The sequence below is a fragment of the Bergeyella zoohelcum ATCC 43767 genome, from assembly GCF_000301075.1.
Lineage (GTDB): Bacteria > Bacteroidota > Bacteroidia > Flavobacteriales > Weeksellaceae > Bergeyella > Bergeyella zoohelcum.
Genome location: NZ_JH932293.1, coordinates 1,860,524 through 1,918,194, shown reverse-complemented (window position 1 = coordinate 1,918,194; position 57,671 = coordinate 1,860,524). Strand labels below are relative to the sequence as shown.

At 35.0% G+C, this 57,671-nt stretch carries 53 protein-coding genes (1 of these 53 cut by a window edge); 39 read left to right on the top strand and 14 right to left on the bottom strand.

What is annotated here, in order from left to right; translation table 11 throughout:
• Together rpoC and HMPREF9699_RS08790 are read left to right on the top strand one after the other, a co-directional pair.
• Positions 1 to 2,467: the 3' portion of a DNA-directed RNA polymerase subunit beta' gene (gene rpoC / locus HMPREF9699_RS08795; protein ID WP_002664202.1), read on the top strand. Its footprint begins 1,799 nt before the window's first position; the window shows 2,467 of its 4,266 coding nt (coding positions 1,800-4,266); its start codon lies beyond the left edge, outside the window; the stop codon is at positions 2,465 to 2,467.
• A gap of 78 nt (positions 2,468 to 2,545) precedes the next feature.
• Complete coding sequence (locus tag HMPREF9699_RS08790) at positions 2,546 to 2,851, top strand: DUF3467 domain-containing protein (RefSeq protein WP_002664201.1); 306 nt, start codon at positions 2,546 to 2,548, stop codon at positions 2,849 to 2,851.
• A gap of 140 nt (positions 2,852 to 2,991) precedes the next feature.
• Here HMPREF9699_RS08790 and HMPREF9699_RS08785 read toward each other — a convergent pair whose 3' ends face one another.
• Genes HMPREF9699_RS08785 through udk form a run of 6 tightly spaced genes read right to left on the bottom strand, consistent with a single transcriptional unit; the run spans position 2,992 to position 7,945 of the window.
• Positions 2,992 to 3,657 (bottom strand): OmpA family protein, encoded by a 666-nt coding sequence (locus HMPREF9699_RS08785; protein WP_002664200.1) that lies wholly within the window; start codon positions 3,655 to 3,657, stop codon positions 2,992 to 2,994.
• A 50-nt stretch (positions 3,658 to 3,707) separates the two neighbouring features.
• A complete protein-coding gene (locus HMPREF9699_RS08780; RefSeq protein ID WP_034985873.1) occupies positions 3,708 to 4,871 on the bottom strand; it encodes a THUMP-like domain-containing protein in 1,164 nt (387 codons plus the stop codon).
• A gap of 17 nt (positions 4,872 to 4,888) precedes the next feature.
• Positions 4,889 to 5,740, bottom strand: coding sequence for a GLPGLI family protein (locus HMPREF9699_RS08775; RefSeq protein ID WP_002664196.1), 852 nt, complete (start codon positions 5,738 to 5,740; stop codon positions 4,889 to 4,891).
• An 18-nt stretch (positions 5,741 to 5,758) separates the two neighbouring features.
• A complete protein-coding gene (locus HMPREF9699_RS08770; protein WP_002664194.1) occupies positions 5,759 to 6,931 on the bottom strand; it encodes a methylmalonyl-CoA mutase family protein in 1,173 nt (390 codons plus the stop codon).
• Between the two features lie 29 nt (positions 6,932 to 6,960).
• Positions 6,961 to 7,341 (bottom strand): FtsB family cell division protein, encoded by a 381-nt coding sequence (locus tag HMPREF9699_RS08765; RefSeq protein WP_002664193.1) that lies wholly within the window; start codon positions 7,339 to 7,341, stop codon positions 6,961 to 6,963.
• A complete protein-coding gene (gene udk, locus HMPREF9699_RS08760) occupies positions 7,325 to 7,945 on the bottom strand; it encodes a uridine kinase (protein ID WP_002664190.1) in 621 nt (206 codons plus the stop codon). Before udk ends, HMPREF9699_RS08765 begins: the two co-directional genes overlap by 17 nt.
• A gap of 251 nt (positions 7,946 to 8,196) precedes the next feature.
• Here udk and HMPREF9699_RS08755 point away from each other — a divergent pair, with 251 nt between their 5' ends.
• The 35 genes from HMPREF9699_RS08755 (at position 8,197) to HMPREF9699_RS08585 (ending at position 47,108) form a co-directional block, all read left to right on the top strand.
• Positions 8,197 to 9,444, top strand: a complete 1,248-nt coding sequence (locus tag HMPREF9699_RS08755) for an oligosaccharide flippase family protein (protein WP_245946137.1) — start codon at positions 8,197 to 8,199, stop codon at positions 9,442 to 9,444.
• 9 nt (positions 9,445 to 9,453) lie between these two features.
• A complete protein-coding gene (locus HMPREF9699_RS08750) occupies positions 9,454 to 10,620 on the top strand; it encodes an EpsG family protein (RefSeq protein ID WP_002664187.1) in 1,167 nt (388 codons plus the stop codon).
• A 10-nt stretch (positions 10,621 to 10,630) separates the two neighbouring features.
• Positions 10,631 to 11,512 carry a glycosyltransferase gene (locus tag HMPREF9699_RS08745; RefSeq protein WP_002664184.1) on the top strand — a complete coding sequence of 294 codons (882 nt, stop codon included), beginning with the start codon at positions 10,631 to 10,633 and terminating at the stop codon, positions 11,510 to 11,512.
• Complete coding sequence (locus HMPREF9699_RS08740; RefSeq protein ID WP_002664183.1) at positions 11,475 to 12,665, top strand: glycosyl hydrolase family 28-related protein; 1,191 nt, start codon at positions 11,475 to 11,477, stop codon at positions 12,663 to 12,665. Before HMPREF9699_RS08745 ends, HMPREF9699_RS08740 begins: the two co-directional genes overlap by 38 nt.
• A gap of 14 nt (positions 12,666 to 12,679) precedes the next feature.
• A complete protein-coding gene (locus HMPREF9699_RS08735) occupies positions 12,680 to 13,852 on the top strand; it encodes a glycosyltransferase family 4 protein (RefSeq protein ID WP_002664181.1) in 1,173 nt (390 codons plus the stop codon).
• Positions 13,836 to 14,870 (top strand): polysaccharide biosynthesis protein, encoded by a 1,035-nt coding sequence (locus tag HMPREF9699_RS08730; protein ID WP_002664179.1) that lies wholly within the window; start codon positions 13,836 to 13,838, stop codon positions 14,868 to 14,870. Before HMPREF9699_RS08735 ends, HMPREF9699_RS08730 begins: the two co-directional genes overlap by 17 nt.
• A gap of 78 nt (positions 14,871 to 14,948) precedes the next feature.
• Entirely contained in the window at positions 14,949 to 15,182 is a 234-nt protein-coding gene (locus HMPREF9699_RS08725; RefSeq protein ID WP_002664178.1) for a four helix bundle protein, read from the top strand.
• Positions 15,183 to 15,271: 89 nt separating this feature from the next.
• Positions 15,272 to 15,784, top strand: coding sequence for a WxcM-like domain-containing protein (locus HMPREF9699_RS08720; protein ID WP_002664174.1), 513 nt, complete (start codon positions 15,272 to 15,274; stop codon positions 15,782 to 15,784).
• A 68-nt stretch (positions 15,785 to 15,852) separates the two neighbouring features.
• Positions 15,853 to 16,983 (top strand): polysaccharide biosynthesis C-terminal domain-containing protein, encoded by a 1,131-nt coding sequence (locus tag HMPREF9699_RS08715; RefSeq protein ID WP_002664172.1) that lies wholly within the window; start codon positions 15,853 to 15,855, stop codon positions 16,981 to 16,983.
• A gap of 101 nt (positions 16,984 to 17,084) precedes the next feature.
• A complete protein-coding gene (locus HMPREF9699_RS08710) occupies positions 17,085 to 17,429 on the top strand; it encodes a four helix bundle protein (protein ID WP_002664170.1) in 345 nt (114 codons plus the stop codon).
• 197 nt (positions 17,430 to 17,626) lie between these two features.
• Positions 17,627 to 18,766 (top strand): non-hydrolyzing UDP-N-acetylglucosamine 2-epimerase, encoded by a 1,140-nt coding sequence (wecB, locus tag HMPREF9699_RS08705; protein ID WP_002664169.1) that lies wholly within the window; start codon positions 17,627 to 17,629, stop codon positions 18,764 to 18,766.
• Between the two features lie 5 nt (positions 18,767 to 18,771).
• Complete coding sequence (locus HMPREF9699_RS08700) at positions 18,772 to 19,980, top strand: glycosyltransferase family 4 protein (protein ID WP_002664167.1); 1,209 nt, start codon at positions 18,772 to 18,774, stop codon at positions 19,978 to 19,980.
• Between the two features lie 299 nt (positions 19,981 to 20,279).
• On the top strand, positions 20,280 to 21,032 hold the full coding sequence (locus HMPREF9699_RS08695; protein WP_002664165.1) for a polysaccharide biosynthesis/export family protein: 753 nt from the start codon (positions 20,280 to 20,282) through the stop codon (positions 21,030 to 21,032).
• A 13-nt stretch (positions 21,033 to 21,045) separates the two neighbouring features.
• Complete coding sequence (locus tag HMPREF9699_RS08690; protein ID WP_002664163.1) at positions 21,046 to 23,424, top strand: GumC family protein; 2,379 nt, start codon at positions 21,046 to 21,048, stop codon at positions 23,422 to 23,424.
• Between the two features lie 51 nt (positions 23,425 to 23,475).
• Positions 23,476 to 24,759: a nucleotide sugar dehydrogenase gene (locus HMPREF9699_RS08685; protein WP_002664162.1), complete on the top strand. Its 1,284-nt coding sequence runs from the start codon at positions 23,476 to 23,478 to the stop codon at positions 24,757 to 24,759.
• Between the two features lie 84 nt (positions 24,760 to 24,843).
• Complete coding sequence (locus tag HMPREF9699_RS08680; protein ID WP_002664161.1) at positions 24,844 to 26,331, top strand: lipopolysaccharide biosynthesis protein; 1,488 nt, start codon at positions 24,844 to 24,846, stop codon at positions 26,329 to 26,331.
• Positions 26,328 to 27,317, top strand: a complete 990-nt coding sequence (locus tag HMPREF9699_RS10840) for a glycosyltransferase family 2 protein (RefSeq protein WP_002664160.1) — start codon at positions 26,328 to 26,330, stop codon at positions 27,315 to 27,317. Before HMPREF9699_RS08680 ends, HMPREF9699_RS10840 begins: the two co-directional genes overlap by 4 nt.
• Positions 27,318 to 27,323: 6 nt before the next feature.
• Positions 27,324 to 28,217 carry a glycosyltransferase family 2 protein gene (locus tag HMPREF9699_RS08670; protein ID WP_002664159.1) on the top strand — a complete coding sequence of 298 codons (894 nt, stop codon included), beginning with the start codon at positions 27,324 to 27,326 and terminating at the stop codon, positions 28,215 to 28,217.
• Positions 28,210 to 29,322, top strand: coding sequence for a glycosyltransferase family 4 protein (locus HMPREF9699_RS08665; protein WP_002664158.1), 1,113 nt, complete (start codon positions 28,210 to 28,212; stop codon positions 29,320 to 29,322). The genes HMPREF9699_RS08670 and HMPREF9699_RS08665 overlap by 8 nt, the downstream gene beginning before the upstream one ends.
• Complete coding sequence (locus HMPREF9699_RS08660; RefSeq protein ID WP_002664157.1) at positions 29,319 to 30,416, top strand: EpsG family protein; 1,098 nt, start codon at positions 29,319 to 29,321, stop codon at positions 30,414 to 30,416. The genes HMPREF9699_RS08665 and HMPREF9699_RS08660 overlap by 4 nt, the downstream gene beginning before the upstream one ends.
• A gap of 24 nt (positions 30,417 to 30,440) precedes the next feature.
• Positions 30,441 to 31,235, top strand: a complete 795-nt coding sequence (locus tag HMPREF9699_RS10835) for a glycosyltransferase family 2 protein (protein WP_002664156.1) — start codon at positions 30,441 to 30,443, stop codon at positions 31,233 to 31,235.
• A 175-nt stretch (positions 31,236 to 31,410) separates the two neighbouring features.
• On the top strand, positions 31,411 to 32,571 hold the full coding sequence (locus tag HMPREF9699_RS08650; protein ID WP_002664153.1) for a glycosyltransferase family 4 protein: 1,161 nt from the start codon (positions 31,411 to 31,413) through the stop codon (positions 32,569 to 32,571).
• Complete coding sequence (locus tag HMPREF9699_RS08645; RefSeq protein ID WP_002664151.1) at positions 32,564 to 33,169, top strand: sugar transferase; 606 nt, start codon at positions 32,564 to 32,566, stop codon at positions 33,167 to 33,169. Before HMPREF9699_RS08650 ends, HMPREF9699_RS08645 begins: the two co-directional genes overlap by 8 nt.
• A gap of 4 nt (positions 33,170 to 33,173) precedes the next feature.
• Positions 33,174 to 34,148: an ATP-grasp domain-containing protein gene (locus HMPREF9699_RS08640; RefSeq protein ID WP_034986212.1), complete on the top strand. Its 975-nt coding sequence runs from the start codon at positions 33,174 to 33,176 to the stop codon at positions 34,146 to 34,148.
• Positions 34,138 to 34,770 (top strand): HAD family hydrolase, encoded by a 633-nt coding sequence (locus HMPREF9699_RS08635; RefSeq protein ID WP_002664147.1) that lies wholly within the window; start codon positions 34,138 to 34,140, stop codon positions 34,768 to 34,770. Before HMPREF9699_RS08640 ends, HMPREF9699_RS08635 begins: the two co-directional genes overlap by 11 nt.
• A 103-nt stretch (positions 34,771 to 34,873) precedes the next feature.
• A complete protein-coding gene (locus HMPREF9699_RS08630; protein WP_002664145.1) occupies positions 34,874 to 36,007 on the top strand; it encodes a DegT/DnrJ/EryC1/StrS family aminotransferase in 1,134 nt (377 codons plus the stop codon).
• A gap of 57 nt (positions 36,008 to 36,064) precedes the next feature.
• A complete protein-coding gene (locus HMPREF9699_RS08625; RefSeq protein ID WP_002664143.1) occupies positions 36,065 to 36,550 on the top strand; it encodes an SWIM zinc finger family protein in 486 nt (161 codons plus the stop codon).
• 90 nt (positions 36,551 to 36,640) lie between these two features.
• On the top strand, positions 36,641 to 38,194 hold the full coding sequence (locus HMPREF9699_RS08620) for a type I restriction-modification system subunit M (protein ID WP_002664141.1): 1,554 nt from the start codon (positions 36,641 to 36,643) through the stop codon (positions 38,192 to 38,194).
• Positions 38,191 to 39,183: a virulence RhuM family protein gene (locus HMPREF9699_RS08615; RefSeq protein WP_002664139.1), complete on the top strand. Its 993-nt coding sequence runs from the start codon at positions 38,191 to 38,193 to the stop codon at positions 39,181 to 39,183. The genes HMPREF9699_RS08620 and HMPREF9699_RS08615 overlap by 4 nt, the downstream gene beginning before the upstream one ends.
• A gap of 79 nt (positions 39,184 to 39,262) precedes the next feature.
• On the top strand, positions 39,263 to 39,976 hold the full coding sequence (locus HMPREF9699_RS08610) for a Fic family protein (RefSeq protein WP_002664137.1): 714 nt from the start codon (positions 39,263 to 39,265) through the stop codon (positions 39,974 to 39,976).
• A 6-nt stretch (positions 39,977 to 39,982) separates the two neighbouring features.
• Positions 39,983 to 40,234 (top strand): hypothetical protein, encoded by a 252-nt coding sequence (locus tag HMPREF9699_RS08605; RefSeq protein WP_002664136.1) that lies wholly within the window; start codon positions 39,983 to 39,985, stop codon positions 40,232 to 40,234.
• A gap of 10 nt (positions 40,235 to 40,244) precedes the next feature.
• Positions 40,245 to 41,402, top strand: coding sequence for a restriction endonuclease subunit S (locus HMPREF9699_RS08600; RefSeq protein WP_002664134.1), 1,158 nt, complete (start codon positions 40,245 to 40,247; stop codon positions 41,400 to 41,402).
• Between the two features lie 6 nt (positions 41,403 to 41,408).
• Positions 41,409 to 42,449, top strand: a complete 1,041-nt coding sequence (locus tag HMPREF9699_RS08595; RefSeq protein WP_002664132.1) for a PDDEXK nuclease domain-containing protein — start codon at positions 41,409 to 41,411, stop codon at positions 42,447 to 42,449.
• A 9-nt stretch (positions 42,450 to 42,458) separates the two neighbouring features.
• Positions 42,459 to 45,560, top strand: coding sequence for a type I restriction endonuclease subunit R (locus tag HMPREF9699_RS08590; protein ID WP_002664130.1), 3,102 nt, complete (start codon positions 42,459 to 42,461; stop codon positions 45,558 to 45,560).
• Positions 45,561 to 45,611: 51 nt separating this feature from the next.
• Positions 45,612 to 47,108, top strand: coding sequence for a polysaccharide deacetylase family protein (locus tag HMPREF9699_RS08585; RefSeq protein WP_002664129.1), 1,497 nt, complete (start codon positions 45,612 to 45,614; stop codon positions 47,106 to 47,108).
• 336 nt (positions 47,109 to 47,444) lie between these two features.
• Here HMPREF9699_RS08585 and HMPREF9699_RS08580 read toward each other — a convergent pair whose 3' ends face one another.
• The 8 genes from HMPREF9699_RS08580 to HMPREF9699_RS08545 form a co-directional block, all read right to left on the bottom strand.
• Complete coding sequence (locus HMPREF9699_RS08580) at positions 47,445 to 48,671, bottom strand: T9SS type A sorting domain-containing protein (RefSeq protein WP_002664128.1); 1,227 nt, start codon at positions 48,669 to 48,671, stop codon at positions 47,445 to 47,447.
• A 23-nt stretch (positions 48,672 to 48,694) separates the two neighbouring features.
• Positions 48,695 to 49,312 carry a SanA/YdcF family protein gene (locus tag HMPREF9699_RS08575; RefSeq protein ID WP_002664127.1) on the bottom strand — a complete coding sequence of 206 codons (618 nt, stop codon included), beginning with the start codon at positions 49,310 to 49,312 and terminating at the stop codon, positions 48,695 to 48,697.
• Positions 49,313 to 49,438: 126 nt separating this feature from the next.
• Positions 49,439 to 49,687, bottom strand: coding sequence for a DUF6952 family protein (locus tag HMPREF9699_RS08570; protein ID WP_002664126.1), 249 nt, complete (start codon positions 49,685 to 49,687; stop codon positions 49,439 to 49,441).
• A 12-nt stretch (positions 49,688 to 49,699) separates the two neighbouring features.
• A complete protein-coding gene (locus HMPREF9699_RS08565) occupies positions 49,700 to 50,014 on the bottom strand; it encodes a thioredoxin family protein (RefSeq protein WP_002664124.1) in 315 nt (104 codons plus the stop codon).
• Positions 50,015 to 50,094: 80 nt separating this feature from the next.
• Positions 50,095 to 50,727, bottom strand: coding sequence for a peroxiredoxin (locus tag HMPREF9699_RS08560; RefSeq protein WP_002664120.1), 633 nt, complete (start codon positions 50,725 to 50,727; stop codon positions 50,095 to 50,097).
• A 220-nt stretch (positions 50,728 to 50,947) separates the two neighbouring features.
• A complete protein-coding gene (locus HMPREF9699_RS08555) occupies positions 50,948 to 51,862 on the bottom strand; it encodes a ribonuclease Z (protein WP_002664119.1) in 915 nt (304 codons plus the stop codon).
• 39 nt (positions 51,863 to 51,901) lie between these two features.
• The gene (gene rdgB / locus HMPREF9699_RS08550; RefSeq protein WP_002664118.1) at positions 51,902 to 52,477 is read right to left on the bottom strand and encodes an RdgB/HAM1 family non-canonical purine NTP pyrophosphatase; all 576 of its coding nucleotides are present in this window, start codon (positions 52,475 to 52,477) and stop codon (positions 51,902 to 51,904) included.
• A 27-nt stretch (positions 52,478 to 52,504) separates the two neighbouring features.
• Positions 52,505 to 53,338: a CPBP family intramembrane glutamic endopeptidase gene (locus HMPREF9699_RS08545; RefSeq protein WP_002664117.1), complete on the bottom strand. Its 834-nt coding sequence runs from the start codon at positions 53,336 to 53,338 to the stop codon at positions 52,505 to 52,507.
• A 159-nt stretch (positions 53,339 to 53,497) separates the two neighbouring features.
• On the opposite strand from HMPREF9699_RS08545, the gene HMPREF9699_RS08540 reads away from it, so the two are divergent.
• Positions 53,498 to 55,096: a peptide chain release factor 3 gene (locus HMPREF9699_RS08540; RefSeq protein WP_034985857.1), complete on the top strand. Its 1,599-nt coding sequence runs from the start codon at positions 53,498 to 53,500 to the stop codon at positions 55,094 to 55,096.
• A 170-nt stretch (positions 55,097 to 55,266) separates the two neighbouring features.
• The gene (gene katG, locus HMPREF9699_RS08535) at positions 55,267 to 57,528 is read left to right on the top strand and encodes a catalase/peroxidase HPI (RefSeq protein WP_002664115.1); all 2,262 of its coding nucleotides are present in this window, start codon (positions 55,267 to 55,269) and stop codon (positions 57,526 to 57,528) included.
• The last annotated feature ends 143 nt before the right edge of the window (positions 57,529 to 57,671 follow it).

Below are 57,671 nucleotides of genomic sequence, written 5' to 3'. Positions count from 1 at the left end.
ACAAGTAGGTTTTGTGAATGAACTCTTGACCAAAAAATCACTTCGTAATGTCATCGGTAGAATTCTTGCCGATACTGATTTCCCTACTACGGTGAAATTCTTGGACGATATGAAGGATTTAGGATATGCTAACGCTTTTAAAGGAGGACTTTCTTTCTCATTAGGAGATATTGTGGTTCCTGAAGAGAAGAAAGCCATGATCGCTCAAGCGGTAGAAAATGTAAACGAAATTACTGGAAACTATAACATGGGTCTTATCACAGATACCGAGCGTTATAACCAAGTAATTGATGTTTGGACGAATACTAACGCCAGTCTTACAGACATGATTATGAGCAGAATGAAAACCGACCAAGGTGGGTTCAACTCAGTGTATATGATGCTGGATTCTGGAGCAAGGGGATCTAAAGAGCAGATTCGTCAGCTCTCTGGTATGCGTGGTTTGATGGCAAAACCTCAAAAAGCAGGTTCTGTGGGAGCAGAAATTATTGAAAACCCAATTGTAGCCAACTTTAAAGAGGGGCTTTCTATTTTGGAATACTTTATCTCTACCCACGGGGCAAGAAAAGGGCTTGCAGATACGGCACTTAAAACGGCCGATGCGGGTTACCTCACGCGTCGTCTTGTAGATGTAGCTCAAGATGTAATCATTACAGAAGATGATTGTGGTACACTTAGAGGAGTAGAAGTTTCGGCATTGAAGAAAAATGATGAAATCGTAGAGCCACTTTCAGAAAGAATACTCGGTAGAGTTTCTTTACATGATGTATATGACCCAGATACAGACGAACTCATCATCGGTGCTGATGAAATCATCAGTGAAGCCATTGCTAAGAGAATAGAAGCTACGGGAATGGATTCGGTAGAAGTTCGTTCGCCACTTACTTGTGAGGCAAAGAGAGGTATCTGTGCAAAATGTTATGGTAGAAACCTCGCTACAGGAAAACCTATTCACATGGGAGAAGCTGTAGGGGTCATCGCTGCTCAATCCATCGGGGAGCCAGGTACTCAGCTTACATTGAGAACCTTCCACCAAGGGGGTACCGCAGGGAATGTTTCGGAAAATCCTACCATTGTAGCAAGAAGAGATGGTATCGTGGAGATGGATGAAATCAGAACGGTAACTTCTGAAGATGAAAATGGAGAGAAAGTAGAGAAAGTAGTATCTCGTTCTACTGAATTCCGTTTGGTAGCAGATAATGAAAACAGAACGCCACTGATGGTAGCCAATATTCCTTATGGTTCAGACCTTTTAGTGAAACCTGGAGATAAGGTGAAAAAAGGTGATGTCATCTGTAAATGGGATCCTTATAACGCGGTAATTATTGCTGAGACGGCAGGTAAAATAGAGTACGAAGACATTAAACAAGGACACACTTTCCAATTGGAAATTGACGAGCAAACTGGTTTCGAGGAAAAAGTAATTTCTGAATCTCGTCAGAAGCTCGTTCCTACGCTGAAAGTAGTAGATACTAAAGGCGAAGAGTTAAAAGCGTATTCATTACCAGTAGGAGCTCACTTGATGGTAAACGATGGTGAAAAAATTAAGACGGGTAAAGTCTTAGTAAAAATACCAAGAAAATCTGCGAAAGCAGGGGATATCACCGGAGGTCTTCCGAGAGTTACCGAACTTTTTGAAGCAAGAAATCCTTCTAACCCAGCTGTAGTAACAGAAATAGACGGAGTAGTGTCTTACGGAAAAATCAAGAGAGGAAATAGAGAACTCATCGTGGAAGCGAAAACAGGGGAGAGAAAAATCTATCTTGTGAAACTTTCTAACCAAATTTTGGTTCAGGAAAATGACTTCGTGAGAGCAGGTACGCCACTTTCTGATGGCTCTGTAACTCCAGAGGATATTCTTAGAATTAAAGGACCAACTGCCGTTCAGGAGTATCTGGTGAATGAAATTCAGGAGGTATATCGTCTGCAAGGGGTGAAAATTGATGATAAACACTTTGAAATCATCGTAAGACAGATGATGACCAAGGTATCCATCGTAGATGGTGGTGATACGCAGTTCTTAGAAGGTGCTATGGAGCATAAGTATGATTTCCTTGAGGAGAACAATCGTATCTTCGGAATGAAAGTGGTTACAGATGCAGGAGACTCTCAAGTTTTCCAGCCTGGGCAAATGATTACTGCTCGTGAGCTGAGAGATGAAAACTCTAAATTGAAAAGAGAGGACTTGCAGTTGGTAGAAGTGCGTGAAGCATTGCCTGCAACGGCTACACCAGTGCTTCAGGGAATTACTAGAGCAGCACTTCAGACCAGATCTTTCATGTCTGCGGCATCTTTCCAAGAGACTACTAAAGTACTCAATGAAGCAGCTGTAGCAGGTAAAATAGATGATCTTAATGGTCTGAAAGAAAATGTAATTGTAGGGCATAAGATTCCTGCAGGTACAGGTCTTAAAGATTACCAAAACTTTATTGTAGGCTCTAAAAAAGAGTTTGAAGACCTAAATTAATTGAATAATCCCTATTCAAAGTCCAGAGATTTTATTATCTTTGGGCTTTGATACTTTAATATTTAAAAAACAAAAATAATGGACAACAATCAAAATCCACAAGACGGAAACATCAACATCCAGTTGAACGAAATGGTAGCTGCTGGTGCATACTGTAACTTAGCATTGGTAAACCACTCTCCATCAGAGTTCGTGTTAGACTTCATCCAATTGATGCCAGGTGTAAACCAAGCACAAGTAAGAAGTAGAGTAATCCTTGCTCCACTTCACGCTAAAAGAGTATTGAATGCACTTCAGCAAAACATTGCTAACTACGAACAACAATTCGGAGAAATCAAAGAAGTAGAGCCTTTCGTATTAGGTGGAAATAATGTTCAAGCATAATAACGATATGCTATAATAATAGAAACCGTTTCAGTAAATGAGGCGGTTTTTTTTGTCTTGAAAAGGTCTTTAGCCCAATACATCATAAAAAAAATCACCCAAAACTTTGGATGATTTTTTATTTTAGAGTAAATAATTTCTTACTTTGTAAATCTTACAGCCATTCTGCGGTCTTTTGCTCTCTCCGCATCACTGGCTTCTGCAGGTACTTTAGCAAATTCACTTCCGTATCCTTCTGCTTCCACTATCTGAGCACCTACGCCTAGTTTGGTAAGTTCAGCACGGATATGTTCTGCTCTTCCTTTGGAGATTTTTTTATTGGTTGCTTCATCTCCTGTTTTATCTGTATATCCTCCAATTTTAATTTTGGTTTCAGGATATGCCTTTAGAATAGCGGCTAGATTTTTTAGCTGAGCATCAGAACCCTCCAAAAGCTGGTTCGTAGAGCCCATTTTGAAATTTACCATGTCAAAATCAAACCATGTAGATTTTAACGCTGCATCATCCGTGGCTTTCTCGTAGTTCCCAGCATTAAGGAATTGCGTTATTTTTTCTTCTAATCCCCCTTGGAAAGCATTAATTTTGGTACCTTTCACATCTACCTCTACAGGATTCAGGGCTACTGCGTGTGCTACCCCTTCTCCTTCTTGGTGCATTCCTGCATGATTGCCATATCTTGTGTCATGGTCATCATATCTTTCTACACCTTCTTCCATTCTTAAAACCCCTTGATTACCTCCCTCAGTTACCTTCTTACAACTTGTTACTAGGGCAACTATTGCTACGGAAAATATTACCTTTTTCATGTCTTCTGATTATTTTTCCAAAATTAAGAAAATCCTTGACTTCTACAAAATTATTCTGATACCAATATTAATTTTCCTTCGATACACTGAGTGAAAATAAGGTATTTTTCGCCACCATCTTGTAATTTGTATTTCTTTTTAATTTGTTCGGGCGTGAGGGGGTGGTTTTTAGAAATAATATTGTATTTATCGTTTTTTTTCAGTTCTTGGCTTTTTATGGTATTGACTCTGAGTATTCTCCCTGGGAAATCGTTTATTTTTTCATCTGAAGTTAATAGCTGAGTATTAGGGTGGAGTTTTTTGAGTCCCAATTTTTTACCTAGAAAAGAGAGTGCTTGTGCTTTAAGCAGGGCGGTATTGGGGAGATACAGATATTTTTTTACACTGCTGTATTCTCCTTCAGCGTTTTGAATTTCTGACCACAAAGCATTTAATATAGGCTCTCCGCTCTCCAAGTTTACACTGATGATTTTAGGGTTTGGGGATGCTAATTCTTCCTTTTTTGATTTTTCTAAGACGACAATGATTTCTTTTACCTCGTTTTTCCATGCCACGATGTGAACTTCTGAAAGGTAAGGTAAAGTATTTATAAGGTAGTAGAGGTCAATGAGTGGGGATAGTTTTACCACTATCTTTTTTCCGATGTTCAGTAGCAATTGCTGAATTTCAATTAGATTGGGGGATAGGTCTTCCAGTAAAAATACTTTTCTTTTTTGTAGGTTTCTTCTGGCGGGGTCTAAATAGATGAGGTCAAAAGTATGTTGTTTTTTAGCTAAGAAATTGGTGAGATTTTCATTTACAAAAGTGGCTTTTTTTTTCAAAATTTTCCAGTTGTGAGCCACCAGTTCCATCAGCTCAATATTTTGTTCTACCAATGTAACTTCTTCAAAGTTTTGGGAAATAAAATAGGCATCTATTCCGAAACCGCTGGTTAAATCTATCATACTTTTCCCTTTCAGCCATTGGGCTTTGTATTGGGCTGTAATTTCAGATGAAGTTTGCTCCAGATTGAGCGAAGGAGGGAAGAGGATATTTTCTTTGATTAATGAAGGGAATTTTTTTTCTGCCACTCGCAGTCCTTTGATTTGCTGCACAATTTCCTGCATGGTTACCTCTGCAAAAGGAGATTTTTTTAATAATAAACCATGGAGGTCAGATGATAGATTCGCTTTAATAAATTGCTGAATTTCTGGAAGTAAAATGTGTTTATTCAATGTGTTAAGGTGGTGTTTTATTTCCAAATTATTGCTTTGTCTTTTTCAATGGGAATGTATGTTTTTTTCAGAAAGTCTTTGGTTTGTTCAGTGAGTGGTTTGAATTGAGAAATGTCTTTTATTTCGGTACCCAATACCTTAAAAGTACTTTTACCATCTTTTGGGGTATCTTTATATTTTTGAATCAACTTTCTCAGTGGATCATTAAAAAATTCTGCTTTCTTTTGTCTAAATACTTTTTCACTTATTTTTAGTGCTTTATTCCCTGAAAATTCTTCTAAAAAAGCAGTAGTATCATAGGTATTGGGGAGATGATAGCTTTTAACCAATGAAAATTTGAAAAGGTTTTCGGTATCGGATATTTCAAAAATTAATCCATTTAATCCTCGGAATTTATAAGGTCCTTCAAAGAAAGGTATATCAGGATTATACCATGCTTCCCATGTTCTTCCACCGAAATGCGTGGTGGCTTTTTTCAGGGTGTATTCTCCTATTTTCTTGCTTTCTTTAGTAAGACTCCATTGTATTTCATCTTTAGTTTCATAAGAAAATAAGTCATCATTAACGAGTTCAAAATTGATATTGACATAACTTCCTTTTTTCCATTTTAAGGCGGGTAATGATTCATTCCAGCTGCTACTGTGGTAATTTCTTACTTTATTGAGAGAGTCTGTTTCTACTTTATAATATCCATAGAACTTAGTTTCATCAGGATTAATATCTAATACCATGTTTTCTTTCTCAAACTGATCTAATGTAATGTTAGCTGGAAATTGGTATTCATAAATGTATCGGTAAGTCTGTGCATGAAGCATTGTGGAGTATGCCATAATAGAGAGTATAGACAAAATAAATACTATTTTTTTCATTCTAATGTTTTTTATGAATTATTCAAACATTTCTGCCCATCTAATCGGCTGAATCATCGTATCATTATAGAGAGATTCTGCGGTTTGGGTAGCTTCTAATTTCGGATAAATATTGACTCCGATGAGCTTGATTTTGCCTTCTGCAATGTGCTTTTGCTCCGTTAAAGCTTGTGTATATACCATTTGGATTAATTTCCCTGTTTTCATCTGGGCTAAAAATCCGCCTTCATCTTCTATTTGAACAAATAAATCCCATGCTTTTTCGGCGAATTGTTGCGTAGCTTCTTCTACAAAGTAGCTTCCTGCTGCTGCATCTTCGAATACATTGATAATGCTTTCGTACGCCAAAACCACTTGCTGTTTAAAGGAAATTTCCTGTGTTAATAAAGTGTTTTCTTGGAGATTAAAGTTATTGGTAAAGACAGCATCTGCTCCCGCTATCATCCCCGCAGCGAGTTCTATGGTAGAACGAATAAGATTATTCTCAGAATCTACTATGGATTTATTTCTGAGGGATGTTTCGGCAAAAATATAAGGCACCTCATTGAGTCCCAACTCTTTGCTGTAGGTGTTGATTAATATTTTTAATGCTCTTATTTTTGCTATTTCTAAGAAATATTGTCCACCTATTCCTACTTTATAGATGAGGGTAGGTAAAATTTCTTTCCCGAATTGGGAGATGAGTTCTTGTGTTTTTAATAGTGCGATGGCCAACTGCTGTATAATGGAGGCACCTGCATTTTGGTATAAAGCAATATCTATACATACTTTTCTTTCTAATGGCAGATGCTGAAGCGTGTGGAACTGCTCATGGTTTATTGTAGTTTCTTTATTTTCTGTACCTTGTTCATTTTGAAATACATCAATTAAAGAAAAATACCTGTTACCATCAGTGAATGACGCATTTTTAAGTGTATTCAAATTTTTTACATAAATACTTTTTTCTTTCACGGTAGGGAGTGGGGCATCATCTATGAAATAGGCATAAATATTCTCATCAAATTCGGTGGAAAATCTACTGACCAGCTGTGTGCTTTCTTCTATTTTAGGTAGTGGCAGTACAGGTTTTTGATTATCAGAATAATAAGGGTGGATATGGATGTCTTCTAAATTTTCTTTGTTCAGAATAGATGTGATATCCTCCGTTTTTAGTTGTTTTTGTACCAATTGTATCCAGTCTTGGTGTGCCATAATATTGCCGTAATTTGTGAAGAATCAGTTTATTTTTTTGTGGGTATTTCCTTTGTTACTGCAGAACTATCCACTACGAGTATGAAAATTTCTTCATTCGGTTTTTTCATGAAATAGTTTTCTCTCGCGTATTTTTCTTTTTCAGATTTGTCATTCATAAGCCTCTTATAGTAGGCATCATTTTTTTCGTATTCAGATTTGTAGTATTCTACCTGTTTTTCGTATTTGTCTATCTCTTGGTTCAGTTCACGGATAACGAGGAAAGAATTGTCATCAAAAAATATCATCCATCCTAAAAATAAAATGAATACCATGGTGTATCTATTGATGATGTATTTCCTTATGAAACGATAGGTTTTAGACTTAGGTTTTATTTCCTTGATCATTTCATTTTTATTCATTTTTCCCATCTTTTAATTTATTATAAATCACAGAAGTAAGAAAGTCTATTGCTACGGTGTTTTTTCTCATATTGGGAATAATGAGGTCTGCATGGTTTTTGGAAGGCTCTATGAATTCCTGATGCATGGGTTTTAGAGTGGTTTGGTAACGATGAAGTACTTCTTCTAAATCTCTGCCTCGTTCTTGGATATCTCTGCGGATTCTTCGGATGAGTCTTTCATCAGAATCTGCATGAACGAATACTTTGAGGTCAAACTCTTTTACTAATTCTATATTGGTAAGTACTAATATTCCTTCTACGATGAGAATTTTTTTCGGTTCTATGAGGATGTGGTCTCCTGTCCTAGAGTGCGTTACGAAAGAATAAATAGGCTGCTGAATGCTTTTCCCTGATTTTAAACTTTTTACATGCTCTATGAGCAAAGGAAAATCAATGGATTTCGGGTGGTCATAGTTTAGCTTTTCCCTTTCTTGGAGGGAAAGGTGAGAGTTATCATGATAGTAATTATCTTGAGATAACACATTTACTTCATCTGTATTGAGAAGTTGTAAAATATTATTCACTACGGTGGTTTTACCGCTTCCTGTACCACCTGCAATACCTATAGTCATACTTTTTCTATATGAATACAAAGGTAAGGAAAAATCGGTTTTGTTGTTTTTTTTTGATACGACAATTTGTTCAGGAATATTCGTTTGTTATGGTGATTGCCTTTTAATAATCTGTATTTTTATTGTATCTTTGACAGATTTGTTAGAGTGTACTAGCATTTTAGTTTAGTTTTTAGTATGATGTTTTACAATTTTTGTTTAGCAAAAGATTAGATTAATGATATAAGCCAATGGACACGGATGTAAAAAAAATGGTAACTAATGCAATGTATTTATATTTTGTTCAGGGACTTAATGTACTGTTACCTTTATTGGTTTTACCTTACCTAATCAAAACACTTTCTACAGAGTCCTTCGGGGTGTATAGTTTTGCTTTTGCTTTTGCTCAGTTTTTGCTTTTATTTGTAGATTTTGGATTTAATCTGACAGCAACAAAGAAAATTGCAGAAAATTCAGAAAATTCTTTATTGGTTAAAGAAACTTTTTGGAATATTATTACCATAAAGTTTGTTTTGAGTCTTTTGGCTTTTCTAGTTACCATCATTCTTATTTTAGTAAGTGCTAAAATCCGTTTTTATTCGGAGGGAATTATTTGGTCCTTTATCATGATAATAGGAGCGGTTTTTTTTCCATTATGGTGGTTTCAAGGGATGAACAAGATGAAAGAGATGAGTATTATTAATGCCGTATCAAAATTATTAACTTACCCTTTAGTGTTTTTATTGGTAAAAACGGCTGATGACTATCGTTGGGCCATTATTATTCAGTCTTTATCTTTTTTGCTGGCAGCACTTTTTTCAATTTTATATTTGATTAAAAATCAAAGCTGGTATTTTAATAATATTCGGCTTGTGAAGCATAAAGAGGTTTATATTCAGGAGATTCGGAGTTCGTTTGGTATATTTTTGTCCAATTCTTCCATTAGTTTATATACCAATAGTTTAACTATTTTGTTAGGTTTATTTTCTACCAATTATAATGTGGGGCTTTTTGGAGCCATGGATAGAATGGTGAGAGCGGTATGTTTTAGTATTTTACTACCTATTAATCAAGCGTGTTTTCCAATTATTGTACGAATGAGAAAACAAAATTTTACTAAAGCAAAACAGTTATTTATACGAGTGCTGATAGGTGTATTTTTCTTAATGCTCATAGCGTATTTAGCATTTTTAATGGGGAAAAGTATTATTTTGGAGAAGTTTTTTGAAGGGTATCAGGGGATAGAATTTGCTTTAATAGTTTTTATGTTAATGATTTTTCCCATAGCTTTGGGAGGAATAATGGGACAGTTAGGAGTATTAGGGCTTGGGGATGAAGAGGAGAAAAAAAAGTTTTCAAGAATTTATATGTGGGTAGGTGGACTTAGTTTACCCTTATCGGTCTTTTGTATTAAATATTTTGAACTATATGGTGCAATGGGAATAATGATGGGAGTAGAAAGTGTGATTTTTATATTGTTTGCACTAGTGATAATGAATATGAAACTAAAATATAAATAAGTATTTACTATGGTTTATACTATACTTTTATTACTGCTTTTATTCGGTATTTTTCATTTTGAAAAAAGGCAAAATATTTTCTTTGATAAGGCATATTATATCTTATTATTTGTATTATTTACATTAATGACGGGGTTGCGTTATAAAGTAGGAGGAGATGCTTTAATGTATGAAGAATATTATGATCACATGCCGAGTTTACAATGGTTTCAGTTTGGACTAAAGGAAACTTTTTTGGGGTATCAGCCTCTGTATATACTTTTTGTGGCGATATGTAAAGAATTTAGTCCAGACTATTATTTTTATCAACTGGTGCATTCTGTTTTGGTTAATTCCGTTTTATTTTGGTTTATTTATACGCATTCTCGTAAAGGTAAATATTCCGTTTTGCTGGTCTTATATGTATTTTTGTTTTATTTTTATTTTACATTTGATATACAGCGTGAAATATTGGCAATATGCTGTTTTTTACTAGGATTTAATTTTTTTATAAAAGGGAAGTGGTGGGCGTATTATTTATTTGCTATACTGGCATTTTTATTTCACATCTCAGCGACTATTTTATTATTATTACCTCTATTTAAGTTGGTCAAATTTAATTCGAGAATTGCACTTATCATTATTTTAGTAACCTTGCCTTTGGTTTTTACCAAGCAAATCGTAGCGAATTTGTTGAGCTTTCTCTTTTTTACGGATGCTATGAAAAATAAAGCAGAGACTTATGGTGAGTATGGTTTTAGTATTGTAGGTGTACTTTCATTCTATTTTACGAAAGTGATTGTAATATTGCCTTTTATGTTTTCTTCTATTATTGAAAAATACAAACAATGGCATTGGTTGTTTATGTACATATTGGTGTTTTCTATTTTTTCGCAAATTTTTGTGGGCATGGAGAGGCTTTTAAACTATATGTACATTCCTTATATTATTTTGATTATAAAAATTGTAAAGGATTTAAAATTATCGGGGGAGTTTAGCTTTAGAAATAAATTTGCTGTGGCTATGGTTTATGTGAGTTTCTTTTTCGTACTTTTGTATAAGATACCCATGGATTGGGGAGTGACTGATAGGGCGAAGTATCAAGAAGTCTTTTTTCCATATAGTAGTGTTTTTGATAAAGAGGAGAATCCCGAAAGAGAGAGATTTATGATAGAACTATGGAAAAGAACTAATTAATTTATTGAATATGTTATCCATTATTATTGTTGCATATAAATCCATATCTCTTTTAAAGGGATGTCTTGCGTCTATCTCAGAGTATAATGATTTAGATAATGGTCAGTTAGAAGTGATTATCGTGGATAACAGTCCTCCACAGGAAGCACAAGAAATAGAAACTTTTGTTCGTACTTATAAGAGTAGTTTTTCTGTAAAGTATATTAAAAATGAGAACTTAGGTTACGGCCAAGGTAATAATGTGGGAATTAAGGCAGCAAAAGGAAGTATTGTGGCAGTGATGAATCCAGATATAGTATTGCAAAAGCCTATTTTTAGAATGGCAATGGATGCTTTCAATAAAGATAATACCTTAGCAATGTTGGGAGGAAAGCAATTAGGCGGAAGGAATATTTCTTTTTATACTTACCCAGAATCAGAATATTATTTTTTTTCCACTTTGTGGATGTTATTGCTCAATAAATTGAATATTTATAACCCTAGCCAATATTATTTATCGGGAGCTTTTTTGTTTTTTGATAAGAAAAAATTTTTTGAAGCGGGAGCTTTTGATGAGCGTATTTTCATGTATTATGAAGAACCCGATATTACTAAAAGGATATTAAAGAAAAAATATCGTATTTCTTTTAATAAAGATATGATTTATAGGCATTTAATTGATGATAGGGAGGAGGTTTCAGATTTTTCATTTCAAGAGACTATAAAATCTTTTAAATATTATTGTTCAAAATATAATATTAATTTTAAGCAAAAGGTATATCAAAAAATTAAGACTTATCAAGTGCTGGCTAAAATATCAAAACTGATGAAAAATAATAGAAAAGTAGATATTTATTTAAAAAATGCAAAAAGATATGAGCAGACTATACAAGATTTGGACTCATGCGTTTAAAGTAAATTTTCTTTTCATTATTGCTTACGCTTCATTATTTTCTTCCGTGAGAGCTCAGCAGGTGATAGAGAAGCAAGATATTTATACTTTTGAAAAGAGTCAGTACGAAAAAGTTGATTTTTTTGCAGATGCGTCTCCTATGACGAAAGAAAAATGTGATGGGGTAATATACATCAGTGAAGGAGAGAATTTTTACAAAAGAATTCTTCCTATACAAGGAATGGTGAATGTAAAATGGTTCGGAGCAAAAGGAAATGGAGATAAAAATGATAAAGGTACAGATGATACTCAAGCTGTAAAAAAAGCTATAGAAGTATTATCCAGAATATACAAGGGCTATCCACTTAGCGGAGGGAATGTGTATGCAGGGTTTACTTTGTATTTTCCAGCTGGAAAATATATTGTGAGTGAAACGATTAAACTACCGAATGGAATCACCCTGAGAGGAGAATCTGTAGTGAGTACTATTATTCATGCGAAAACTCCCAAAATACTATTCACTAATATTCAGGGTTTTGGTAAAAATGGAATAGAGCAGATAGCTTCAGAAAATGTGATTGTGGAGCATATTACTTTAACACAAGGCGGAATAGAATTACAGCAAGCCACAGGCTCCTTAATAAAAGATGTAAGGATAATGAACCTCTCGGGTAAAGGGACAGATACTGGGATAATCATTAGACTTTCCGTTAACTTAAAGATAGAAAATGTGAAGATTTTTGGCTCTTCTGGAGTAGGGATACATTACGAAGATGCTGCTGGAACAGGCCCTTCTACCACTACTACATTGGATAGGATATGGGTAGCTCATTGTAAAACGGGGATGCTGGTGGATGGAAAAACTGGAGGAAGTCATGGCATATTTTCTTCTAAAATTTACAATTCTATTTTTGAATATAATGATATCGGGCTGGAATTTAAAGGGAATGTAGAAAACTTTAGTGTCAGAGATTCTCATTTTGAACAAAATAGGAAAAACACCATACTCATATCAGGAAGAGCTAAGATTTTTTTTGAAAATAATTGGACAGATAAAGGAGGAATTACCATACAATCTAATACAGACAAAAATTCTAAAATCTTTTTGAAAGAAGATGGGATGCCTGTAGATAATTTGTCTTCAATTAATAATATTTTTTACCAGCAGAAATAACATTATTATCTAATATGGCAAACAAAATAATTACCATAGGGGCAAGTACTCAAAATAATAAAGTGGTTAATGGTCAAACCATGATGTTTCAGCTTTTGTATGATTATTTGAAACAGCAAAAAGAAATGAAGCCTGTTTTGGTTGATTTTGGGTTGTCTGTGCACAAGAATTTTTCAGATATAAGAGTATCAGGAAAATTTAGTTATATAAAACTTATAGATAATGTTATTGCAATGGTTAAGTTACTGTTTGCACTCATTATGAATCCAAAAGCTCCTGTATATATTAATACTTCTCAGTCTAAAGTTGGATTTTTGAGGGATTATATTTTTGTTAATTTATCAAAATTTTTTAAAAGAAAAGTCATTGCTCACCAGTTTGGAGCTAATTACGAAAATTTTTATAAAGCCCAATCTGATAATATGAAAAGAAGGATAAAAAAAACGATAGAGAAGACAGATGTTTTTATAGTAGAAGGAGATTATACCAAACAGCAGTTGAAATTTGTGAAAGACTTTGAAAAAAAAGTAAAAGTAATTCCTAATGGTTTGCCTCAGAAGATAGTACATGAAGTAAAATCGAAACAGCTGAAAAAACCTGTTATGCTTTTTTATCTGAGTAATATGATTGAGGGAAAGGGCTTTTGGGATGTATTAGAAGCTGGAAATCTATTAAAGAATCAATACAAAATACCAATAAAACTTGTTTTTTCTGGAAAATTTTTGGAAGATGTAGAAGATACGATTTGTCAAAGTTCACAAGAAGCTAAGGATAGATTTACAAGAAAGCTAAAAGAATTTGGTCTGGAGAATGATATAGAGTATTTTGAAGGATTGTATGACATGAAAAAAGCTGAATACTTTCAGAAAGCTCATTTTTTTATTTTACCTAGTTATTATATTAATGAAGGTCAGCCTGTAGCTGTATTAGAAGCATTAGCGTATGGCTGTGTTCCTATTGTTACACCTTATAGGCTTATACCTATGATGGTTAATCCTAATCATGGTTATTTTGTAGAGCCTAAATCCCCTCATCAGATAGCCAATGTTGTGTTGCATTGTTTGGATAATGATAAGGAATACAGTCAAAAATCGAAAAATGCAATAGCTTATTATAATGAACACTTCACTCCTCAGAAATATATCAATGAGATTTTAAAATTACTAATAAATGAAAATAAAAAATAAAACACTTCTCATTACAGGAGGTACGGGTTCGTTTGGAACTGCGGTGCTCAACCGTTTTTTACAAACCGACCATTTCAAGGAAATTCGCGTTTTTTCTCGAGACGAGAAAAAGCAAGACGATATGAGAAACCTCTACAAAAACGATAAAATAAAATATTATATAGGAGATGTTCGGGATTATAATTCTGTAGAACCTGCTACCAGAGGGGTGGACTATGTTTTTCATGCTGCTGCACTCAAGCAGGTGCCTTCTTGTGAGTTTTTTCCTATGGAAGCTGTGAAAACCAATGTGATAGGTACCCAAAATGTGATTCGGGCAGCGGCCGCTAATGGAGTGAAAAAAGTAATTTGTCTTTCTACCGACAAAGCTGCTTACCCTATCAATGCTATGGGAATTTCTAAGGCAATGATGGAAAAAGTAGCTGTAGCAGAGGCTAGAAATCTAACAGAGACAGTGGTTTGCTTGACGAGATATGGGAATGTAATGGCTTCTCGAGGTTCTGTGATTCCATTGTTTCTAAATCAGATTCAAAAGGGAGAGCCTATCACTATTACAGATCCTAATATGTCCAGATTTTTTATGTCATTGGAAGATGCGGTGGACTTGGTCTTGTTTGCTTTTGAAAACGGAAATTCTGGAGATTTGTTCGTCAATAAAGCCCCCGCAGGAAGCATCGGTGATTTGGCTAAAGCCTTGATAGCACTCACAGGGAAAGAAGTGCCCGTAAAAATCATTGGAACCCGACACGGGGAAAAACTCTATGAAACCCTTTGTACCCGAGAAGAAATGATGAAGGCAGAAGATATGGGGGATTTTTATCGCATTCCTGCCGATAATAGAGATTTGAATTACGCTAAATATTTCTCCGAAGGCAAAGAAGATATTTCTAAAATAGAGGATTATCATTCCCATAATACAGAGCAGCAAGGCGTAGAAGGGCTCAAACAACTTATTTCTAAACTTCCACTTATTAGAAAAGAAATTTTTGGCGAAGATGTGATGCAGTATCCGTATTAGAGAGTGGGGAGAATGGAGAATAGAAAACAAGAAGTGAATTTATGATATACAAGAGGTTGAATGTATGGGAAAAAATCGATGGATTTAGTAACAAAAATCTATCAATTGACCAATAAATTCCTTTCAAATGAGATTTATGGTCTTACAAATCAATTGCGTACAGCGTTTGTTTCTATCCCTTCAAATATTCCAGAGGGTGCAGCTAAGGATTCTGATAAAGAATATATTCGTTTCTTGTATATTGCGTTGGGAAGTTTGATGGAGTTAGATACACAATTGATTATTGCCAAAAAATATCGGTTATATAAATGAGAGCGAATTAGAAAGTGTTCAAAAAGAAGTAGAAGAAATAGCTAAATTGTTGAATGGATTAATTAAATACAGGAAAAAGTTGTTGAGCAATGAATAAATACAATAAAAATCTGAAATTACAAAGTGAAACTTCTATTTCGGATTTTCAAAAATCTAATATCTACTCTCAAATTTCTATGCTCTATGTAGGTAAAAAGCATACAGACGAAAGAGGAACCATCACTTTTAATAATGATTTTGATGCCTCGCAAATCAAGAGGATTTATACCATAGAAAATCATTCTACGGATTTTATTCGTGGGTGGCAAGGACATCAAATCGAACAAAGGTGGTTTGCCTGCGTGAAAGGAAGTTTTCAAATTTCGGTAATAAAAGTGGATGATTTTCAGCATCCATCCAAAAATTTAGAAAAAAAAGTCTTTCATCTTACTGATGAGCATTTGACCTATTTGCACATTCCAGCAGGATGTATTACAGCCATTCAGGCTTTGGAGGCAGGTGCTAAGTTATTGGTTTTAGCGGATTATCTGTTGGGCGAAGTGCAAGATGAATATCGTTTTCCGTTGGAATATTTTGAAGCAAGAGAAAAGAAAAATTTATAGAATAATATCTTGCATTTTTATGTTAATAAGGGTATATTTGATTTCGAAAAATTTTAAATAGTATTGTTTTGAAAAAAATAGGAATTACAGGGCAAGAGGGGTTTGTGGGAAAGCATCTATATCATACATTAGGGCTTTTTACAGAAGAGTTTGAAAGAGTGCCTTATAATAAATCTATTTTCGAGAATGAAAATGAATTAGACGCCTTTGTCTCTCAGTGTGATGTGATTGTGCATCTGGCAGCGATGAATCGTCACGAAAGCGAGCAAGTCATTTACGAAACCAATGTAGGTTTGGTTAATAAGTTGATAGCAGCTTTGGAAAGAACAGGCTCGAAAGCACATATCCTAATTTCTTCTTCTACGCAGGAGGAGCGGGATAATCTTTATGGGAAGTCTAAAAAAGAGGGCAGAGAGGCATTGGTAAATTGGGCAAATACGAACGGTGGAAAAGTTACAGGACTTATCATTCCGAATGTTTTTGGTGCGTTTGGTAAGCCGTTTTATAATTCATTTATTGCGACTTTTTGTTATCAACTCGCACATAATCAAACGCCTACTGTTGCAAATGATGGCGAAGTAAAATTGATATATGTACAGGAATTGGTTGCTGTGATTTTAAAAGAAATCCGAAAAGGGGAGAGCAAGGCACAATATTTTGTGGAGCCTACTGCGGTGAAAAAAGTATCGGAGGTTTTGGCATTGTTAGAAGAATACAAGGCAAAATATTTTGAAAAAGGTGAAATACCTGCTTTAAACACTCCTTTCGAGCTTAATTTATTCAATACCTATCGTTCCTATATGGATTATGCAACGCATTTTCCAGTAAAATTTACCCAACATACAGACCCTAGAGGGGCTTTTGTAGAAGTCATTCGTTTGGGAATTGGTGGGCAATGTTCGTTTTCCACCACAGTACCAGGGATTACAAGAGGTAACCATTACCACACTAGAAAAATAGAAAGGTTTGCGGTAATCAAAGGAAAAGCTCTAATTCAGCTACGAAAAATAGGCACCGAAGAAGTATTGGATTTCTATTTGGATGGTAATGAACCTGCTTATGTAGATATGCCGATATGGTACACGCATAACATTAAAAACATAGGAGAAGAAGAGCTTTATACCATTTTTTGGATCAACGAACCGTATAATCCAGAAGATGCAGATACTTATTTTGAGGAAGTAGAGGTTATAAAGTAAAAAGTGAAAAGTAAAAAGTAAAAAGTAAAAAGTGGGAAGTAAAAAGTATGTGAATTTTTCCCTTTAAACTTTTGTCTTTTTCCTTCAGTAAAAGATTAGTAATGAAAGATAATGATTTATTACAACGATTTTTTGATTTTGCTGTGAGGGTTATTAAACTATCAAGAGATCTTTCTAATACCACAGAGATGAAGGTGGTTAAAAATCAATTGATAAGAGCAGTTACTTCAATTGGTGCAAATTATGAAGAAGCACAAGCAGGTTCTTCTAAATCTGATTTTGTTAATAAAGTGAACATCTCACTCAAAGAGGCACGAGAAACTAATTATTGGTTAAGGCTTATAAAAGAAGTGGAAAACACTAATTTAGAAATTGAAGAAATTATTCAGGAATTAAAAGAAATTAAAAATATTTTAGGAGCGATAGTAAAAAAGGCGAGAGGATGAAAAGTAAAAAGAGAGAAGTAAAAAGTATGTGATTTTTTTCCTGGTATTGTTAAGTATTTGTAGTTATCGATAAAAATAAATTATTTTATTTAATTGATTATCATTGAGTCGTAAATTTAAATACTTCTGATAAATATATTAAATCAACAATTCCTTTTTCCTTTAAACTTTTTCCTTTTTCCTTTAAAAAAATGAATATGAAAAAATTAAAAGTAATGACGGTGGTGGGTACCCGTCCCGAGATTATTAGACTATCAAGAGTGTTATCTGCTTTAGATGCCTCTGAAGCGGTGGAACATATCATTGTACATACAGGACAAAATTATGATTACGAGCTGAATCAAATATTTTTTGAAGATTTAGGGCTTCGTAAACCGGATTATTTTCTAGAAGCAGCAGGGAAAACTGCCACCGAAACGGTAGGAAATATTTTGATAAAAATAGACCCACTTTTGGAAGCATTAAAGCCCGACGCTTTTTTGGTGCTTGGGGATACTAACTCTTGCTTGTGTGCTATTCCAGCAAAGAAAAGACATATTCCTATTTTTCATATGGAAGCAGGGAATCGCTGTTTTGATCAAAGAGTACCCGAAGAAACCAATCGGAAGATTGTAGATCATACGGCAGATATCAATCTCACATATTCTGATATTGCAAGGGAATATTTATTGAGAGAAGGGCTGCCGGCAGATAGAATTATTAAAACAGGTTCGCCAATGTTTGAGGTGTTAAATTATTATTTACCTCAAATCAAGTCGTCTAATGTTTTGGAGAAATTGAATTTAGAAAAAGGAAAATTCTTTGTAGTTTCGTCTCATAGAGAGGAAAATATCAATTCGGAGAAGAATTTCCGAGGGCTGATGGACTCCCTTAATGCTATCGCAGAGAAATATAATTACCCAGTGATTGTCTCTACGCATCCTCGTACCCAAAATATGATCGATAAAATGAAAGTGGAGATGCATTCTAATATTCGGTTTTTGAAGCCTTTAGGTTTTCACGATTACAACGCTTTGCAGATGCACGCCTTTGCTGTATTGTCGGATTCTGGAACCATTTCGGAAGAATCTTCTATATTGAATTTCAGAGCGTTGAATATTCGTCAGGCACACGAGCGTCCAGAGGCAATGGAAGAGGCAAGTGTGATGATGGTAGGGTTATCAAAGGAACGAATTTTGCAGGGATTGGTTCAGCTGCAAACTCAAAAAATAGGCGAACAACGCAATTTCCGCTCCGTTGCGGACTATTCTATGCCTAATGTGTCGGAGAAAATGGTGCGAATTATCATTTCCTACACCGATTATGTAAAACGAGTGGTTTGGAGCGAAGAAATATAAAAAGTATGAATGTATTATTTCTGACATTAATAGAAATAAACTCAATAGAAGAGCGCGGAATTTATCAGGATTTACTCCGTAAATTCCGTGATGAAGGACATTCTGTAACAGTGGTTTGTCCTGCTGAAAGACGAAGGAAAATAAAAACAAATTTAAAATGTGTCCAAGGAATTTCTATTCTTCAGGTGCAAACGCTCAATATTCAAAAAGCCAATGTTTTAGAAAAAGGATTGGCAACCTTGGCTCTAGAGTATCAATTTCTGCATGCTGTCAAGAAACATCTTTCAGATAAAAAATTTGATTTGGTTTTGTATTCTACTCCTCCTATTACTCTTGCTAAAGTGGTACAGTATGTTAAAAATAGGGATAAAGCACTAACTTATCTTTTATTAAAAGACATTTTTCCACAAAATGCAGTGGATATAGGGATGATGAAAGAAGGAAGTTTACTCTATAAAATGTTTAGAAAAAAAGAGAAAACCTTATATGCCGTTTCTGATGCTATAGGCTGTATGTCTTCCGCAAATCAAGCGTATATTTTAAAACATAATCCTGAAATACAAGAAGATAAAGTAGAAGTGAATCCCAATACCATTGCACCTATTTCTTTTGAGTATTCTGATGCGGAAAAAGAAAATATTCGAAGGAAATATGGAATACCTTTGGATAAAAAGATTTTTGTATACGGAGGAAATTTAGGTAAACCGCAAGGAATAGATTTTCTTTTGGAAGCCATATTATGTACTTCTAGAGAAGATGTTTTTTATTTAATAGTAGGAGATGGAACAGAGTATGATAGAATTAATGATTGGTTTAAAGAGCATCGGTCAGTAAATGCGAAATTGATTCAACAATTGCCTAAAAACGATTTTGACAAATTGCTTGCTTCCTGTGATGTGGGACTTATCTTTTTAGATAAACGATTTACTATTCCTAATTTTCCATCTAGGTTATTGTCTTACCTCGAAATGAAGATGCCTGTGCTTGCTGCAACGGATAGTAGTACGGATATTGGTGATATTATAGAAGATGCAGGCTGTGGTTTTAAAGTAATGGCAGGAAATCATAAGGAGATGCAGGAAAACATTGAAAGGCTTTTAGAAATGGATATGGAAATTTTGGGAGAAAATGCTTACCAGCTTCTACTTAATGAATATACCGTAGATAGAAGCTATGAAATAATTAATAAGTTTGTTCGTGCAAATTCTTTATAGTGAATATTTAGCTTTATCATTTAGTCTTTTCAGTTGTAATGTTTTCTGTTTATGAGCTAATGTATTTTTGTGTAATCGTTATAATTACAATAACTTTCGTTGCTATAAATTTGTTATACTAGTTTTTTCTTGATTTTTTTTCTAATGTTATTTTTAATTCTACCAATCATTTATCATTATTGTTTCCCTTGCTGTTAATGATTTTGCATTGCTTTCTAGATTCATGTGTCTTAAACTGTAATTTTATAACATTAAAAATAGTATATTTGCATTTCATTTCCTAAAGAGATATTGGTCGAATGAAAAAAAAAATTAATGTACTAGGTTTATTCTTGTTTTTCCTATTGATTGTTTCTTGTGCATCTAAGAAAAGTGTAGTGTATCTTCAGGATGTTTCGGAAATTAGTTCCCTCTATGAACTTAATATTCCCAAAATTCAGAGTAATGATATATTAGCTATTTCTGTTTCCTCGTCTAATATAAAGGCTACAGAGCCATTTAATCAACAGAGTATTTATGCCTCAAATGTGAATCCTAATTCTCCTTATAAAAGTGTGTATATTGTAGGGGCAGATGGTAATATAGATTTTCCTATATTGGGAAAAGTATATTTACTAGGGAAAACTAGAAATGAAGCAATTCAGTATATGAAGGAATTACTTAGTGAATATATTGTAGACCCAGGGGTTAATATCCAATATACTAATTTTAAAGTAAGTGTAATAGGAGAGGTTAAACAACCTGGGAGTTTCGTTATTCAGAATGAAAGAATCACAATATTCGAAGCATTGGCACTTGCTGGAGATCTTACCATCAATGGAGTGAGAAAGGAAGTATATGTGATTAGAGAGGTAAATGGGGTAAGGAATGTATATGTTGTGGACCTTACAGCGAAAGAAATATTAGATTCTCCAGTTTATTATTTGGCCCAAAATGATGTGGTTTATGTGATGCCTAATCAGTCTAAAATACAGTCTTCTGTAATCAATTATCCTGTGTTTATATCTGTGGCAGGTATTCTCATTTCTGTTGTTGCTCTATTGGTGAAATAAAATTAGTGTGAAGATGAATAGTAAAGCGAATGATTATAACGAAATAACTTTTTTTGAAGAAGAGAATCTGAATATTAGAGAAATTATAGAGCCATATCTGTATTATTGGAAATGGATTTTAACCAGTGTTCTTTTAGCCCTTGCTTTGTCTTATGGGTATCTTAGATATGCCACTAAAGAATATTTTACAAGTGCTCAGATATTGCTTCATGATAACGGCTCTCAATCCCCAGAGTTGGCAGCACTTTCAGACATAGCTACCACTTTTTCAGGAGAGGGTGGAAGTGCTTTGGTAACCGATCAAATAAAAATCTTGAAATCAAGGAGACTAGTAAGCAAAGTGGTAGAAGATAATTCTTTAAATATTAGATACTTTTTAAAAGGTAGAGTAAATGAATCTGAAATATGGAAAGATAAATTACCTTTTAGTATTCTTTTTGAAGATTCTTCAGTTTTATACAAAGATAAATTTAATGGAAATTTTGAGATAGAATTTTTAGACGGTAAGAAATTTAAGGTTAAAGATGATTCTGGAGTTTTTCCATCTGGGGAATATTATTTTGGACAAAAAATAAATTCAAGTTTTGGGAAATTTGTGGTGCACAATAAAAAAGTTTTACAAAATTCACAATACAAGATTTATTACCAGCCTATTCCTGTAGTTACACAGTCTGTTATAAGCAAATTAGATATAGCACCTGAAACTGGTGATAAAAAATCAAGGATCATTAATTTAAACATTACTGATAATGTCAAGGAAAGAGGGGAGCGTATCATCAATTCTTTGATAGAAGTGTATAATATTGATAATAAGACAGACAATAATAAATTAGCAAGAGCAACTTCAGATTTTATCAATAATCGTTTAGAGGTCATATCAGGGGATCTGAGGAGGATAGATCAAAATATGGCTCAATATAAATCAAAAAATAATATTAATAGCGTAGAGACGGAGGCAGATGTTTACTTGAATGATGCTTTGTCTGTGGATAAACAAGTGGTGGAGTATAGAGCTCAATTGCAAATTGTAAAGCACCTGAACGATGTCTTGAATAATAGAAATTTTGTGCTACTTCCATCTAATATAGGAATACAAGATCCTGCATTGAATACTACGATTAATCAGTTCAATGAACTCATTTTGGAAAAACAAGAATACTCTAAATCCATGAAGGAGGGGCATCCAGTGATGGAGACATTAGATAAGAGCATTGCTGAGCTAAGACATAACATTAGAAATAGTTTAAATCTATACCAGAATACTGTTCAAACTTCTCTGAATACAGTACAGAATAAAAAGAATGATGCAATGGCTAAATTGAACCGATTTCCTATGCAAGAAAAAGGTTTTAAATCAATAGCTAGAGAACAGCAGATCGTGGAAGCTGTATATTTACATCTATTACAAAAGAGAGAAGAGTCAGAACTCAGAGCTTCTGCCACTTCGGATGCTTTCAAAATAGTAGATTCAGCCTATACACAGAAAGGGGTTGTTAAGCCTAAAGTAAGTATGGTATTAGTAGGAGCATTTGTCATAGGTTTGGTGTTACCAATATTATTTTTGTTTTTTAAGTTTCTACTGAATAATAAAGTGGAGAGTAAAAGTGATATTTTAAGAGTATTTAAAGGTGCTTTTTTAGGAGATATTCCATGTAATGCTGAAAAAAAGAAGCTTATTGGTTTGAATGATAGGGGGGAAGTGGCAGAAGCATTTCGTATTATTCGCTCCAATCTTAATTTTGTATATCCTAAAGATGATACTAAAGCTCAGGTTATGATGGTTACTTCTACCATTGCTGGAGAAGGTAAGACTTTTACTTCTGTCAATATCGCTCAAGTCTTGGGAGTTTCAGGAAAGAAGGTATTATTAGTTGGGGGAGATATTCGCTCTCCTAAGATATTGATTACTTTAGGATTGGAAAAAACTATGAGTACAAGAAAAGGGCTTACAGATTATATTGTAGAGAGGCAATTGGATTGGAAAAATCTTGTTATTCATAAAGAAAACTCTCTTACTTTTGATATTCTTCATTCAGGAACTATCCCACCTAATCCTTCTGAAATCTTATTAGATAAGAGAGTAGAGCAATTGATAGAAGAAGCAAAAGAAGATTATGATTATATTATTATAGATTCGGCTCCCGTTGCACAAGTAACTGACTCATTACAACTGGCTCACTTGGTGGATACTACTTTGTATATAGTGAGAAATAATTACTTAGATAAAAGACTTTTGGATATACTCAAGGAGGTATCAGAAAATCACAAATTAAGGAATATCGCTGTGATACATAATGATGTAAATTATACGAAGAGAGGATATGGTTATGGCTATGGACATGCTACTGATCAAAAGAAAAAGAGATGGTGGCAGTTTTATTTACAAAATTAGTTCTTAATATAGGGATAGGTAAAAAACTTTTAAACAACTAAAAACTAAATAATGAAACATAAAATCGCCGTTATCGGATTGGGATATGTAGGTCTGCCATTAGCAAGACTTTTTGCTACGAAATATCCCGTAGTAGGATTTGATATTAACAGAGAAAGAGTAGAAAAACTTAACGGAGGACACGACGATACTTTGGAGGTTTCTGATGAGTTATTACAATCCGCTTTAGTGAAAGAGAATCCTTTAAAAACAGGAAATAATGGACTCTTATGTTCGGCAGATTTAAAAGATATTGAGGACGCGAATATTTACATCGTTACCGTTCCTACGCCAGTGGATAAAAACAACCGTCCTGTGCTTACGCCTTTAATAAAAGCCAGTGAAACGGTGGGGAAAGTACTGAAAAAAGGAGATATTGTAGTCTATGAATCTACGGTATATCCAGGGGCTACGGAGGAAGATTGTATTCCTGTGGTAGAGAAAACTTCAGGAATGAAGTACAATGTGGACTTCTTTGCAGGTTATTCCCCAGAGCGTATCAATCCAGGAGACAAGGAGCACACGGTAGAGAAAATTTTAAAAGTAACCTCGGGTTCTACGCCAGAAATAGGAAAAATCGTAGATGATATTTACCAATCGGTAATTACAGCAGGTACGCATTTGGCTCCGACTATAAAAGTGGCTGAGGCGGCAAAAGTAATTGAAAATTCACAACGAGACATTAACATTGCTTTCGTTAATGAGTTGGCAAAGATTTTCAATTTGATGGATATCGATACCCATGCCGTGTTGGCAGCTGCAGGTACGAAGTGGAATTTCTTACCATTCAAACCAGGTTTAGTGGGCGGACATTGCATCGGTGTTGACCCATTCTACTTGGCTCAAAAAGCGCAAGAATACGGTTATCATCCTGAGATTATTTTGGCAGGAAGAAGACTGAACGATTCGATGGGCAAATATGTAGCAGAGCAAGTGGTAAAGGCAATGATTAAAAAGAACATCAATGTGAATGGAGCAGAAGTATTGATGTTAGGAATTACCTTTAAAGAAAACTGTCCTGATGTTCGCAATACGAAAATTGTGGATGTGATTGCTGCTTTGGAAGATTTTGGCGTAAAAGTAACTATTTTTGACCCTTGGGCAAATCCAGAAGAAGTACAACACGAATATGGTGTGGAAAGCACCCAGAAACTATCTTCTACAAAGTTTGATGCTATTGTATTAGGTGTGGCTCATAAAGAATTTAAAGAGTTGGATATTCATTCTTTGACCAAAGAAAATGCCGTGGTGTATGATGTAAAGGGGATTTTAGAGGCGGTAGATAGAAGGTTGTAATATAATGATTTTTCTATTACAGAAAATGGTAGTATTTAGTACAAGATTATTAATAGACGAATCAGGAACCAAAATTTTTAACTAATGAGTCAAATAAGAATAGGTGCCCTATTATCTTATGTTAACCTTCTTGTAACCAATATTACAGGTATACTAATTACTCCTTTTATTATAAAAAGTTTAGGAGATAGTGATTTTGGACTTTATACATTGATAGGTGCTTTTGTGGGATATCTATCTGTTTTAGATTTGGGATTGAATAATGCTATTGTTCGCTTTGTAGCATTGTATCGTACAGAAGGAAAGATAAAAGAACAAGAGAATTTTTTAGCAATTAGTTTTTTTATTTATGGGATTATTTCTTTGGTGATTGTTCTTTTAGGTCTTGTATTCTATGTTAATGTAGAAAAATTGTTTGAAACTACATTGACAAATGCTGAACTAGAAAAAGCGAAGGTAATGATCTTGATATTAATCTTAAATATAGCAATTACCATACCCGGAGGAGCCTTTGTAGCAATATGTTCGGGCTATGAAAAGTTTATTTTTCCAAGGCTACTTACTTTAATAAAACACATTATAAGGACTGTGCTAGTGGTTATGATACTCAAAAAGGGTTCAGATTCATTAGGGATTGTTATATTGGATACCGTAATGAATGTTTTGTTTATACTTGGAACAGTTGTGTATGTATTTAAAGTATTGAAAATAAAAATAAAGATTCATCAATATAAATTTTCCTATATACAAGAAATATTGCAGTATTCCTTTTGGATTTTTCTTTTTGGGCTTGTTTATCAGTTTCAGTGGCGTACAGGACAAGTGGCTTTAGGGATAAATACGGATACTGTTGTGGTGGCTATTTATGGAGTAGGAGTAACATTAGGAATTTATTACACAACATTTGGTAATGTGATTAATGGTTTACTTTTACCTAGGGCTGTTCGTTTGATAAATCAAGGTTTGTCCAATCAAGAACTTACCATTCAAATGATAAAAGTAGGAAGATTAATTTTGATTCTTTTATTGTATGTTTTGGGTGCTTTTATTATTACGGGAAAAGATTTTGTACATTTGTGGGTGGGCGATACTTATAGTCTATCATGGATAATAGCTTTGCTCATTATGATGGTTTATGTACTTCCTATTAGTCAAGGATTTGGTCATTCTGTTTTAGAAGCTAAAAAATTGGTTAAGTTTAAAACGCTATCTCTTTTTGTGTCTTGCTTTTTAGGTACTGTGTTGGGGATTTGGTTGTCATATGATTATGGAGCTACAGGTATGATAGCAGGTGTTGTCATAGGCTTATTCATTTTACAAAATGTCATGAATGTGTATTATCATAAAGTGGTTAATCTAGATATGTTTCTGTTTTTTAAAAAAGTATATCTACCAATACTTTTGCCATATGGTTTTGTATTGTTTGTTTTTTATTATTTAAATAGATTGTTCTCAGTGAGTTGGTTTAACTTTATATTGATGAATATTATGTATAGTGTTGTTTTTTTGATAGTTATATACATTTTTTATATGAATAAAGAAGAAAAAAAACTAATAATGAGAGGAGTATGATAGATATATCTGTAATTATAACTTGTTTTAATTCTGAGGGTACAATATTAGAAACATTGTATTCTGTTAGTAATCAAACTTATGATAATTGGGAGTGCATTATTGTGGATGATTTTTCTACAGATAGAACCTTGAGTATAGTTGAAGATTTTATTCGTAAAGATCCTAATAAAGGAACTAAGTTTAAACTAATTAAAAACTCTAAAAACTTAGGACGTCCAAAGGTTTTGAATCAAGGAGTTTATTCATCAAAGGGAAAGTATATAATTTTTTTGGATAGTGATGATCTTTTGAAGGATACTTGTTTAGAAAGGAGGATAATGAGTTTTGATGAAAATCTAGATTTTATGGTTTTCCCTAGCAATGAAAGGTTTTTTAAGAAAGTTGGGGATATAAAAGTTAAACCTCATATTATAGATGAATCAAAAGTATTAAAGAACTTTATAACACATAAACTTCCAACTTCTTGGAATATAATGGGGCCTATATGGAAAAAAGAAGCATTATTAAAAATTGGTTGTTTTGATGAGAAATATATTAGATTGGTCGATGTAGAATTGAGTACTCGAGCGTTAATTTATGGTCTAAAATATAAGATAGTATATGGTGAGTCAGATCATTTTTATAGGATAACTTCCTCTAATGTATTAGTAAGAAATAAAAGAAATAGATTCTTTAACGCTTCTTTTACATATATTGAAGAGATATTATTATTTACAAAGAGATATGCTCCAGAAAAGCAAAAAGAAGTGAAAAAATATATGTTTTTGTTTTTTTTATCTGTTTTTTCAATGCTTTTAGTTTCCAAACAGTTTGATAGAGATGATATTATGTCTTTTATCGATTGTGGACGAAAACAGCAATTAATTAAACATAAAGGATGGAATATATTTTTTAGAAACAAAATATTAAATATCACAAGATTACCTGTGATTAGAGGGGGAATTTGGAGAATGGTGCATTTTTATATCTATAAATTAATCTAAAAAATTATGAAAGGAATATCTGTGGTAATTCCTACGCTTCATCGTAGTGAGTTCTTACAAAATACGATTAAAGATTTGTTGATTCAGGATTTTGTTCATCCTTATGAGATTATCATTGTGGATCAATCTACTAACTTTGATAGCATCATTGATGACTATGCTCGTCAATATGATAATATCAAGTACTATCACATTACAGATTTTAGAGGGTTACCAGAGGCTCGTAATTTTGGGTGGCAATGTGCTACTTATGAATATATACTGTATATAGATGATGATATACAATGTGATCAAACGCTTCTCTCAGAACATTTCAAATATCTACAAAAAGAAGATATAGGAGTAGTTGCAGGAGGGATTACAGAGGTACACAAAGAAAATACCGATGTGAAAGTAGGTAAATTTGTAAGTAAGACAGCTAGTCCATTAGCGGGGTTTCATAAAAAAGGTTGTTTTGAAGTGGATCATGCGAAAGGAGCAAACTTTAGTACAAAAAAAGAAATTTTGAAACAAGTAGGAGGTGTAGATGAGAATTTAACCAAAGGAGCAGCTCTGTATGAAGAAACTGATTTTTGCTTGAGAGTAAAAAAAATGGGATATAAAATTTTGTTTAATAGTCAGGCACATTTGTATCATTTAGCAGCCGCTACAGGTGGGTGTAGAGTGGAAGAAATAGAAAAGTATTTATACTCTTTGGTAAGAAATAGGTCATTAATCATAGAAAGACATATTAAAGGATTTAATAAAATGTCTTCTGAATTGTATTTACTTAAATTAGTCTTAGCTTATGTGTGGGCATATAAGAAGAAGTCTCTTTTGAATATTTACCACGCAGCAAGAAAAGAAGGGAAAATAGCAGGGAAAACCTCAGTAAAATGTACTACATATAGAGATGAATAAAAGACAACTCATTATATTTTCTTATGACTATCCTCCATCTAATGGAGGTATTGCTCGCTTATGTCAAGAGATAGCGGCAAGAATGAATCAGTACTATGATACAGTAAAAGTACTAACTGTAAATAAACAAGGAATTAGTCATCCATATAATTATGATCAAGTAGAAATAGTAAAATTGCCTCAAAAAAGAGGAAAAAGAGAATGGAGTGCTTGGAAATATTTAAAGGCTTTACCTAATAAAGATAAGATAGATGTTTTATGTGGATTATGGCATCCTGAGGCTTGTTTATGTCTTATGGCAGGAATAAAAAATATATATGTATTGGCTCACGGTACAGAGTTATTAGCAGGAGCTTCTACATTCAGAAAAAAAGTATGGTTGCCATACTATGCAAAATGGGTTTTAGGTTCGGTGAAGAGAGTAATTGCCAATAGTTTTTATACTTTAGAGTTGGTGAAGAAGATTCATCCAAGAGCAAATGCTGTTGCACTGCCTTTGGCGGTGAATCATCATTATTTTAAACCTTTGTTAAAAAATAAAATAGACTCAAATTTGAAATTATGCACTGTTTCCAGAGTGTTACAATTTAAAGGGCATGATTTCATAGCTCGTACAATAGCATCTCTTCCCGATTCTTTTAGAGAAAAATTGCATTGGAATATAGCAGGAACGGGAGAATATTTGAATGATATCAAAGCATTGGTAAAACAACTAAAAATAGAGGATATAGTTACTTTTGAAGGGTTTGTTTCCGATGAAAAATTGCCTCAGTTTTATAATGAGAATGATGTATTTGTACTTTGTACCAGAGCTTCCGAAGATAGTAGTCAAGTAGAAGGTTTTGGCTTGGTTTTTTTAGAAGCACAGGCCTGTGGTATCCCCGCTATAGGAACCCGTACAGGCGGAATACCAGATGCTGTAAAAAATGAAAAAGGAGGTTGGCTGATAGAGCAAGATAACCAACAACAGTTGAGAGATTTAATAATACGATTACTTAAAGAACCTTCGCTTGCTTCAGAAATGGGAATAAAGGCAAGGAAAAGAGTAGAGACAGAAGCTACTTGGCAATTGTACTGTGAAAGACTTAATGAATATCTGAAATGATTCCAGTAGAGTATTATTCCACAGTGTATTATATAGTTTTGTCTGTTATCGTTCTTATGATGGTATTACCTTTAATAAACTATCGTAGCTTAGAGATGAAAAATTATGATTCTCTTACTAATAACTTTTATAGTGCGGTATTATTGTTATTTACCATACTTTTCATAGGTCTGAGAGATCCTATGGGAAGTTGGAAGTATCTAGGAGATACCTCTGCATATACAGCCATGTATATGAAGGGTGAAATGCCAACATCAGAAAATTCTAAAGATATATTTTTTGATTGGTTTCTATATCTTTGTTCACAGTTTTTATCGGTTCAATTTTTTTATTTGTTTTGTGCAGTATTGTATGTATTTCTACCTTATTTAGCGTTTAAAAAATGGTTTGGCAATAGAGCGTGGTTAGCACTTTTAGTTTATGTTACGGCAATGTCTTTTTGGGCATTTGGAATTAATGGATTAAGAAATGGATTAGCAGCTGCATTTTTTATTTATGGAATATCATATATTAAAGTACCACTCAAGTTATTTTTTTGGTTTTTATGTTCATTTTTATTTCATAAATCTATGGCATTACCAATAGTAGCGTTCTTTTTAGCAAAGTACATTAAAAATACCAAGTTATTGATTGTGCTTTGGGGGCTTAGTATTCCTATTGCTTTTATGTTTGGGAATAAATTAGATAGTGCTATTACCTCTTTTTTTCAGTTGTTAAATATAGAGGATTCAAGGACTAGTAACTTATATGTAGATGAAATAGATGGTGCTGAGATGTCTCGTGCTTTTCGTTTGGATTTTATTTTATACAGTGCTGTGGCAATAGTTTTAGGAGGGTATTATATTTTCAAAAGGAAATTTTTTCAAAAATTCTATATTGCGTTATATCATACTTATCTGATTTCTAATATGGTGTGGATAATAATGATTTATGCTGCTTATACGAATAGGATAGCTTATCTGTCTTGGTTTATCATGCCTCTAATTTTAGTTTTTCCATTATTGACGAATACTATAGTAAAAAAGCAAATGAAATGGATATTTTTTATTATACTCGGAAGTTTATCTTTTACCTTGCTGATGTTTTTCAAATAAAAATCTAACTTAAAATAATTACTTATGTTAATATCAATAACAATACCTGTTTATAATAATATAGAAGGTCTTGAAATCTCACTCCAGAGTATTATAAATCAAACATATACTAATTGGGAAGTGACTGTGGTAGATGATGGTTCTAAAGAGAATCACGGGCAAGTTATTGATAAATTTAATGATAATAGAATTCACTTTTATAGATTGCAAAAAAATGGAGGAAGAGCAGTAGCAAGGCAGAAAACATTTGAGATGATACGAGGAGATTTTTGTGCTTTCTTAGATGCAGGAGATTGCTATGAGCCTGATTTTTTGGAAAATGCAATTGAATACCTGTCAAAAGGAGATTTGTTAGGTGTCTCTCAAAATTTGAAGATTGTATATAAAGAAATGATATATCTGACTAAATATGAACAAGAAAAAGTTATTGACATCAAGTCTCCATATTATCAGAAAATGGCATTTGCTTCAACTATAATTAAAGCAGATATATGTAGAGGTTATAAATTTCCCTCTTTTTTAAAACATTCTGAAGATAGATATTTTCTAAACTATATAGCCAAAAACTATGAAGGTAAAATAATGTTGCTTAATACGAATAGTTATATCTATCATCAGGGAAATGATAACATAAAGGTGTCTACTACTTTTAAAAAATATAAGTATGATAGCTTAAGATTATTCAAAGAAGGTAAATATTTTCGTGCTTTTTTAAGATATATACAGGCATTTATCGGTGCTTTATTACATTTTTTTGGAGGGTATGAATATTTACTGAAAAAACGATATGGTTATAATATGAATGGTAATATAAATTAAATATTCATTAATAACGAAATTTAATTTTTTTATTATGAGCGGAATCAAGGGATTAATATATAAAAAAGCAGATTTGTTGTCTAAACAGCATTCGGAAGAAATGAATTTGAAAATTATTCATCCAAAACATTATGGAAAAAAAATTAATATATATTATATACAATAAATATAGCCGATGAATCGAATTAAACTCTTCCGTATAACCACCGTCCCTATTTCTTTGAAGACCTTACTGAAAGGACAGCATCGTTTCATGTCTGATAACGGATTTGAAGTGGTGGGAGTGTCTTCTTTTGGAAAAGAATTAGGTGAGGTTTCAGAAGATGAGGGCATTCGTACCATGGCTATTGAAATGTCAAGGCAAATCACTCCTTTACAAGATTTGAAGTCGCTTTGGAAAATATGGAATTTTTTAAGAAAAGAAAAACCACAAATTGTACATTCCATTACTCCTAAAGCAGGATTGCTCTCAATGTTAGCAGCAAAGATGGCAGGTGTACCTATAAGATTACACACATTTACGGGGCTTATTTTTCCGTCAAAAAAAGGAATGATGCAAAAACTACTTATCCAAATGGATAGATTGTTGTGTTGGGCAGCAACTCATGTTTATCCTGAGGGAGAAGGAGTTAAAAAAGATTTGATTAAGTATAGAATTACATCAAAACCTTTAAAGGTAATAGCCAATGGTAATGTGAACGGAATAAATACTGAGCACTTCTCTCCTGAGAGCATTTCTGACCAAGAAAAACAAGAGTTAAAAAAGACATTGAATATACAACCTGATGATTTTGTTTTTATTTTTGTGGGTAGATTGGTATGTGACAAGGGAATTAATGAACTCATAACCGCTTTTTCAGAACTCAGATTACCTGATACCAAGCTTCTCTTGGTAGGAGGAGAGGAAAAGGATTTAGATCCCCTTCAAACTAAGACTATTCAGGAAATAGAGAGGAATAAAAATATCATAGCGGTTGGTTTTCAAAAGGATGTGCGTCCGTATTTTGCTATTTCGGACTGCTTAGCTTTCCCAAGTTACCGCGAAGGCTTTCCTAATGTGGTGATGCAAGCAGGGGCGATGGGATTGCCAAGTATTGTTTCCGATATCAATGGTTGTAATGAAATTATAGCGGAAGGAGAAAATGGATGCATTATCCCTTCCAAATCTGTAGAAGAACTGAAACTAGCAATGAAGAAAATGAGAGAGGATAAATCGTTGTATTATTCGTTGCAACAAAACAGTCGTAGAATGATTGTGGAAAGGTACCAACAAGAAGCAGTTTGGAAGGCTCTTTTAGAGGAGTATAACTTTTTAATAGCAGGGAGAAATGTATAAAACTTTCATAAAACCCTTTTTGGATTTCATTTTGGCACTCATTGGATTTTTACTGTTGAGTCCTGTGTTTATTATAGTTACGATAGGCTTGTTTTTTGCCAATCAAGGAAAGCCGTTTTTCTTTCAGCTGAGACCCGGGAAAGATGGGAAGATTTTCAAAATCATCAAGTTCAAAACGATGAACGATAAAAAAGATGAACACGGAAATTTACTTCCTGATGCGGATCGGTTAACAAAAGTTGGTAGTTTTGTACGCAAGACCTCTTTAGATGAAATTCCGCAACTACTGAATGTCATCAAAGGCGATATGAGTTTGATAGGGCCAAGACCACTCCTACCGTCTTATTTGGCATTGTACAATGATTTTCAGCGCAGAAGAAATGAGGTAAAACCAGGAATTACGGGTTGGGCACAGGTCAATGGAAGAAATAGTATCAGTTGGGAGAAAAAATTTGAATACGATGTTTGGTATGTGGATCATATCAGTTTCGCATTAGATTTTAAAATATTATGGCTTACAGTTCTTAAAGTTCTCAAATCTGAGGGCATCAATGAACAGGGACAAGCCACATCAGAAGAATTTAAAGGAAATGATTGAAAAAATGGACAAAAACAATATATTAATAACTTCGGCAGGTCAGAGGGTCTCTTTGGTAAAAGCTTTTAAAAAAGAACTTAAAGCTATATATCCTGAATCCAATGTTTATACAGTAGATTTAAATCCTATTTTGGCTCCTGCTTGTCATATTTCTGATGGTTATAAGAAAATAGTGAGTGTAACAGATGAGAATTATATTTCTGAATTGATAGAGATATGTAAAGAATGGCAAATAAAATTAATTATTCCTACAATTGATACAGAACTTTTGATTCTTTCAAAGAATAAAGAGAAATTTGTTGAAAATGGAATCGTTCCCGTTGTTTCTGATTTAGATTTTGTTAAAAAATGTAGAGATAAAAGATTAATTAATGAGTTTTTTGTGGAAAATTCCATTGAAATACCTAAAAATATTGATAAAGAAAATCTTTCGTTTCCGCTATTCATAAAACCTTATGATGGTTCTTTGAGTAAAGATGTTTTTCTAGTAAAAAATAGGTCCGAACTCACTGATTATCATTTGAGTAATAATAAGTTTATGTTTATGGAATATATAGATCATAATGTTTATGATGAATATACAGTGGATACTTATTATGATAAAAATAGTAAGTTGAAATGTGCTGTTCCACGAAAGAGAATTTTTGTTCGTGCAGGGGAAATTAACAAAGGGGTTACAAAGAAGAATGAAATTATTAGCTATATTAAGGATAAGTTGTTAAAAATAGATGGTGCTTATGGATGTATTACGATGCAATTTTTCTTTAATCAAGATACTAAAAAAATGATAGGTATAGAGATCAATCCTCGCTTTGGAGGAGGGTATCCTTTGAGTTATCTTTCAGGTGCAAATTATCCTTTATTTTTAATAAAAGAATATTTTCAAAATTCAGATATTGAGTATTTTGAAGATTGGGAAGATAATTTATTGATGCTCCGTTATGATGATGAAGTTTTAGTAAGAAATTATGAGAGATAAATGTGTGATTTTTGACTTGGATGACACCTTAATGTATGAAATAGATTATTTAAAATCAGCCTATCAAGAGATTGCAAAAAAAATATCTATTGATGAGTATGATGCAATGATTTCTTTATATCGGCAGGGAAAAGATGTATTTTTGTATTTGGAACAAAAATTTGGAATAGAAAAACAAATTCTTCTTAATATGTATAGAGAACATTTTCCCAATATAGTTTTAACAAATGATACTTTGGAAGTGTTGAATTCTCTCCATAACAAAGGATATATATTAGGGTTAATTACTGATGGGCGTTCTGTAACACAAAGAAATAAAATCAAAGCTCTTGGTATAGAAAATTTTTTTAGTGAAATTGTCATTTCTGAAGAGTTTGGAACAGAAAAGCCCAATAGAAAAAATTATGAAATTTTTCACCAGTATAGTGTAAAGGATTATTTTTATATAGGAGATAACATAAAGAAAGATTTTATAACACCTAATTGTTTAGGATGGAAGACAATTTGTTTGCTTAATCAAGGTTATAATATTCATTCGCAGGATTTTGAAAAATTTACAGAAGAGTATCAGCCTCACTATAAAATAAAAAACATAAAAAAAGTATTGTCTATTATTTTATAGATGTAAAAATTTGACAAACAAAATAAATTTTTTTCTAAAATATTTTCACATTTCTATATTAAAACACACTGCAATAGTGCAAAATTGCGAAAAACAAAATAAGATGAACACAAAAATATGGCTTTCCTCTCCGCATATGGGAGGTAATGAACTCAAATACATACACGAGGCTTTTGATGAAAATTGGGTAGCACCTCTAGGGCCGAATGTTAATAATTTTGAGCTAGATTTAGAGAAATTTATTGGAGAAAATACTAAGATTGCTGCCCTCTCGGCAGGTACGGCTGCTTTGCATTTGGCATTGATTATTCTCGGAGTAAAGGCAGGAGATGAGGTGATTTGCCAAAGTATGACTTTCTCCGCATCGGCAAATCCTATTGCCTATCAAGGGGCAACACCCGTATTCATCGATAGCGAACCCGAGACTTGGAATATGTGTCCGCAGGCTTTGGAAGAGGCTATCCAAGACCGCATCGTCAAAGGGAAAAAGCCCAAAGCGATTATCGTGGTGCATCTCTATGGAATGCCAGCAAAATTGGACGAGATTTTAAGCATTGCCCAAAAATACGAAATTCCAGTAGTGGAAGATGTAGCAGAGGCACTTGGAAGTACTTATAAAGGGCAAAAATGCGGTTCGTTTGGAGAAATGTCTATTTTGAGTTTCAATGGAAATAAAATCATAACCACTTCGGGAGGAGGTGCTTTGGTGTGCAAAACGCAGGAACAGAAAGACCAAGCTGTATTTCTTTCCACTCAGGCAAGGGATAATGCTCCGCACTATCAGCATTCGCATATTGGGTACAACTATAGAATGAGTAATATTTCGGCGGGAATCGGTCGAGGGCAAATGGAAGTTTTGGAGGAAAGGATTGCTCAAAGAAGAGCCAATCACGATTTTTACAAAGCACTTTTCAAAGATATAGAAGGCGTAACTTTGTTTACGGAGCCGTCTTCGGATTTTTATTCCAACCATTGGCTTTCGGCGATTGTCATTGATGAGGACAAAGCAGGGTTCCATCGTGAAGACTTGCGTTTGAAGTTTTTAGAGGAAAATATCGAGTCGCGTCCGTTATGGAAGCCGATGCACTTACAACCCATCTTTGCCGATGCCCCTTACTACGGTGGAAAAGTATCCGAAACCCTTTTTGACAACGGACTTTGCTTACCATCAGGCTCCAATATGACCGATGAAGAAAGAGAAAGGATAGCCAAGGTAATTATGGAAATGAAAAGGTAAGTACCATATAATAAAAAGATTTATTTAACTTTTTATTTAATTAGAAATTCTTTAAGGATGCAAAACAAAAAGCAATCAAAAGGAGATGATCCTATTCTGCTAAAAGATCAAAAAATTGATTTAAAAGAAGTACAAGAGTTTAAATTATATCATCGTTTGATGTATGGTGAGGTGGTGATAGAAAAATTGGATTTTACCCATCTGAAAACTCAAACAAGAGAATGGAGAACTTATAAACAAGAATTTGTGTTTGATTCTCAGATTAATAACTTAATAACTACTTGTACCTGTGGAAAGAAAAATGTTTTTTGTGAGCATCGCTATGCTGTTTTAGAAGAAATAATACACCGATTCGGGGACGACTTTTTCATAGATGATTTCGTGAAGAGACACACCGAAAAAAGACTTGCTCAGTACGGACTTTCTTTGGATGATGATGATAAGCAAATTATTGATTTTGAATTGACAACGAAAGGATTGGTGGAAATTCCGAAAGTGAAAAATCTAAAATCAGTAAATAATTTTTCGCTATTGCTCGTTTAAAATCAGAAATTCTTGAGGTGCCAATGATATCAAAGAGTTGTTTGGATAAGAGGAGGCATTTTATTAATTTTGGGAACTGATTAATAAAAAATGACCAATAAAGAACAACAGCAAAGAGCAGCCTTACAAAATCAAATTTGGAAAATAGCCAACGAAGTTCGTGGAGCCGTAGATGGCTGGGATTTTAAACAATTCGTATTAGGAACGCTTTTCTATCGTTTTATCAGTGAGAATTTTACCAATTTCATAGAAAATGGTGATGAAAGCGTGAATTACGCCTCTCTTTCGGATGATGTTATCACGCCTGAAATTAAAGATGATGCAGTGAAAAGCAAGGGATATTTCATTTATCCCAGTCAGTTATTTGTCAATATTGCTAAAAATGCCAATACTAACGAAACCCTTAATACCGATTTGGCAAACATATTCAGAGAGATAGAAAATTCCGCCAGTGGCTATGCGTCAGAACACGATATTAAAGGTTTGTTTGCCGATTTTGACACCACTAGCAATCGCCTCGGGAATACCGTAGCCGACAAAAACAAACGATTGGCTGCCGTGATAAAAGGCGTAGAAGCCTTAGACTTTGGTAATTTTGAAGAAAACCAAATAGACCTCTTTGGTGATGCTTATGAGTTTTTGATTTCCAACTATGCTGCCAATGCAGGAAAATCAGGAGGGGAGTTTTTCACACCACAGAGTGTTTCAAAGCTGATTTCTCAATTGGCGATGCACAAGCAAACTTCAGTCAATAAAATTTATGACCCTGCCTGTGGTTCGGGTTCGCTCTTGCTTCAAGCCAAAAAACATTTTGATGCCCATCTCATTGAAGACGGATTCTTCGGGCAGGAAATCAACCATACCACCTACAACCTAGCTCGTATGAATATGTTTTTGCATAATATCAATTACGATAAATTTGATATTTCTTTGGGCGATACACTGCTTAATCCGATGTATGGAGACCAAAAACCTTTTGATGCCATCGTATCTAATCCGCCGTATTCTGTGAATTGGATAGGAAGCGATGACCCTACACTTATCAATGATGACCGCTTTGCTCCCGCAGGAGTACTCGCCCCTAAATCAAAAGCAGATTTTGCCTTTGTGCTTCACGCGTTGCACTATCTTTCTGCCAAAGGAAGAGCCGCGATTGTGTGTTTCCCTGGGATTTTTTACCGAGGGGGTGCCGAGCAGAAAATCCGTAAATATTTGGTAGATAATAATTTTGTGGAGACGGTTATTGCTTTGGCTCCGAATCTTTTCTATGGAACCAGCATTGCCGTGAATATTTTGGTACTGTCCAAATCAAAAACGGATACCCAAACCCAATTTATCAATGCTAATGGCGAACATTTCTTCAAGAAAGAAACCAATAACAATATCCTCACCGATGAGCATATCACTAAAATTATTGACCTTTTTGATAAAAAAGAAAATGTAAACCACATTGCTGCATCGGTGGAAAATAGTACCATCGCTGAAAACGATTATAACCTCTCGGTAAGTGCTTATGTAGAAGCCGAAGACACCCGCGAAGTGATTGACATCGTAAAACTCAACGCCGAAATTACCCAAATAGTAGCCAAACAAACCGAGTTGCGTAACCAAATTGATGAGATTATAGCACAATTAAGCCTATGAAAGAATTAAGTTATTTACTATATAATACGCCAGAAGAAGCCATTTCGGTAAGCGTCATCATAAAAGATGAAACTATTTGGCTGACTCAAAAGGCTATGGCTCAACTCTTTGGAGTAGAAACACCAGCGATTTCAAAACATCTTTCTAATATTTTTTCGGAAGGAGAATTACAACAAGATGCAACTATTTCCAAAATGGAAATAGTTCAATTGGAAGGTAGTCGTAATATTAAACGCCTCATTGATTTCTATAATCTTGACGCTATTATTTCGGTGGGCTATCGTGTCAATTCACGCAAGGCAACCAATTTTAGGATTTGGGCAACAAGCATCCTCAAAGAATATATGACCAAAGGCTTCACAATGGATGATGAACGACTCAAACAAGGAAAAGCAGCCTTTGGTAAAGATTATTTTAAAGAATTATTAGAGCGAGTTCGTTCCATTCGTGCAAGTGAGCGAAGAATATGGCTACAAATTACCGATATTTTTCAGGAATGTAGTTTGGATTATGATAAGGACTCTGAAATCACGCAAGATTTTTATGCAATGGTTCAAAATAAATTTCATTATGCCATTACAGGGAAAACTGCTGCGGAAATTATTCATACATCTGCTGACAGAACCAAAGAAAATATGGGGCTGACTACTTGGAAAAATGCCCCTGATGGCAGAATATTAAAAAGTGATGTTACCATTGCCAAAAACTATCTCAATGAAAAAGAAATAAAACAATTAGAACGCTCCGTAACAGGATACTTTGATTATATTGAAGATTTGATTGAGCGAGAAAATACCTTTACGATGGAACAATTTGCTACAAGTATCAACGAATTTTTGGCATTTAGAAAGTACCAAATTTTGGAAGGGAAAGGGCGAATTTCAAAAAAACAAGCCGAAACTAAAGCCAAAGCGGAGTATGATGAGTTTAATAAAACCCAAAAAATAATTTCTGATTTTGAAAAAAGTTTAAAATCATCACACCATTAGAAATTGTCTAACAAAAAAATGAAAACAAAATTGTGTAACCAAATTGATGAGATTATAGCACAATTAGAAACCGTGTAAAATGTTATTAGAACGATTATCACAAGAGAAGCAAAGCAAAATAAAAGGCGGTATTTATCACCGAACCCAGATTGATTTTTGCTATAACACCAATCATATTGAGGGAAGCAAACTTTCTCAAGAGCAAACACGCCATATCTTTGAAACCAATACCATTGGAGGGACAGAGCAAGGCATTCGCGTTGATGATATTATAGAAACCGCCAACCATTTCCGTGCGTTTGATTTTATGTTGGAAAACGCTCTTGAACCACTTTCCCCAGAAATGATAAAGGAATTTCACGCTATTTTGAAAGCAAGTACTTCCGATAGTAGAAAGGATTGGTTTGCGGTGGGTGATTACAAAAAACTACCCAATGAAGTAGGTGGCAACCCTACCACGGCACCCGAAAATGTGGCTCGTGAAATGGCTGATTTATTGGCTCAATACCACCAAAAAGAGGAAAAAACTTTGCGTGATTTGGTGGATTTTCATTATCGTTTTGAAGCCATTCACCCTTTTCAAGATGGAAACGGACGCGTAGGTAGGCTTATTCTTTTTAAAGAATGTTTAGCCAATGAGATGGTGCCGTTTATCATCACCGAAGAACTCAAATTCTTTTATTACAGAGGATTGCAAAATTGGCTACAAGTAGAGGGCTATTTGTTAGACACTTGCCTAACGGCACAAGATGAATACAAACGATTGTTAGATTATTTTAGAGTGAGTTATTAAAAAATTATGGAAGAGCAAAACATCATCATTTATAAAACCCAAGACGGCAAGGTGAGGCTTTCGCTTTATGCACGTGATGGGTCGGTATGGATGAATCAAAATCAAATTGCCGAACTTTTTGATACCTCTGTGCCAAACATCAGTATGCATATATCTAATATATTGAATGATAATGAATTAGAAGTAAATTCAGTTATTAAGAATTACTTAACAACTGCCACTGATAGTAAAAATTTTAAATGTTCAATTAACAATTAATAATTAATCAATGAACCGCATAGAAAATTTACTACAAGGGCAAAAAGTAGAATGGAGAACGCTGGGGGAGGTGGCGGAATTGAAAAGAGGGAGAGTTATTTCCAAAACATATTTAACTGAAAATATCGGAGATTTTCCTGTATATAGTTCGCAAACAATGAACAACGGAGAAATTGGTAAAATTGATACCTTTGATTTTGAGGGAGATTATCTGACTTGGACAACTGACGGAGCTTATGCAGGAACAATCTTCAAAAGAAAAGGAAAATTTAGCATTACCAATGTTTGTGGTTTAATCGATGTGAATAAGGATGTTTTAAATCTTGATTTTTTATTTCATTGGTTAAGCATCACTACAAAAAAATATGTTTATTCTGGAATGGGAAACCCTAAACTAATGAGCAATCAAATTGCCAAAATCCCCATCCCCCTCCCACCTTTAGCCGTCCAAAAAGAGATAGCCAACATTTTGGATACCTTTACCAAGCTGGAAGCGGAGCTGGAAGCGGAGCTGGACTGCCGCAAGCGGCAGTATCATCATTATCGGGATACTTTGCTTACTTTTGGAAATGAAGTAGAATGGAAAACACTGGGGGAGGTGTGTGGTTTTAGAAATGGATTTGCATTCCAAAGTAAAAAATTTCAAGATGAAGGAGAACCCATTTTAAGAATTGGAAATATTCAAAATCAAAGCATACAACTTGATGACTTAAAATATTTCAACAAAAAAGACTACAAACAAAATTTGAAACCTTTTGAAATCAAAAATGGTGATATTTTAATTGCAATGTCTGGGGCTACAACAGGAAAAGTTGGTATTTTGAAATCTGAAAAAACTTTTTACTTAAATCAGCGAGTTGGTAAGTTTGAACCTTTTGAGGGGGTATTACATAGTCGTTATTTATATCATTATTTACTTTCGAAAACAAATGATTTGTATATTCTTGCGGGCGGGGGTGCTCAACCAAATTTAAGTTCAACTATGATAATGGAAAAAATCAAAATCCCCCTCCCGTCATTAGAAGAGCAAAGAAGAATTGTAAATATATTAGACAAGTTTGATACGCTTACCAATTCTATTACGGAGGGGCTTCCCAAAGAAATAGAATTAAGAAGAAAACAATATGAATATTATAGAGAAAAATTGTTGTCTTTTAACAAAGATTAGATGTAAATGAACAAAAATAAGAATATACAACATACAGATGCTCTTTTTTCTGATTTGTGTTCGCTTATTGATTCGAGCAAAAATCGAGTTGCCGTATTTGTAAACTCGGAGGTTATTTTAATGAATTGGCATATTGGTAAACGCATAAAAGAAAATGTTCTTCATAATAAACGAGCAGAATATGGCAAGGAAGTGATAAAAAATATATCCTTAAAATTGACCGAAAAATACGGAAAGGGTTGGGGTGAAAAGCATTTGCAGCATTGTCTACGCAGTGCCGAGGCTTTTTCGGAAGAGGAAATTCACTACGCAATGCGTAGACAATTATCTTGGACACACATTCGTACATTTTCATATATTGAAGACTCCCTAAAACGCCTTTTTTATATAGAAATGTGCATCATAGAGCATTGGAACACAAGAACATTAGACAAAAAAATAGGCGAACAATTATATGAACGGACAGCGATAAGCAAAAAACCTGAAAACATCATAAAGGCAGAACTATCACAAATAAGAAATACACAACAATTGACCCCCGATTTGGTATTTAGAAATACTTATTTTCTCAATATGCTTGGGCTTCCTGATATTTTTTCTGAAAAAGATTTAGAAACAGCAATACTCAATCAAATTCAAGATTTTATAAAAGAATTAGGGACTGATTTTGCCTTTTTAGACCGACAAAAACGCATTACCATAGACCAGACAGATTATTTTATGGATTTGTTATTTTATCATCGTGGTTTGAGAAGATTGGTAGTTATTGAATTAAAATTAGGAAAATTTAAACCCGAATATGAAGGTCAAATGTTATTGTATCTAAGGTATTTAGATAAAAACGAAAGAAGAGAAAACGAAGATTCTCCCATTGGGCTTATCCTCTGCTCAGAGGGAAATACAGAGCATATAGAATATTTTATGTTAGAAGATTCTAATATAAAAGTAGCCCAATATTACACGCAATTGCCCGATAAAAAATTACTTCAAGAAAAATTACACAGAGCAATACAAATAGCCAAAGAAATTTCAATAAACAAGAAATAACCAATAATTATGAACCCCATCGCAGAAACCAATCATTTTATCGTTTTAGATAATTATACCAAATATTCGCAGGTTAATGAACCACCGACAAGTTACCAAACCGAAACGGCATTAGAACGAGAATTCATCCAAGACCTCACCCATCAAGGGTATGAGTACCGCACGGATTTAACTTCGCAAACGGCTCTTTTGGGCAATGTGAGGGAGCAATTACAGACGCTCAATAATATCGTTTTTACGGATGCCGAATGGAAGCGTTTTGTAGAAGAATATTTGGACAAACCGAGTGAGGGCATTGTAGAAAAATCTAGAAAAATTCACGATGATTATATTTATGATTTCGTGTTTGATGATGGGCGTATTCAGAATATTTACCTGATTGATAAAAAGAATTTTATACGCAATAAAGTTCAGGTAATAAATCAGTTTGAGCAAAAGGGTAAACATCTCAATCGTTATGATGTAACCATTTTGGTCAATGGACTTCCGATGGTGCAAATTGAGCTAAAAAAACGCGGTGTAGCTATTCGTGAGGCGTTTAATCAAGTCCACAGGTACAGCAAAGAGAGTTTTAATGGTGAACATTCTTTGTTCAAATATCTGCAAATTTTCGTGATTTCTAACGGAACCGATACCCGTTATTTTGCCAATACCACAAAGCGAGACAAAAATGGTTTTGATTTTACGATGAATTGGGCAAGGGCAAATAACAAAACAATAGAAGACCTGAAAGATTTCACAGCTACATTTTTTCAGAAAAATACACTCTTACAAGTGCTGTTTAAATATTCGGTACTGGATGCTACGGATACTTTGCTCATTATGCGTCCGTATCAGATTGCCGCTACTGAACGCATTTTGTGGAAAATCCAAAGCTCTTATCACGCTAAAAAATGGGGAAATACACAAGAAGAGGACAAAAGCGGTGGGTATATTTGGCACACTACGGGTTCAGGGAAAACGCTAACGAGTTTCAAGGCGGCACGATTGGCTACTGAGTTGCCTTTCATTGATAAAGTTTTCTTTGTGGTAGATAGAAAAGATTTGGACTACCAAACGATGAAAGAGTACCAAAAATTCTCTCCCGATAGCGTCAATGGCTCGGAGAGTACCGCAGGACTCAAACGAAATATCGAAAAAGATGATAACAAAATCATTGTAACCACCATACAGAAACTCAACAATCTGATGCGTAGCGAAAGTGATTTGGAGATTTATCATAAACAAGTGGTTTTTATCTTTGATGAATGCCACCGCTCTCAATTTGGCGAAGCTCAAAAGAATCTGAAAAAGAAATTTAAAAAGTACTATCAATTTGGGTTTACAGGCACACCTATATTTCCTGATAATGCTTTGGGTTCAGAAACCACAGCAAGCGTTTTCGGTAGAGAGTTGCATTCCTATATAATTACCGACGCCATCCGAGATGAAAAGGTTTTGAAATTCAAGGTAGATTATAATGATGTTCGCCCATTATTCAAAGAAGTAGAAAGCGAGCAAGACGAGGAGAAATTATCTTCTGCCGAATACAAAAAACTATTGCTTCACCCCAACCGAATCCGTGAAGTATCACAGTATATTCTGAAAAATTTCCGAATAAAAACGCATAGAAACTTCGGAAACAAAGGTTTTAACGCTATGTTTGCTGTGAGTAGTGTAGATGCAGCGAAACTCTATTATGAAGAGCTTAACAAACAGCAAGAAGGTAGTGAAAAACCGCTGAAAATAGCTACCATCTACTCCTTTGCAGCCAACGAAGAGCAAAGTGCAAAAGGTGAAATCCAAGATGAAACCTTCGAGCCTACCGCAATGGACAGCACCGCAAAAGAATTTTTGGTAAAAGCCATTGAGGACTACAATGCAATGTTCCGAACTGCCTATGACCTTTCGGATTTTCAAAACTACTATCGTGATTTAGCTAAACGCGTAAAAGAAAAGGAAATAGACTTGCTCATCGTAGTAGGGATGTTCCTCACAGGTTTTGATGCTCCTACACTTAATACGCTTTTTGTGGATAAAAACCTCCGTTATCACGGATTGATACAGGCGTTTTCTCGTACCAATCGTATTTATGATGCCACTAAAACCTTTGGAAATATCGTTTGCTTCCGCAATTTGGAACAAGCCACCATTGATGCCATTACCGTTTTTGGAGATAAAAACACCAAAAATGTGGTACTTGAAAAAAGCTATAAAGAATATTTAGAAGGCTTTACTGATATTTTGGAAGGTAAGGTCAAAAGAGGCTATGTAGAGGTAGTCAAAGAATTGAGGGAAAAATTTCCAGATGCTTCGGAAATAGAAAGAGAAACGGATAAAAAAGAGTTTGTAAAACTTTTTGGTGAGTATTTAAAAATCGAAAATATTCTACAGAATTATGATGAATTTACGCACCTTAAAGCATTTCAGCATATAGACAGAGAAGATGAAAAAGCCGTGGAGCAATTCAAAGAGACTTATTTCCTTACGGATGAAGATATAGCAACAATGAAAGGCGTTGAGGTGCTGAACAATCGTACCGAACAGGATTATCGTTCTACTTATAATGATATTCGAGATTGGTTCAGGAGGGAAAGAGAGGGGAAAAAGCTAGAAACTTCGCAGACCGATTGGGACGATGTGGTCTTTGAAGTGGATTTGCTGAAATCGCAGGAAATTAATTTAGATTATATCTTTCAGCTGATTTTTGAGCATAATAAGAAAATAAAAAATAAAGAAGCACTCATTGAAGAAGTGAGCCGAATGATACGAGCAAGTATCGGCAACAGAGCCAAGGAAAGTCTTGTGGTAGATTTTATCAGACAATCGGATTTGGATACCATGAAGAGTAAGGAAGACATTATGGAAAACTTCTTTACCTATGCACAGCAAAAGCAAAAAGAAGAAGCTACTGTACTCATCGAAGAAGAAAATCTCAATGTAGAAGCGGCAAAGCGATACATAAAAAACGCATTAAAAAGAGAATATGCTAGTGAAAACGGAACGGAACTGAGTGACATTTTACCCAAAATGAGTCCGCTTAACCCTCTATATCTCACCAAAAAACAAAGTGTTTTCCAAAAGATTGTTGCCTTTGTAGAAAAATTTAAAGGTGTAGGGGGGGAAGTGTGAGGAAACCATTTTACTTCATATCTTTGCCTTATTATTGAAATCTTATAAAAAATGAAAAAATCAATCATTTATCTTTCCATCATCTCGGCAGTAGTATGGAGCTGTAAACAGAATGTGGAGCATAAAAACATCCAGCAGGAAAGTACCATAGAACAGACGGCATCTTTTCAAATTCCTGACCTTACGGAAATAGTTTCGGCCCTCAATGGGGAAGATGATATCCAAATTTATACCGTGAAAATAGGTAATGACCCCGATAAAAGTCATCTTACCGCTTCTTTTCCTATCACGGCGTATGATTTTGTAAATCAAAGTGAAAAACAATTTACCGAAAAACTCGTAGAAGAGTTTAAAGCTGAATTTAAGGAAAGAAAAGATAAAGAAGCCGTTTCAGGGCTAGATTTTAATCAGCATTTCGAAGTCAAAGTAAAAAATAATAACTTCTTGGTGTTCCTCTATACCCAGAATGTTTCTTATGGTAATAATTATGATACCAGAAATACGGTTTCTATCTTTGATTTGAAAAATAAGAAGAAACTAGCACCTCAGGATTTGTTTAATAATCAAGAGGATTTTAAAAACTTTGCACAAGAGATGAAGAACCTCGCTTGGAAGCAAATAGAAGCTCGTCTAGAAAATGATAAATCTATTGCCAATGAGCAGGAGAAAGAGCAACTCAGAAGCTCCATGAGAGCAACTTTAGAGGAAGGTACGCTTCCTAAAAATGAAAATTATGATGGGCTGTACTTTGATGAAAAAGGAAATTGGCATTTAATTTTTGATAAATACCAAATTGCCAGCGGAGTAATGGGGGAATTCATTATAGATATTCCTAAAAAAATCATAGACCAATACATCCGTATTCAGGGGATGGATACCGCTCAGCATGAAACCGCTATGATAGAGGAAATGGAGGAAGCTCCTTTAGACCATGTACCATCATCGGTGGACTGTTCTCAGCAGCCTTGTGTAGCACTCACTTTTGATGATGGACCTTCGGTGTACACTCCTGAACTATTGGATATTCTGAAAAAGGAAAATGTAAAAGCCACTTTTTTTGTTTTGGGGAAATCTGCATCAGTCCAAAAAAATACCATGAAACGGATTGCAGAAGAAGGGCATAATATAGGAAACCATTCTTATGACCATAAGGATTTCAGAAAGCTATCCCATGAAGAAGCTAAAAGACAAATCCAGCTGACCGATGAAACCATACAAGAAATTACTGGTAAAAAACCGAAGTATTTCCGTTTTCCCTATGGGGCTTATACCAAAGAAAACCTTCAGATGGTGGGCAGACCTGTGATGATGTGGAATATAGACCCACTAGACTGGAAGCATAAAGATGCAGACTTGGTGGCGAAAGCCATGTCTAAGGCGTCTCCTAAATCTATTATCTTAGCCCATGATATTCATAAAACTACAGTAAAGGCAATACCGCAAGTCATTAAAAACTTAAAAGACCAAGGTTATCATATAGTTACTTTAGATGAATTGTTCCGCCATAAAACCATGACCAATGGTGCTATTTATTTTGATGGCGAATAAATCTAAAAAATTGTAATATCTATCTTTTTAACGGAAAATACCGACTTCCATAGGAGCGTCGGTATTTTTTTGTTGTACATCAAATGTCCGTTTTATTATAGTTCAAGGCATTTATTTGAGGATTATTCAATTTCCTAAGTGGGACATTTAATTTCCTAGATGGGATATTTAGTTTCCTAAGTGGGACATTTAATTTCCTAGATGGGATATTTAGTTTCCTAAGTGGGACATTCAATTTCCTAGATGGGACATTTAATTTCCTAGATGGGATATTCAATTTCCTAAGTGGGACATTTAATTTCCTAGATGGATCATTAAATCATCACTCACAATGCTTTACTTGATCATTTTTTTAGTAATGGTACTGCCGTTTTTTAACAGGATATCAAGAATATAGTATCCTTTGGGAAGATGGCTCACAGAAATGGTATTTGAGGGTTGGTTTTCTATGAAAACTTTTTTTCCAGAAGCATCATAGAGAGTGATTTGTGCAATTTTTTCTTCCGTACGGATATAGATTTTTTCCGAAAAAGGATTAGGGTAAATTTCTACGGTCAAAGATTTTGTTTCTTGGGTAGAAAGTGTTGTAATATCTACTACTTTTCTATATTGGTAACTACAATTATTTTTTACAATGGTCAGGGTGATGGTCTTTTGTCCCAAGCTATGGAAAGTATAGCTGGGAGCAGCAGCGGTGGAGGTAAATTCACCATTGAAGTCCCAAGATAGGGAATCGTAATGGGTAGAATGATTGGTTACAGAAACTGTGGAATTTTGGACATTGGCACTGAAGAGGGCATGCGGCTGATACACTCCGATGAGCCACTCCACAGGATTTCCGAATACCGTAGCATCGGCTACATTTTGGAGATACTCAGCTCGCGTATTGGGGATGGTACTGATGAATGAAGATGGAAAAACAGGCTGCTGATAAATAGTGCCAAATGCTGTACATGCCACCATATAAGCACCATTGAGGTTTTGGTGTATGTCATTGTATCTAGGATGGAGCAGTAAATCCTGATGCTGTGTATAATGAGCTCTAAAGGCTTCCCCCGCAGGGATGAAAGGAATTTGTACCTGATGAGCTATGGCGGTGATAGTATTTTTAATCAGTGTTTGTGTAGTTTGGTAAGAAGCGTAGTTAGGAACATTATTATCGGCACGCACCCCGTTAGAAATTTCGTAGAGATAAATTCTAGCACAAGGATTTTGTGTTTTCACGGCATTGATGATGGTCTGGACAAGCTGAGCGGTTTGGGTAGCGGGAGCGGTAACCCCTCCAGACTCTCCCGAACCTGGCTGAATGATAACTATGTCCCACATTTCAGAATTGATTTTGGTAAATAATGCAGGGTTCGCAATATGATCAGCCAGCCCTGCACCGCCTTGTGTAAAGCTATGAACATCTACATGTTTTCCTTTACTATTAGCGATTTGTTTAAAAAGTAGGGGGATATCATGGAAATAAGTAAGACTATTACCAATGAAAAGTACTTTTTCTTGTCCCCAAAATGGAAACACTACGAAGAGGAGGATGAAGATGGTAACATGTTTTTTCATAATAAGAATATTTGTTTTCAAATTTAATCTAGAGAATAGCCAGTAATATAATAGATAACGGCCTGAACTCTCGCTATAGCTTCTCTGAACTGATTTCTGTAATAACTCTCGGGCTGATTCACGGAACGAGCATCAAAGGCGATGGCGTCCATATCTTTATTTCGGGCATAGAATAAGGCTCTCATATTATGATACCCCTGAGATACGATGATGATGTCATTTTTAGCATAAACATCTTTGCATCGTGAAATACTCTTTTGGGTATTAAAGCCCAGGGTATCCCGTACAATGGCATTTTCGGGAATGCCTTCTTGGGAGACTAAATAGTTTTTCATATACAGCGTTTCATCATAGCCAGGGCTTTTCTCACCACTTACAATGATTTCATTGATTTTACCATAGTGATAGAGGAGTGCTGTGGCATCCATTCTATAGATGAAGTAAGGATTGGCATTGCCCCCTTTCGTTTTGGGAGATGTTCCCAATACCAATGCAGTTTCTTTATAGGGAATTTTAGATATCTTGGTATAGGTATGTCCTTTGGTGAGCGAAATTACCCAAAAATTTGCCATAATGATGAGCAATACTATGAGCTCAGCACTATAAAAGAGAAAACGGAAAATCAGGATAATTTTTTTCAAATTGAATATTGATTTATCAGATAATAGTAGGCTTTTTTCTCTGAAATAAGAGACACACAAAGATAAGACGATTTTTCTAATTGTTTATCGATAAAAAAAACCTCGAAAAAATCGAGGTTGAATATATTATCTATCAATGCTTCCCATTACTTTTTTGGCGAAGCCATTCAGGGCATCTTTTTCGCTGGTGCCATTTTTCACTTGTTCGTGAACTTCTATTGCTCCTAGCATATCCGTCATCATATCCCCGATAACGCTCAGCTGTTCATCAGTTACCCCTCTGAACTCGGTAAAAGATTCTAATACTTCTACTGCTTTTTCTAGATTTTCCGCACTGTTGTTTTGGTAAAATTGGCGGATAATAGGTAATTTCATGTGCTTATGATTTTAAGGTGATACCAATTCGTTAATGAGGGTTTGGAGATTTTCCATTTGGTTGGTTTGTACCTGATTGACTAGCGTTCCGTTTTGGAAGATGGCAAAAGTAGGAAGGTTATCTACTTTAGCGAATTTTCTACTTTCAGGAAACTTCTCCGCATCTACATAGTAAAATGGGATGGTCTCATTTTCAGTAGCCAATTTTTTAAACTTAGGTTTCATAATACGGCAGTTTCCGCACCATGTAGCACCGTATTGTACAGCAACTTTTTCATTTGCTTCTAGTAGAGAAGCTAAGTTGTCTTCCGTGATTTCAATATACATAATGGTATTTTTTTGATGAATAAAATGGAGAATATTTAAAAAATAGAAGAACTTTAAGTCCTTCTATTTTTTATGTGTTTTTAGTGTTTTGCAAGATACTCAGCCGTAGATTTTCTATCTGCACTCATGGCATCTTTCCCTTCCTCCCAGTTGGCAGGGCACACTTCGCCGTGGGTTTGGATATGTGCATAAGCATCTATGAGTCTTAAGAAGTCTTTTACATTTCTTCCCAAAGGCATATCATTTACTGCTTCGTGGAATACTTTACCTGTTTCATCAATGAGGTAAGTAGCTCTATAAGTTACATTAGAACCCAAGAAATGCTCATTGCCCTCCTCATCATAATCAAAATCTTGGTCCACAATGCCCAAAGCATTGGCTAGCTGACGGTGTGTGTCTGCTAAAAGTCTGTAGCTAACGCCTTCTATACCGCCTTGATCTTTGGGGGTGTTCAGCCACGCAAAGTGTACTTCATTGGTATCACAAGATGCACCGATAACTACTGTATTTCTTTTTTCAAACTCAGCTAAAGCCTCTTGGAAAGCATGAAGCTCCGTAGGACAAACGAAAGTGAAATCTTTCGGATACCAGAAAAGCAATACTTTTTTATTGTTTGCTACTGCTTCTTCTAGTACATTTACTCTGAGGTTATCTCCCATAGAGCAGATGGCATCTACGGTGATGTTTGGGAATTTTTTTCCTACAATAGACATAATATGATTGTTTTTTAATTTTATATCGCAAAGGTAATTGATTTTTTCAGTATAAAAAAGTAATAAGCATTGATTAAAACTATAGCCCTAAATAAATAATATGTATGGGTTCTATGGTAGAGATAAGAGATACTGAAAATCTAAAAAATTGAAATCAATAGAAACCAACCGAAAAATTATTGAAACATTTTTTAATAATTATATCATCCTAAGAATCTTTTTATATTTCTACTTCTTTCAAAGCCTCTGGTAGAAAAGTATTGGGGAAAATAGGACGGGTTTCATCTAAGAAAACGCTGAGATCAGAGTAACGATTAGAGAAATGTCCTAAGATAAGTTTTCCTGCCTCGGCTTCTTTAGCGATAAGGGCTGCCTCCATGGCAGTGGTATGCCCTGTATAGTCTGCCATTTCCTTTAAATCATGTAGAAAAGTAGCTTCATGATAGAGTACATCTACGCCTTTGATGATAGGAACAATGTCTGGTTTGAATCTCGTATCGCTACAAAATGCGTAAGATTTTCCTTTCTCTGCAGGGGTAGTAAGGACTTCATTTTTGAGCAGATAGCCATCAGAAAGCAGAAAGTCTTCTCCTTTTTTAAGTTTATGATAATCGCACACTTCTATTTCAGGATATTTTTTAATTTCCTCCATATTCAGGTGCCTTAGTCCTTGCTTTTCACGGAAAAGATAGCCATTGGCATAGATTCTATGATTGAGAGGAATGGTATGCACGGTCAGTTTATGGTCTTCATAAATGAGTTCAGACTGTTTACTGCTGAGTTCATGGTAGATGACATTAAACTCTCGGTGAGAGTCGGTAATTCTGAAAATGGTTTCTAGCATTTCTGCTATTCCCTTTGGACCGTAAATATGGAGTGGTGCTTCTCTTCCTAATAATCGGAAGGAGGAAATCAGTCCCGGAAGTCCAAAACAGTGGTCTCCATGGAGGTGGGAGATGAAAATATGATTGATTTTAGAAAATTTTACCCTAGCACGGCGGAGCTGTACCTGTGTTCCCTCTCCACAATCTATGAGAAAATGTCTTTCATTCATTTCCAAATACTGCGAAGTAGGAATTCCCGAAACGGTAGGAATGGCAGAATTATAGCCTAAAATAGTAATCTTAGCACTCACTTTTTATCAATTAGTATAGGCAAAAATGCACTAAAAAAATTACTTATGAAAACTTTTTAGGAATTTATCTAATGCCTTTTTTCTATGAGAGATGGCATTTTTATCTTCGGGGTTCATTTCTGCGAAGGTAATATCATATCCTTCTGGAACGAAAATAGGGTCGTACCCGAAGCCTTGATGGCCTTTATTTTCTGTTAAGAGATTTCCGTGTACGGTTCCCTCGTAAAAAGTTGCTCCATTTTCATCATAATAACAGAGTACAGTGATAAAATAAGCACTTCTATTTTCGATTCCCGTCATTTCGTCCAATACTTTGGCGATGTTTTTTTGAAAGTCATGGTCGCCTGCATATCTTGCCGAAAAGATACCCGGTCTGCCATCTAATGCAGGAACTACTAACCCTGAATCATCACCTAAACTAGGAATTCCTGTTTTTTCGTAGCAATATTGTGCTTTGATTTGAGCATTGGCTTGGAAAGAATCTCCATCTTCTATAATTTCTTCGTTTAAATCATAATCGGTAAGGCTTTTTACTTCAAAACTATCGCCTAAAATTTGTTGTATTTCCTCTTTCTTATGAAGATTGTGGGTGGCTACCAAAAGTTGTTGTTTCATGTTTTTTTAAGGTGTTATTTAAGTCAATTATGATGTAATGTCTTTTCTTCGATAGTTGAATTTTCTCATTCCCCAGCTCCCTATAACGGTAAGCATAATCCCGATAAATAGTAAGATGATGGGAGAAAGCTGGATTATATCTGAAAAATTTTCCTTTCCTGTAATGTAAAAGAGGCAGATGACCAATGCGTTATTAAAAGAATGAAGCAAAATAGGGAGTAATAGCGTCTCTGATTGCCAGTAGATATATCCTAAAACGAGTCCAATAATAGATGCTCCTAAAAACTGCCAAGGATTTCCATGAATGATACCGAAGAGTAATGCCGAAAAAATAATGGCTTTCCATGGATGTACTCCTTTATTGGTAAGTCCTTTCATTATAATCCCCCTAAAAACGATTTCCTCAAATATAGGAGCGATGATAATGCCTAAAAACGCCATTGCCCAAGGGGTAGAGGTAGCAAATTCCATCATTTGCTCATACTTTTGGTACCAATCTCCCCAAAATTTTCCCGTGGTAGGAAGCCTTGAGATGAAAAATTCTGAAATGAGCATTGTCCCTATCATCAATGGCAAGGAAAGGAGTGTGATTTTTAATCCGCTCATTTTGAGATGAAACCTTATGGGCATTCCTGTTTGTTTTCGGCATATAAAAAAATCGAATGACATAATTGCTCCTAGCCACATGATAGCGGTGGTTATCACAGTGAAAAGAGGGAGTTCATCTATTTTGATACCTTGTTCCATGGCAATCACTGATAAAATACCTGCTATCAATATGGAAGGAATGAATCCAGCCACCAGTGCCAATGCTCCCCAACCATCAAAGGTATATCTGGGGATATGGTTTAAATTTTTCAATACAGTTGATTTATTGCAAAGATAATATTTTTTATTCCATGCAGTTGGCTATTAACGATTAGCTTTCTAATCTCTAATTTCCAATCTCTAACCTCTCCAATAAACATTCATTGCACATTCCATTAAATTTCACGATTTTTGCACGCATATTTCAAACCTATGTCAGATTTAATCAAAGAAATACAAAAGAGAAAAACTTTCGGCATCATCTCTCACCCCGATGCTGGAAAAACCACACTTACTGAAAAATTACTCCTCTTCGGGGGAGCAATCCAAGAGGCGGGTGCGGTAAAATCCAACAAAATAAAAAAAGGAGCCACTTCGGACTTTATGGAAATTGAAAGACAAAGAGGAATTTCCGTAGCCACTTCCGTTTTGGCTTTTGAATATAAAAATCATAAAATCAATATCCTAGATACTCCTGGGCATAAAGATTTCGCAGAGGATACTTATCGTACTTTAACTGCTGTGGATTCTGTAATTGTGGTCATCGATGTAGCAAAAGGGGTGGAGGAACAAACCGAAAAACTGGTGCAGGTTTGTAGGATGAGAAATATCCCTATGCTGGTATTCATCAATAAGCTGGACAGAGAGGGTAAAGATGCCTTTGACCTTTTGGATGAAGTAGAGCAAAAACTAGGACTCAGCGTAGTTCCTTTGTCGCTGCCTATCGGAATGGGAAGTGACTTCCAAGGAATTTATAACATTTGGGAGAAAAATATTCAGCTTTTCCTTGAAGAGAAAAAACAAAAAGTAGGCGAAAGTATTACTTTTAATGACATTCAAGATACTGCCATAGACGATGCAATCGGCGAGAAAGCGGCTGCTACTTTAAGGGAAGAATTGGAACTAGTAGAGTCAGTATATCCAGAATTTGACCGCGAACTCTACATGAAAGGCGAGCAGCAACCTGTGTTTTTCGGGTCGGCATTAAATAATTTTGGTGTACGAGAGTTGTTAGATGCATTTATAGACATCGCCCCGATGCCTCAACCGAAGGAATCAGACTTAAGAGTCGTAAAACCTGAAGAAAAGAATTTCACTGGTTTTGTTTTTAAAATCCATGCCAATATGGATCCTAAACACCGTGACCGATTGGCATTCGTGAAAATAGTATCGGGAACTTTTAAGCGAAATGAAAATTACCTGCTGGTAAGAGAGGGGAAAAAAATGAAATTCTCATCACCCAATGCCTTTTTTGCGGATAAAAAAGAAGTAGTAGACGAGTCTTTCCCCGGGGACATCGTAGGGCTTCACGATACAGGAAACTTCCGAATAGGTGATACTTTAACGGCGGGCGAAAAATTGCAGTTCAAGGGAATTCCAAGTTTCTCTCCAGAGCATTTTAGGTATATCAATAACGATGACCCTCTGAAAGCGAAACAATTAGCAAAAGGCATAGACCAGCTCATGGATGAGGGCGTGGCTCAGCTTTTCACATTGGAGATGAATGGAAGAAAAATCATCGGAACCGTAGGAGCATTACAATACGAAGTCATCCAATACCGTTTGGAGCACGAGTATGGTGCCAAATGTACTTATGAACCGATAGGTATTCATAAGGCTTGTTGGGTAGAGGCCGATGAAAAATCCGAAGAGTTTAAAGAATTTGCAAGGCTTAAGCAGAGATTTTTAGCCCGAGATAAATACAACCAATTGGTTTTTCTTGCAGATTCCGCATTTACCATCACTATGACCCAAGAAAAATTCCCTAATGTAAAGCTGCATTTTATTAGTGAATTTGAGCAAGCAAAATAGAAGTATAAGGAGGTTATCTGAAAAGATAACCTCTTGTTTTTATAATTTACTTCTAAATGTATTTTAAAATATGATAGATTTTAACTATAGTTGTTATTTTAATTTCTATTGAAAATCATACTCATCTCTCATAAAGAACCTATATATTTGCAAGTATAAAATTAAATATTATGAGCAATACAGAACAAGGAAAATGTCCGTTTCCGCATGAGAATCTCTCACCGGAACAAATAGAAATGTATAAAAAACAAATGGAGCATCAGAATGCTTCAGCAGCAAAATGCCCTGTAATGCATGGTGCAAATACAGAAGAAAATCAGTCTGTGATGAGCTGGTGGCCAAAGGCACTCAATTTAGATATCCTTTCTCAACATGACAAGAAAACAAATCCTTTCGGAGAAGAGTTTGATTATGCCGAGGAGTTTAAAAAACTAGATCAAGAGGCACTGAAAAACGATTTGAAAGCTCTAATGAACGAGAGCCAAGATTGGTGGCCTGCGGATTATGGATTCTACGGAGGATTGTTTGTGCGTATGGCTTGGCACCAAGCGGGTACTTATCGTGTAGCCGATGGCAGAGGAGGTGGAAGCACAGGAAACCAACGCTTTGCACCGCTTAATTCATGGCCAGATAATGCTAACTTAGACAAAGCACGCCGCTTGCTTTGGCCGATTAAAAAGAAATATGGTAACAAAGTTTCATGGGCAGATTTGATTCTTTTAGCAGGAAACATGGCTTATGAAGCAGCAGGATTGAAAACTTTCGGTTTTGCTTTCGGACGAAATGATATTTGGCATCCTGAAAAAGATATCTACTGGGGCTCTGAAAGAGAATGGCTCGCAAAATCAGGAAGCGAAGGCTCTCGCTACTCAGGAGAGAGAGATTTGGAAAATCCATTAGCTTCTGTAATGATGGGGCTTATCTATGTAAACCCAGAAGGGGTAGATGGTAACCCAGACCCTCTAAAAACCGCACAAGATATGCGTGTAACTTTCGCGAGAATGGCAATGAATGATGAGGAAACCGTAGCTCTAGTAGCAGGTGGGCATACCATCGGGAAACAGCACGGTAATGGTGATGCCTCTAAAGTAGGTGCCGAGCCAGAAGCAGGAGCACTCCACGAGCAAGGATTGGGATGGAATACCCCAGAAGGGCCTGGTAGAGTAACCAGCGGTATCGAAGGAGCTTGGACTACCCATCCTGACAAATGGGATAATGAATTCTTTAAATTGTTGTTCAAATACGAAGATAAATGGGCACTAACCACCTCTCCAGCAGGAGCTAAGCAGTGGGAACCTACCGAAATGGATGAGGAAGATATGCCAGTAGATGCTTTTGATCCAAGTATCAAGAGAAAAATCACGATGAATGATGGCGATATGGCACTCATTAGAGACCCTGAATATCGTAAAATATCGGAAAGATTTATGAACGACCAAGCGGCGTTTGACGATGCTTTTGCCCGTGCGTGGTTTAAACTCATTCATAGAGACTTAGGGCCTAAGTCGCGTTACCTCGGAAACGATGTACCACAAGAGGATTTGATTTGGCAAGACCCTATTCCTGCTGTAGATTATACTCTTTCGGAGGCTGAAATTGAAGATTTGAAAAAAACTTTGCTCAATAGCGGACTTACCCGTACCGAACTGATCAATACCGCTTGGGACAGTGCCAGAACTTTCCGCGGATCAGACTATAGAGGAGGAGCAAACGGAGCGAGAATCCGCCTAGAGCCTCAAAGAAACTGGGAAGGCAACGAGCCTGAAAGATTGAACAAAGTACTCAATAAATTAGAGCAAATTCAGGCTTCATTGACTAAAAAAGTGAGCATTGCAGACCTGATTGTTTTAGGAGGAAATGCCGCTATAGAAGCAGCAGCTAAAGAAGGTGGTTTTGATGTAAAAGTACCATTCTTGGCAGGTAGAGGAGATGCCCTACAAGAGCAAACGGATGTAGAATCTTTTAACGATTTAGAACCATTACACGACGGTTTCCGCAACTGGCAAAAGAAAAATTACATCGTATCGCCAGAGGAGATGCTATTAGACAAAGCACAATTGCTCGGACTTACCGCTCCTGAAATGACCGTACTCATCGGAGGTATGCGTGTGTTAGGAACCAATTTTGGCGGTAGCAAACATGGTGTATTTACCTACAACGAAGGCGTACTCAGCAATGATTTCTTCGTAAACCTTACGGATATGAACTACGCTTGGCAGCCTGCAGGTGAAAACTTGTACAACATTGTCAATAGAAAATCCGGTGCTACCAAATGGACTGCTACCAGAGTAGATTTGGTATTCGGATCGAACTCTATCCTAAGAGCTTATGCAGAGTTCTACGCACAAGACGATAACAAAGAACGCTTCGTGAATGATTTCATCAAAGTATGGAACAAAGTAATGAACGCTGATAGATTTGATGTGAAATAATTTTCAGATCTTCTCAGTTAAAAAAGCTACTTGATATTTTTCGGGTAGCTTTTTTTGATTCTTTACCTTCCTCAAACGCATCCAAAAAGCTATAAGCAGTAGGCAGGAAGCTGTATGCTAAAAGTCTTTGTACTTTGTACATT

Excerpts from the sequence above, each read along its gene's own strand:
- HMPREF9699_RS08790 (WP_002664201.1), top strand. The coding sequence starts at position 2,546 with ATGGACAACAATCAAAATCCACAAGACGGAAACATCAACATCCAGTTG.
- HMPREF9699_RS08785 (WP_002664200.1), bottom strand. The coding sequence starts at position 3,657 with ATGAAAAAGGTAATATTTTCCGTAGCAATAGTTGCCCTAGTAACAAGT.
- HMPREF9699_RS08775 (WP_002664196.1), bottom strand. The coding sequence starts at position 5,740 with ATGAAAAAAATAGTATTTATTTTGTCTATACTCTCTATTATGGCATAC.
- HMPREF9699_RS08770 (WP_002664194.1), bottom strand. The coding sequence starts at position 6,931 with ATGGCACACCAAGACTGGATACAATTGGTACAAAAACAACTAAAAACG.
- HMPREF9699_RS08765 (WP_002664193.1), bottom strand. The coding sequence starts at position 7,341 with ATGGGAAAAATGAATAAAAATGAAATGATCAAGGAAATAAAACCTAAG.
- udk (WP_002664190.1), bottom strand. The coding sequence starts at position 7,945 with ATGACTATAGGTATTGCAGGTGGTACAGGAAGCGGTAAAACCACCGTA.
- HMPREF9699_RS08755 (WP_245946137.1), top strand. The coding sequence starts at position 8,197 with ATGGTAACTAATGCAATGTATTTATATTTTGTTCAGGGACTTAATGTA.
- HMPREF9699_RS08750 (WP_002664187.1), top strand. The coding sequence starts at position 9,454 with ATGGTTTATACTATACTTTTATTACTGCTTTTATTCGGTATTTTTCAT.
- HMPREF9699_RS08745 (WP_002664184.1), top strand. The coding sequence starts at position 10,631 with ATGTTATCCATTATTATTGTTGCATATAAATCCATATCTCTTTTAAAG.
- HMPREF9699_RS08740 (WP_002664183.1), top strand. The coding sequence starts at position 11,475 with ATGAGCAGACTATACAAGATTTGGACTCATGCGTTTAAAGTAAATTTT.
- HMPREF9699_RS08735 (WP_002664181.1), top strand. The coding sequence starts at position 12,680 with ATGGCAAACAAAATAATTACCATAGGGGCAAGTACTCAAAATAATAAA.
- HMPREF9699_RS08730 (WP_002664179.1), top strand. The coding sequence starts at position 13,836 with ATGAAAATAAAAAATAAAACACTTCTCATTACAGGAGGTACGGGTTCG.
- HMPREF9699_RS08725 (WP_002664178.1), top strand. The coding sequence starts at position 14,949 with ATGGATTTAGTAACAAAAATCTATCAATTGACCAATAAATTCCTTTCA.
- HMPREF9699_RS08720 (WP_002664174.1), top strand. The coding sequence starts at position 15,272 with ATGAATAAATACAATAAAAATCTGAAATTACAAAGTGAAACTTCTATT.
- HMPREF9699_RS08710 (WP_002664170.1), top strand. The coding sequence starts at position 17,085 with ATGAAAGATAATGATTTATTACAACGATTTTTTGATTTTGCTGTGAGG.
- wecB (WP_002664169.1), top strand. The coding sequence starts at position 17,627 with ATGAAAAAATTAAAAGTAATGACGGTGGTGGGTACCCGTCCCGAGATT.
- HMPREF9699_RS08700 (WP_002664167.1), top strand. The coding sequence starts at position 18,772 with ATGAATGTATTATTTCTGACATTAATAGAAATAAACTCAATAGAAGAG.
- HMPREF9699_RS08695 (WP_002664165.1), top strand. The coding sequence starts at position 20,280 with ATGAAAAAAAAAATTAATGTACTAGGTTTATTCTTGTTTTTCCTATTG.
- HMPREF9699_RS08690 (WP_002664163.1), top strand. The coding sequence starts at position 21,046 with ATGAATAGTAAAGCGAATGATTATAACGAAATAACTTTTTTTGAAGAA.
- HMPREF9699_RS08685 (WP_002664162.1), top strand. The coding sequence starts at position 23,476 with ATGAAACATAAAATCGCCGTTATCGGATTGGGATATGTAGGTCTGCCA.
- HMPREF9699_RS08680 (WP_002664161.1), top strand. The coding sequence starts at position 24,844 with ATGAGTCAAATAAGAATAGGTGCCCTATTATCTTATGTTAACCTTCTT.
- HMPREF9699_RS10840 (WP_002664160.1), top strand. The coding sequence starts at position 26,328 with ATGATAGATATATCTGTAATTATAACTTGTTTTAATTCTGAGGGTACA.
- HMPREF9699_RS08670 (WP_002664159.1), top strand. The coding sequence starts at position 27,324 with ATGAAAGGAATATCTGTGGTAATTCCTACGCTTCATCGTAGTGAGTTC.
- HMPREF9699_RS08665 (WP_002664158.1), top strand. The coding sequence starts at position 28,210 with ATGAATAAAAGACAACTCATTATATTTTCTTATGACTATCCTCCATCT.
- HMPREF9699_RS08660 (WP_002664157.1), top strand. The coding sequence starts at position 29,319 with ATGATTCCAGTAGAGTATTATTCCACAGTGTATTATATAGTTTTGTCT.
- HMPREF9699_RS10835 (WP_002664156.1), top strand. The coding sequence starts at position 30,441 with ATGTTAATATCAATAACAATACCTGTTTATAATAATATAGAAGGTCTT.
- HMPREF9699_RS08650 (WP_002664153.1), top strand. The coding sequence starts at position 31,411 with ATGAATCGAATTAAACTCTTCCGTATAACCACCGTCCCTATTTCTTTG.
- HMPREF9699_RS08645 (WP_002664151.1), top strand. The coding sequence starts at position 32,564 with ATGTATAAAACTTTCATAAAACCCTTTTTGGATTTCATTTTGGCACTC.
- HMPREF9699_RS08640 (WP_034986212.1), top strand. The coding sequence starts at position 33,174 with ATGGACAAAAACAATATATTAATAACTTCGGCAGGTCAGAGGGTCTCT.
- HMPREF9699_RS08635 (WP_002664147.1), top strand. The coding sequence starts at position 34,138 with ATGAGAGATAAATGTGTGATTTTTGACTTGGATGACACCTTAATGTAT.
- HMPREF9699_RS08630 (WP_002664145.1), top strand. The coding sequence starts at position 34,874 with ATGAACACAAAAATATGGCTTTCCTCTCCGCATATGGGAGGTAATGAA.
- HMPREF9699_RS08625 (WP_002664143.1), top strand. The coding sequence starts at position 36,065 with ATGCAAAACAAAAAGCAATCAAAAGGAGATGATCCTATTCTGCTAAAA.
- HMPREF9699_RS08620 (WP_002664141.1), top strand. The coding sequence starts at position 36,641 with ATGACCAATAAAGAACAACAGCAAAGAGCAGCCTTACAAAATCAAATT.
- HMPREF9699_RS08615 (WP_002664139.1), top strand. The coding sequence starts at position 38,191 with ATGAAAGAATTAAGTTATTTACTATATAATACGCCAGAAGAAGCCATT.
- HMPREF9699_RS08610 (WP_002664137.1), top strand. The coding sequence starts at position 39,263 with ATGTTATTAGAACGATTATCACAAGAGAAGCAAAGCAAAATAAAAGGC.
- HMPREF9699_RS08605 (WP_002664136.1), top strand. The coding sequence starts at position 39,983 with ATGGAAGAGCAAAACATCATCATTTATAAAACCCAAGACGGCAAGGTG.
- HMPREF9699_RS08600 (WP_002664134.1), top strand. The coding sequence starts at position 40,245 with ATGAACCGCATAGAAAATTTACTACAAGGGCAAAAAGTAGAATGGAGA.
- HMPREF9699_RS08595 (WP_002664132.1), top strand. The coding sequence starts at position 41,409 with ATGAACAAAAATAAGAATATACAACATACAGATGCTCTTTTTTCTGAT.
- HMPREF9699_RS08590 (WP_002664130.1), top strand. The coding sequence starts at position 42,459 with ATGAACCCCATCGCAGAAACCAATCATTTTATCGTTTTAGATAATTAT.
- HMPREF9699_RS08585 (WP_002664129.1), top strand. The coding sequence starts at position 45,612 with ATGAAAAAATCAATCATTTATCTTTCCATCATCTCGGCAGTAGTATGG.
- HMPREF9699_RS08580 (WP_002664128.1), bottom strand. The coding sequence starts at position 48,671 with ATGAAAAAACATGTTACCATCTTCATCCTCCTCTTCGTAGTGTTTCCA.
- HMPREF9699_RS08570 (WP_002664126.1), bottom strand. The coding sequence starts at position 49,687 with ATGAAATTACCTATTATCCGCCAATTTTACCAAAACAACAGTGCGGAA.
- HMPREF9699_RS08565 (WP_002664124.1), bottom strand. The coding sequence starts at position 50,014 with ATGTATATTGAAATCACGGAAGACAACTTAGCTTCTCTACTAGAAGCA.
- HMPREF9699_RS08560 (WP_002664120.1), bottom strand. The coding sequence starts at position 50,727 with ATGTCTATTGTAGGAAAAAAATTCCCAAACATCACCGTAGATGCCATC.
- rdgB (WP_002664118.1), bottom strand. The coding sequence starts at position 52,477 with ATGAAACAACAACTTTTGGTAGCCACCCACAATCTTCATAAGAAAGAG.
- HMPREF9699_RS08540 (WP_034985857.1), top strand. The coding sequence starts at position 53,498 with ATGTCAGATTTAATCAAAGAAATACAAAAGAGAAAAACTTTCGGCATC.
- katG (WP_002664115.1), top strand. The coding sequence starts at position 55,267 with ATGAGCAATACAGAACAAGGAAAATGTCCGTTTCCGCATGAGAATCTC.